General features: G+C 43.9%; 38 protein-coding genes and 1 pseudogene (2 of these 39 only partly in view). 23 read left to right on the top strand and 16 right to left on the bottom strand.

All coding sequences use genetic code 11. The features are described from left to right. On the bottom strand, positions 1-785 hold the 5' portion of the coding sequence (locus tag BWI96_RS09010) for an alanine dehydrogenase (RefSeq protein ID WP_106636313.1). Its footprint begins 448 nt before the window's first position; the window shows 785 of its 1,233 coding nt (coding positions 1-785); the start codon lies at positions 783-785; its stop codon lies beyond the left edge, outside the window. Between the two features lie 277 nt (positions 786-1,062). Between BWI96_RS09010 and BWI96_RS09005 the strand changes: the two genes are divergently transcribed. After that, complete coding sequence (locus tag BWI96_RS09005; RefSeq protein ID WP_106636312.1) at positions 1,063-2,172, top strand: VWA domain-containing protein; 1,110 nt, start codon at positions 1,063-1,065, stop codon at positions 2,170-2,172. Positions 2,173-2,239: 67 nt separating this feature from the next. Here BWI96_RS09005 and BWI96_RS09000 read toward each other — a convergent pair whose 3' ends face one another. After that, entirely contained in the window at positions 2,240-2,689 is a 450-nt protein-coding gene (locus BWI96_RS09000) for a YcxB family protein (RefSeq protein ID WP_106636311.1), read from the bottom strand. A 178-nt stretch (positions 2,690-2,867) separates the two neighbouring features. Between BWI96_RS09000 and BWI96_RS08995 the strand changes: the two genes are divergently transcribed. Both BWI96_RS08995 and BWI96_RS08990 read left to right on the top strand, forming a co-directional pair. Further along, complete coding sequence (locus tag BWI96_RS08995) at positions 2,868-3,581, top strand: Bax inhibitor-1/YccA family protein (RefSeq protein WP_106636310.1); 714 nt, start codon at positions 2,868-2,870, stop codon at positions 3,579-3,581. A gap of 134 nt (positions 3,582-3,715) precedes the next feature. After that, positions 3,716-4,552 (top strand): fumarylacetoacetate hydrolase family protein, encoded by an 837-nt coding sequence (locus BWI96_RS08990; protein WP_106636309.1) that lies wholly within the window; start codon positions 3,716-3,718, stop codon positions 4,550-4,552. A gap of 54 nt (positions 4,553-4,606) precedes the next feature. Here BWI96_RS08990 and BWI96_RS08985 read toward each other — a convergent pair whose 3' ends face one another. After that, positions 4,607-6,007: a M56 family metallopeptidase gene (locus BWI96_RS08985; protein ID WP_106636308.1), complete on the bottom strand. Its 1,401-nt coding sequence runs from the start codon at positions 6,005-6,007 to the stop codon at positions 4,607-4,609. Then, a complete protein-coding gene (locus BWI96_RS08980) occupies positions 6,007-6,378 on the bottom strand; it encodes a BlaI/MecI/CopY family transcriptional regulator (RefSeq protein ID WP_106636307.1) in 372 nt (123 codons plus the stop codon). The genes BWI96_RS08985 and BWI96_RS08980 overlap by 1 nt, the downstream gene beginning before the upstream one ends. A gap of 689 nt (positions 6,379-7,067) precedes the next feature. Here BWI96_RS08980 and BWI96_RS08975 point away from each other — a divergent pair. Beyond that, positions 7,068-8,609, top strand: a complete 1,542-nt coding sequence (locus BWI96_RS08975; RefSeq protein WP_106636306.1) for a magnesium chelatase — start codon at positions 7,068-7,070, stop codon at positions 8,607-8,609. Positions 8,610-8,828: 219 nt separating this feature from the next. Here BWI96_RS08975 and BWI96_RS08970 read toward each other — a convergent pair whose 3' ends face one another. Then, positions 8,829-9,866 (bottom strand): GntR family transcriptional regulator, encoded by a 1,038-nt coding sequence (locus BWI96_RS08970; RefSeq protein WP_106636305.1) that lies wholly within the window; start codon positions 9,864-9,866, stop codon positions 8,829-8,831. 143 nt (positions 9,867-10,009) lie between these two features. On the opposite strand from BWI96_RS08970, the gene BWI96_RS08965 reads away from it, so the two are divergent. From BWI96_RS08965 to BWI96_RS08920, 10 genes and pseudogenes are all read left to right on the top strand, one after another. After that, the gene (locus BWI96_RS08965) at positions 10,010-10,519 is read left to right on the top strand and encodes a hypothetical protein (protein WP_106636304.1); all 510 of its coding nucleotides are present in this window, start codon (positions 10,010-10,012) and stop codon (positions 10,517-10,519) included. Beyond that, complete coding sequence (locus BWI96_RS08960; protein WP_106636303.1) at positions 10,438-12,750, top strand: family 78 glycoside hydrolase catalytic domain; 2,313 nt, start codon at positions 10,438-10,440, stop codon at positions 12,748-12,750. The genes BWI96_RS08965 and BWI96_RS08960 overlap by 82 nt, the downstream gene beginning before the upstream one ends. A 224-nt stretch (positions 12,751-12,974) precedes the next feature. Continuing rightward, positions 12,975-13,859 carry a sce7726 family protein gene (locus tag BWI96_RS08955; RefSeq protein ID WP_106636302.1) on the top strand — a complete coding sequence of 295 codons (885 nt, stop codon included), beginning with the start codon at positions 12,975-12,977 and terminating at the stop codon, positions 13,857-13,859. An 8-nt stretch (positions 13,860-13,867) separates the two neighbouring features. Further along, on the top strand, positions 13,868-14,809 hold the full coding sequence (locus BWI96_RS08950) for a sce7725 family protein (protein ID WP_106636301.1): 942 nt from the start codon (positions 13,868-13,870) through the stop codon (positions 14,807-14,809). 40 nt (positions 14,810-14,849) lie between these two features. Then, on the top strand, positions 14,850-15,884 hold the full coding sequence (locus tag BWI96_RS08945) for an RES family NAD+ phosphorylase (RefSeq protein WP_198555202.1): 1,035 nt from the start codon (positions 14,850-14,852) through the stop codon (positions 15,882-15,884). Positions 15,885-16,365: 481 nt separating this feature from the next. Next, positions 16,366-18,476 (top strand): annotated as a pseudogene (locus BWI96_RS08940) (bifunctional aldolase/short-chain dehydrogenase). Between the two features lie 173 nt (positions 18,477-18,649). After that, positions 18,650-18,964 (top strand): L-rhamnose mutarotase, encoded by a 315-nt coding sequence (gene rhaM / locus BWI96_RS08935; RefSeq protein WP_106636299.1) that lies wholly within the window; start codon positions 18,650-18,652, stop codon positions 18,962-18,964. 146 nt (positions 18,965-19,110) lie between these two features. Beyond that, positions 19,111-20,391, top strand: a complete 1,281-nt coding sequence (locus BWI96_RS08930; RefSeq protein ID WP_106636298.1) for a TIM barrel protein — start codon at positions 19,111-19,113, stop codon at positions 20,389-20,391. 72 nt (positions 20,392-20,463) lie between these two features. After that, complete coding sequence (locus tag BWI96_RS08925) at positions 20,464-21,849, top strand: FGGY-family carbohydrate kinase (RefSeq protein ID WP_106636297.1); 1,386 nt, start codon at positions 20,464-20,466, stop codon at positions 21,847-21,849. A 129-nt stretch (positions 21,850-21,978) separates the two neighbouring features. Then, complete coding sequence (locus tag BWI96_RS08920) at positions 21,979-22,713, top strand: (Fe-S)-binding protein (protein ID WP_106636296.1); 735 nt, start codon at positions 21,979-21,981, stop codon at positions 22,711-22,713. 61 nt (positions 22,714-22,774) lie between these two features. Here the strand turns inward: BWI96_RS08920 and BWI96_RS08915 are convergent, their stop codons facing one another. Further along, positions 22,775-23,164 carry a hypothetical protein gene (locus BWI96_RS08915; RefSeq protein ID WP_106636295.1) on the bottom strand — a complete coding sequence of 130 codons (390 nt, stop codon included), beginning with the start codon at positions 23,162-23,164 and terminating at the stop codon, positions 22,775-22,777. A gap of 558 nt (positions 23,165-23,722) precedes the next feature. Between BWI96_RS08915 and BWI96_RS08910 the strand changes: the two genes are divergently transcribed. From BWI96_RS08910 to BWI96_RS08895, 4 genes are all read left to right on the top strand, one after another. Further along, on the top strand, positions 23,723-25,096 hold the full coding sequence (locus tag BWI96_RS08910) for a lactate utilization protein B (protein ID WP_106636294.1): 1,374 nt from the start codon (positions 23,723-23,725) through the stop codon (positions 25,094-25,096). Positions 25,097-25,138: 42 nt separating this feature from the next. Continuing rightward, complete coding sequence (locus tag BWI96_RS08905; protein WP_106636293.1) at positions 25,139-25,729, top strand: LUD domain-containing protein; 591 nt, start codon at positions 25,139-25,141, stop codon at positions 25,727-25,729. Positions 25,730-26,081: 352 nt separating this feature from the next. After that, positions 26,082-29,279, top strand: coding sequence for a SusC/RagA family TonB-linked outer membrane protein (locus tag BWI96_RS08900; RefSeq protein ID WP_106636292.1), 3,198 nt, complete (start codon positions 26,082-26,084; stop codon positions 29,277-29,279). 79 nt (positions 29,280-29,358) lie between these two features. After that, on the top strand, positions 29,359-30,798 hold the full coding sequence (locus tag BWI96_RS08895; RefSeq protein ID WP_106636291.1) for a SusD/RagB family nutrient-binding outer membrane lipoprotein: 1,440 nt from the start codon (positions 29,359-29,361) through the stop codon (positions 30,796-30,798). Between the two features lie 163 nt (positions 30,799-30,961). Here BWI96_RS08895 and BWI96_RS08890 read toward each other — a convergent pair whose 3' ends face one another. From BWI96_RS08890 to BWI96_RS08870, 5 genes are all read right to left on the bottom strand, one after another. After that, on the bottom strand, positions 30,962-32,260 hold the full coding sequence (locus tag BWI96_RS08890) for a BamA/TamA family outer membrane protein (RefSeq protein ID WP_106636290.1): 1,299 nt from the start codon (positions 32,258-32,260) through the stop codon (positions 30,962-30,964). 446 nt (positions 32,261-32,706) lie between these two features. After that, positions 32,707-33,219, bottom strand: a complete 513-nt coding sequence (locus BWI96_RS08885; RefSeq protein ID WP_106636289.1) for a DUF4136 domain-containing protein — start codon at positions 33,217-33,219, stop codon at positions 32,707-32,709. 138 nt (positions 33,220-33,357) lie between these two features. After that, positions 33,358-34,845, bottom strand: a complete 1,488-nt coding sequence (locus BWI96_RS08880; RefSeq protein ID WP_106636288.1) for an NAD(P)H-hydrate dehydratase — start codon at positions 34,843-34,845, stop codon at positions 33,358-33,360. Between the two features lie 149 nt (positions 34,846-34,994). Beyond that, positions 34,995-37,538, bottom strand: coding sequence for a GIN domain-containing protein (locus BWI96_RS08875; RefSeq protein ID WP_106636287.1), 2,544 nt, complete (start codon positions 37,536-37,538; stop codon positions 34,995-34,997). Between the two features lie 80 nt (positions 37,539-37,618). Further along, positions 37,619-37,960: a PadR family transcriptional regulator gene (locus BWI96_RS08870; protein ID WP_106636286.1), complete on the bottom strand. Its 342-nt coding sequence runs from the start codon at positions 37,958-37,960 to the stop codon at positions 37,619-37,621. A 510-nt stretch (positions 37,961-38,470) separates the two neighbouring features. Here BWI96_RS08870 and BWI96_RS08865 point away from each other — a divergent pair. From BWI96_RS08865 to BWI96_RS08855, 3 genes are all read left to right on the top strand, one after another. Continuing rightward, positions 38,471-39,553, top strand: a complete 1,083-nt coding sequence (locus tag BWI96_RS08865) for a hypothetical protein (RefSeq protein ID WP_157830281.1) — start codon at positions 38,471-38,473, stop codon at positions 39,551-39,553. Between the two features lie 90 nt (positions 39,554-39,643). After that, the gene (locus tag BWI96_RS08860; protein ID WP_198555201.1) at positions 39,644-40,237 is read left to right on the top strand and encodes a hypothetical protein; all 594 of its coding nucleotides are present in this window, start codon (positions 39,644-39,646) and stop codon (positions 40,235-40,237) included. Further along, complete coding sequence (locus tag BWI96_RS08855; protein WP_106636283.1) at positions 40,237-45,237, top strand: C25 family cysteine peptidase; 5,001 nt, start codon at positions 40,237-40,239, stop codon at positions 45,235-45,237. The genes BWI96_RS08860 and BWI96_RS08855 overlap by 1 nt, the downstream gene beginning before the upstream one ends. 52 nt (positions 45,238-45,289) lie before the next feature. Here BWI96_RS08855 and BWI96_RS08850 read toward each other — a convergent pair whose 3' ends face one another. Next, positions 45,290-46,135 carry a universal stress protein gene (locus tag BWI96_RS08850; RefSeq protein ID WP_106636282.1) on the bottom strand — a complete coding sequence of 282 codons (846 nt, stop codon included), beginning with the start codon at positions 46,133-46,135 and terminating at the stop codon, positions 45,290-45,292. A gap of 171 nt (positions 46,136-46,306) precedes the next feature. Between BWI96_RS08850 and BWI96_RS08845 the strand changes: the two genes are divergently transcribed. Then, positions 46,307-47,983, top strand: coding sequence for a glutamine--tRNA ligase/YqeY domain fusion protein (locus BWI96_RS08845; RefSeq protein ID WP_106636281.1), 1,677 nt, complete (start codon positions 46,307-46,309; stop codon positions 47,981-47,983). A 161-nt stretch (positions 47,984-48,144) separates the two neighbouring features. On the opposite strand, the gene BWI96_RS08840 is transcribed toward BWI96_RS08845, so the two are convergent. The 4 genes from BWI96_RS08840 to BWI96_RS08825 form a co-directional block, all read right to left on the bottom strand. Beyond that, positions 48,145-48,984, bottom strand: a complete 840-nt coding sequence (locus BWI96_RS08840; protein WP_106636280.1) for an endonuclease/exonuclease/phosphatase family protein — start codon at positions 48,982-48,984, stop codon at positions 48,145-48,147. Positions 48,985-49,904: 920 nt separating this feature from the next. Then, entirely contained in the window at positions 49,905-51,119 is a 1,215-nt protein-coding gene (locus BWI96_RS08835; RefSeq protein ID WP_106636279.1) for a potassium/proton antiporter, read from the bottom strand. 122 nt (positions 51,120-51,241) lie between these two features. Next, entirely contained in the window at positions 51,242-54,478 is a 3,237-nt protein-coding gene (locus BWI96_RS08830) for a PD40 domain-containing protein (RefSeq protein ID WP_106636278.1), read from the bottom strand. A gap of 60 nt (positions 54,479-54,538) precedes the next feature. Further along, a complete protein-coding gene (locus tag BWI96_RS08825; RefSeq protein ID WP_106636277.1) occupies positions 54,539-55,600 on the bottom strand; it encodes an FAD-binding oxidoreductase in 1,062 nt (353 codons plus the stop codon). A 319-nt stretch (positions 55,601-55,919) separates the two neighbouring features. Between BWI96_RS08825 and BWI96_RS08820 the strand changes: the two genes are divergently transcribed. Then, positions 55,920-57,671: the 5' portion of a M14 family metallopeptidase gene (locus BWI96_RS08820; protein WP_106636276.1), read on the top strand. The gene runs 123 nt beyond the window's last position; only the first 1,752 of its 1,875 coding nucleotides appear in the window; its start codon is at positions 55,920-55,922; its stop codon lies off the right edge, out of view.

Genomic DNA, 57,671 nt, shown 5'->3' with positions numbered 1-57,671 from the left:
TCTGACAGAATATCCGAATGAATAATACTCGTATAAATCGGCTGACCCACGGCATATCGTAATCGCTGCAAGCGGTAGGTATCTTTATCAAATACCTGAACCTGAGCCCCTAATCCGATTGCCATTCGAGTAGCGTATTCAGCTACTGTCCCCGCTCCCAGAATCACTACCTTCGTTGGGGGGACACCCGTAATACCGCCCAGAATAATTCCTTTTCCCGAATGAACGCCGCTGAGGTATTCGGCCGCCACCATCATCACCGTACTCCCCGCAATTTCGCTCATGGTACGAATGATAGGCTTTGCTCCCGACTTATCTTCAATGTATTCAAACGCGATGGCCGTTACTTTTTTCTCATTCAAAGCCGCAAAATATTCCTGCGTACGATTGGGTAAGGTCAGGGCCGAAATCAGGGTACTTCCCGCTTTCAGGTATTTATATTCCGCTTCGGTAACGGGTTCTACCTTCAGAATGACATCCGCCGCGTAAGCTTCCTCGGGCGAATACACGATACGGGCACCAGCCTCCTGGTAATCGTGATCACTGAACTGGGCACCATCGCCCGCTCCGCTCTCCACGATCACATGATGACCATTACGAACCAGTAAGGAAACCGCCTCAGGAACTAAAGTAATCCGGTGATCCAGAAAGGAAATTTCTTTAGGTAACCCTATTTGTAGTGTATGCTCTTGGGTCTTGAGAGGGGCCAATTGCTCTTGCGGATACAAAAGCGTCTGCTGGGCCAAAGCCTCAAAACCTGTTTGTTGTACTTTAGGAACGCTCATAATGAAGCATTTAACCCGTTTTCTTTAGAATAGCTGTATGCTAAAAAGGTATCCAAGTAATAATTATAGTCCAATCTGGACGCTGCCCGATCGGCTTTACTTTGGCAAAGATACGCTTTTACGCGGGAAGGCTCGTTTAAGTTTTTGGCTCCCGATAAACTCAATCCATAAAAATGGGGTTAATTTTAGTAAGGGAACCGTAGCTTACTGCCTCCTGTTCTCTGGTAACTATCGCAAGGGCTCTTTTCCAACCACAAGCTTAACCTGATCAACGTTTATGCTCGGCCATCGTTTTTCTGATTTTGTACCTGATATTCAACAGGATTCCCAGCAGGCCAAGTTTGACCAGCTGCTCAATATTTTCAATCAATTGCTAACCATGACCAGTGGCGACGTGGCTCAGGCGATGTCTTGGCTGACGCAACTGGATAAACAATACAAACTCACCGACGAAAATTACGGCATCGGTGATTTCTTTGAAGACCTGAAAAAGAAGGGGTACATCACCGAAGAAAACGCCGAAGGCGAAGTCGGATTAACCTCGAAAGGCGAGCAATCCATTCGCAAGCAATCATTAGATGAGATTTTCGGGAAACTGAAAAAATCCCGTTCGGGTGGTAATCACCGTACATCGCAGGCGGGTCAGGGTGATGAAGCCACGTCAGATCGCCGTTCATTCCAGTTTGGGGATTCACTGGAATCCATTGCCATGACGGAATCCATTCGTAATGCCCAGATTAACAACGGAATCGGTGAGTTCATGATGACCGAAAACGACCTGGAAATTGTCGATACGGAATTCAAGGCCCAAACTAGTACCGTATTAATGATCGACATTAGTCACTCGATGATTCTCTACGGTGAAGACCGCATTACTCCTGCTAAAAAGGTGGCGATGGCTTTGTCGGAGTTAATCATGACGAAGTACCCGAAAGACACGCTCGATATTATCGTGTTTGGGAACGATGCCTGGCAGATTCAGGTCAAGGATTTGCCTTACCTGGAAGTGGGGCCTTATCATACCAACACCGTGGCGGGGCTGGAATTGGCGATGGATTTATTACGCCGTCGGAAGAACAAAAACAAACAGATTTTTATGATTACCGATGGAAAACCTACCTGTTTGAAAGAAGGCATTCGGTATTATAAAAACAGCTTCGGACTGGATCGTAAAATTCTGAATAAAACGCTGACGTTAGCGGCCCAATGTCGTCGAATTAAAATTCCGATTACCACCTTTATGATTGCCCGCGATCCGTATTTACAGGATTTTGTTCGCAAATTTACGGAAACCAATAATGGTCGGGCGTATTACTCCAGTCTAAAGGGTTTAGGGGAATTCATCTTCGAAGATTTCGAGCGAAATCGGAAGAAAAATGTGCGATAATTCATAGTTAAGCTCTTCATTTTCTAATAAGAAGGCCCGATTAGAAGATTCTAATCGGGCCTTCTTATTAGAAAAGTAGATGTCTGATTTTTTCCCTTTCTTGCTCAGATATATCTTTTTTAGGAATGGGGTAAAGATTAGCTTTATTGAGCTGAAGTAGAAAAAAGTCTTTCGTTTCCTCTATATTACTTAACTCTTTCTTTAGTAACTCCGACTTCATTTCACCAATTGATATCTTTATTCGATCAGGAAAAAAGGTGTAAATCACTTCACTGTTCAATATTGGGCTAACCTGAAAAGACTTTCGAGAACCCCAAAAAGTTAACAAAGGAATAAAAAGGATGAAAAAACATCCCAGAAAGAATTCAAAATTGAAAGGAGCCGGTTTTATAACCGCTATAGTAATGAGCAAAACACCTACGATTCCCAAAAATATATTGACTTTTTTTCGATACGTTAACTCATACATTAACTTCAGATAAGCCATAAATTCAACTCGGGTACGAACTTCAATCATAGTAAAAATCAATGGTAGATTTGAATAGAGTAGACTTCAAATATACTTATTCATTTATTAAGTCAACTCATCTAGGTTCCGCTTTTAACGCTTATTTTCCTTTACTCACTGTCGGGTTTGAATTCCCATAAAATCCCCTTTTCTTGGCAGCGTAATCTTTAACTTTTCCCTTATTGCTATGGCAAACCCGCTTTTTTCAGAAAAAACCTTTAACAAAATTACCCTTGCGTCGGATGACGTCATGACTTTGCAGGGTACCTTAAACAAAATTGCTCTCTTACTGACGGTTACCATCAGTGTAGCAGCAGTAACCTTTTACGCGGCCATTCAGGGACAGCCCTGGAGTATGCTCATGTTACCCGTAGGGGCCATTGGCGGCTTAATCATTGCCCTGATTCTGGCGTTCAAACCTACACTGGCTCCCACATTGGCTCCCGTATATGCTGTTCTGGAGGGTGCATTTGTGGGTGGCATTTCCAGCCAGTTTGCCGGTTTGGCTTTTATGGCTGCGGTATTAACCTTTGGCGTATTAGCCCTGATGTTAGTAGTTTATTATACAGGCCTTATTCGAGTAACGCAGGGATTCATGCAGGGAGTACTCGTGGCAACCGGAGCCGTAGCTTTGCTTTACTTACTAACCTTTGCTCTGAGCTTCTTTGGTATCATGGTACCTTACATTCACGAAGCTGGCTGGATTGGTATTATTTTTTCGCTGGTAGTGGTAGGAATCGCTGCGATGAATTTGCTGGTTGACTTTCACCTTATTGAAGCAGGTGTAGCACAGCAGGCTCCCAAGTACATGGAATGGTATTCGGCCTTCGGTTTACTCGTAACGATTGTCTGGTTGTATCTCGAAATTTTGAAACTCCTCGCCAAGCTTAATCGTAAATAACTCCAAACACCCCGATTGCCAGCAACAGTCGGGGTGTTTTTTTACGATTACTTCGAATATCCTTAGATTCAGGGTAAGTCAATCAAACTCGTCTCTTTTATACTTAACCATCCGTTAAGCATTCTCTAAACCTTATGAAGCTCTACAAAACCCGTCTGGGCATCGTTCTTGAAGCCGAAAATCAGTTTTATTTCCTCTCCGATCTTGATTGGGATACGCTAATTAATCAGGATAACCTGCACGAAACGCTGACTTCCTATACTCAAACCCTCACGGCTTCCGATGAATATAAACTCTGGCTCACTACTGATGTACTAGCTCCGCTGGGACGGCAGGAAATTTGGGCGGCGGGAGTTACGTATCTCCGCAGTCGTGATGCCCGTATGGAAGAATCGCAGGATGCAGGTGGAGGCAGTTTTTATGATCGGGTCTACGACGCCGAACGTCCTGAAATTTTCTTCAAGGCCACTCCCGAACGCGTGGCGAATCCGCTGGGTCAGGTTCGCATTCGAAAAGATTCGCAGTGGAACGTTCCTGAACCCGAGTTAACGTTATTCATTACCTCTTCGGGAAAAATTGTAGGGTATACCTGCGGCAATGACATGAGTTCACGGGATATTGAAGGCGAAAATCCGCTCTATCTTCCCCAAGCCAAGTCTTACGACGGCAGTGCAGCCATTGGTCCCTGTTTGTACGTGCCCTCCGCTCCTATTGATCCCGGCACAGCTATTCGTCTGACTATTCTACGAAATGATTCTCCGGTTTTTGATCAGCAGATTGCTATTAGTCAGATGAAACGCCAGCACACGGAGCTCGTTTCCTTTCTGTTCCGCGAGTGCTCCTTTGCCTATGGCTGTTACCTGATGACGGGTACGGGCATCGTTCCTCCCGATGATTTCACTTTACAATCCGGCGATGAAATTCATATTCAGATTGATGGCATTGGCACGTTGATTAATCCGGTAGCTTAAATACGCTCTCCCTGCCGTAGCTGTTAGATTCATCCGTTACGGCAGGGAATAAATTTACTTGCTTGGCTTTCCCCAGGCTTTATCCCGGACCATGTATAAGGGATGAGCTTTACTTTCCTTTACGTACTTGTCAAAGCAGGCATTCGTCATTAAATCAATCTGATAGCTATAGTTAGGGTTTTTAGCCTTTCCAGATAATTTACTGGCCATAGCATAAGAAAAATCTTCTGGTTTGTACTTATTCAATACCTCATTAGGTACTCGTTTTCCATCAATCCAGACTCCACTGGTTTTGGGGTTTTTCCAGATATCCAGCTCCTTTTGAGTAGGTGATTCTTTCTTTTGTGGAGGTAACTTCATCACAATGATGTCTTGCTTATCCCGTTGTTGCTGACTCATTTGACTAAAAATAGTTACTAACCTCTCTTCCTCTGATTTTGTCAGATGCTTAGCAAAGAAACGGTTCGTTTTCTTGACGAAACATCGATCTATAATCGACTGGTATTCTTTCAGTAACTCATCCGATGCTCCTTCCTTACTGGCGGGATTCTGAGATTTAGTAACGCCATCAGTATCCGGCCGTACCATCGTTGGAGCGGTCTGAGCTTCAGCGTATTCGACGGAACTAAACAAAGCAATGGCGATTCCAAACACTGGAAGCACACTCAGTTGTATCACAAACGTGCGAAAGCGGGAGGTCATTCTGGTCATCATCTGTAGTCTTTTTTTAGTGATTGCATAATTAAAAGCACTGGTAAACGATACACGTTGACTGACTTTACTTAATAATAAACGCTGATAATTTTTCACTTCGGGATACGCCACTAAAACCGCCTCATCCGCCAGAAACTCGTGATTCATTTTTATATTTTTCCGATACAAGTAAACGCAGGGATTGAACCACCAGAATACCAGTATAAGCTCTATAAATAAAATATCCAGTGTATGTTTTTGTCGAACGTGTGCGAATTCATGTCGCCATATTTCAGGTTCGATTGTATGGTTATGGTAAGCCTTTTTATTAACAAAAATGTAATTCAAAAAGCTGTAAGGTAACGTCTCTTTTGGTAGTAAAACAATCCTTATTGAATCCTGAACTATTACGTTCGTATTGGTTACAGAACCAATCGTTAGCAGGCTTTTCATAAATCGAGCGAGTAATACCACTGTAACGATTCCGTATCCTATTCGCCAATCTATTTCAAAACCTGAATCGACTGAAACATTCGTTTGATTCAGGTCTGCATAATATGTCACTCCACCCAAATCTTCTGATGCAGAAGGAATTACTGCTTCAGGTAACTGGAAGGTTATGAAGGGAATCAGCAGTGAACCAGCCAGACTTAGCAGTAAGTAAAACCGATTAAATACGAACATTTTTTCTCTTTCCAGCAATACCTGATAGACCACCAGAAAGATGAATGAACATAAAATAGATTTGAGGAGGTATTCCATTACTTTTTCTTTTTAGTAATTTCTTCATCAACTATTTTCTTTAAATCTTCTAATTCATCTACCGATAAATCGGATGATTCCGTGAAAAAGGAAGCAAACTTTAACGCTGAATTCTCAAAGTAACTTTTGATGATTCCCTTTACCTGTTTAGCGAAATAGTCATTCTTATTGACCAGAGAATAATACTGGCGGGAATTTCCGTATACGGTATAATCCACAAATCCTTTTTCCTGCATTCGTTTCAATAAAGTAGCAACGGTAGTAACGGCAGGCTTGGGTTCGGGATATAATTCCAGCAGGTCTTTCATGAATACTTTTTCCTGTTTCCAGATCAGTTCCATGAGCTGTTCTTCGGCTTTCGTCAACTGCATTTATTCTACGTTTATAGATTTTACTCTACAAATGTAGAATATAAAATTTCTAGTCCAAACAACCGGGTGTTTTTTTATATGCTAACGATAGATTTTAAATTTCTATTAGTGTGGTTAGGGGCACGAACATGAAAGGAGACGTTATTAATACAGGTGGCTGAAGCAGAGGGTGGCTAAGTCCCTAGAAGAACCTGTTATTCCATCCTAAGTAAGTTCCTTCGCTTCGCTCTGGATGACAGGGGAAAAGAAAAGGGCATTATTGCTGCCAACGTGCCCCGGCCAACGTGGCCCGGCCAGTTTTTCTGCCGCAGTCGCTCGGCTCTAGCCGAGTGACGGTATAGCTTAGCAGGCCTCTGGCCGATAGTTACAAGTATGTTTTTATTAGGGAAAGGGATTCTCTTACCAGATACTAGTTCGCATCCTACCGGCCGGAGGCCTAGAGCCAGGTGGTCACTCGGCTGGAGCCGAGCGACTGCGGCAGAGACGGCTTAACTTCCAGTAAGAAAGTATTATCAATTCTAAGTAAGGTTCTTCGCTTTGCTCTGAATGACAGTTTTAGTAAGTGTCTAGCGAAGGTTGTGCGAACACCAGCCAAAGTATTCGATCATTAGCCACAGGAATAGAGAAACGCTATTCAAACCTTTTTTACTTTGTCAGCGTTACCCATTTACTAGCTAAACCCCTTTTAGATGTCGTATCACTCGCTTCCTGTTTCCGATAAATTACAACTTACTACGCTCGGTCAGCTTAAGGCGGCTGGCTACCAACCCGAATCTATTAAAGACGAACTTCGTCGGAATCTAATTGCTAAAATGCGTTCAGGCGAGCCTGTTTTCCCCGGTATTTATGGATACGAAGACACGGTAATTCCCGACGTGGAGCGTGCTCTTCTTTCCCGGCACCACATTAACCTGCTAGGTCTTCGGGGTCAGGCCAAAACCCGGATTGCCCGCTTGATGGTGTATCTGCTCGACGAGTACATTCCTGTCGTAGAAGGCTCTGAATTGAATGACGATCCACTGCAACCGCTGTCTCGCTTTGCAGTAGACCTTATTGCGGAGAAAGGCGACGACACACCCGTCACCTGGCTGCACCGGGAAGAACGTTACACCGAAAAACTGGCCACACCCGACGTATCCGTAGCCGACCTCATTGGTGACGCTGACCCCATTAAAGCCGCAACGCTGAAGTTACCCTATTCTGACGAGCGGGTGATTCACTTTGGGCTGATTCCCCGTTCGCACCGGAGTATTTTTGTCATTAATGAATTACCTGATTTACAGGCTCGTATTCAGGTTTCGTTATTTAATATTTTACAGGAAGGCGATATTCAGATTCGCGGGTTTAAACTGCGATTACCGCTGGACATTCAATTCGTTTTCACGGCTAACCCGGAAGATTATACGAACCGGGGCAGCATTGTAACGCCTTTGAAAGACCGGATCGACAGCCAGATTCTAACGCACTACCCACGTACCCTGGAAATTGGCAAGCGTATTACTAAGCAAGAGGCCAAGGTGAAAGAAGGTCAGGAAATCGTGACGATTAATGAAGTGACGGAAGACCTCATCGAACAAATTGCCATTGAAGCCCGTCAGAGCGAATATGTTGATGCGAAATCGGGAGTATCCGCCCGGATGACGATTTCAGCCTATGAAAATCTGGTATCGGCTGCCGAACGTCGGGCTTTATTGAATAATGAAGAACACACATTCGTTCGCATTTCTGATTTATACGGCGTTATTCCCGCCATTACAGGTAAGGTAGAATTGGTTTACGAAGGCGAGGTTGAAGGCCCGTACATTGTGGCCATGAACCTGGTCAGTAAGGCCATCAAAACGCAGTTTCTGAATTACTTCCCCGATCCTGAAAAGCTTAAAAAGCAGATCAAGAATAAGAAAAATCCCTTCCAGAAAATTCAGAACTGGTTCAGCGAAAACTCGCTGGACTTACTGAGTGATTTGTCGGATAAGGATTATCAAAACCGACTGCTGGCCATTGATGGGCTGGATGATCTGGTGGAAGAATTTCATACCGACATCACGGGCAATGAGAAGTTCTTCTTCATGGAATTCGTCCTCCACGGCATGGCGGAATTTTCGCTCATCAGCAAAAAACCACTCGATACTGGTTTGCAATTTAAAGACCTTACCGATAGTCTCATGTCAGGTTTAAGCTTTGACGATGATGAAGAGGAAGATGATGATGAAGATTTTGGCCGACGTCGTTAGTTGTTAATTCGTTGTTAGTTGTTACTTATTTATTGTTAGTGAAAAGGACGGCTTCTTGCAGAGCCGTCCTTTTTCTATAACCTAATTGACGTAGAGACGCGACTTTATCGCGTCTGGCTGGGAAATGAGAACTTGTTTAACTGGTAACAAAACTGCCTCTACCCAGACGCGACTTAATCGCGTTTCTACCAACAAACAACCATCAACTAACCACTATAACTAAACTGATTTTCGCACAATTAACCTAAATGGATTTGCAATCTGTTCCGTTGAATTTTTCAGGATTAACTCAGCCGCCTGCTTGCCCATGGCTTCAAAATCAGTAGACAACACGGTGATGCCATCCAGAATAATTTCCTTGAGCGGGCTTTCGTTGTATGAAATAATTCCAACGTCCTGCCCTACCATAAGTCCACTCGATTTCGCCTGCTTCACCAGCGTTACCAGATCATCTTCCATCAGGTTAATGTACACATCGCCGGGCGACATTAACTCCTTCGAAACGTCGGAAATAATTTTATAAGGGAACCCAAATTCGGTACAGAATTTCTGGAAACCGATCAGAATTTCGCGGGCGTGATAGGTATGTAACGGAAAGATCAACTTCAATGTCTGATACTTCCGCAGTAACTCTTCTCCTTCGGTCAGTGCCGTAAAAATGTCCTTTTCAAAATCCTGATACACCGACGCGTAATCCCCTTCTACCCCCGGAATCAATTTATCCAGAATCAATAACTGCTCTTTGGGTAAATGATTTACCAGCTCGGCTGCCGACTCACCTCCTTCCAGAAAGTGAGCAATAATGACGTAGTGGGTATAATGACCAGCCCGGTTCTGAATCAGCTCCTTGAAAAGTCGAAAGTTGTTATTGTAGACGTAAAAATCGACGGCTGTTTCCTCGCCCAGTACTTCAACCATCGTATCATAAATGATCTTTTTATGGGGGCTTAGTTTATTAAACAGTAAAAAAACCCGGCGTTTCTGACGGTAACTAGCACTAGCAATGTAAAAACCTTTTCCTGGTACCGAACCCAGAATTCCCAGCTTTTTTAACTCATTATAAGCCTTTTCTGCCGTATCTCTAGAAATGTCGTATAACATCGACAATTCATTGATCGACGGCAACCCCTGGTTCGTTTTCACTAACCCGCGTTCAATAGCCGAGATAACCGAATTGACGATTTGTTTGTATTTAGGAGTAGTCGAATATTCGTCAATCTGAATAATTTCGAAAACCTGCCGAACCGTTTGTTTCATAGACTACCTGTGTGCTAACTAGCTGTAAAGGCCGTAAGTTAACCGGAAATGGAATGAGTACTATCTTTTTTGTATGGTTCTGAATAGATTCTTTCCTTTGGGTTATGGCTACTTTGAACTAGCTGTTATTAACTCTCTAAACTATGATCCCTTATTCATTACGTCTCAGTCGATGGCTCCTGCTTGGTTGTTGCCTCTTCGTGAGTGAGTTACTCCAAGCTCAAAATGCTCCCCAAAAACTTCGATTTGAATACGGCGATATTCGGCTGGGCACGGGTGTAACCCAACCCCGGTTGAGCTGGCAACTCGCTAATACACACCCCGGCGTTCGACAAACGGCTTATCAGATTCTAGTGGCTTCTTCACCCAAAAAACTAGCCCAAAATGAAGCCGATCTCTGGGATTCGGGCAAGGTTAAAACCAGCCAGTCGGTGTATGTCGATTACCAGGGTAAATCGCTGGAAAGTCGTCAGCGTTATTTCTGGAAAGTGCAAACCTGGGATGAAAAAGGGACCGCCTCGGGCTGGTCTTCGGCAGATTGGTGGGAAATGGGTTTACTCGATAAAAAAGAATGGAAAGCCGACTGGATTGGGATGGCTGGAATTATGGGCGAGCCTCCTCGCTCGACGCAGGCTCGCAAAGATTTTCGGTAAAGAATAACCTCGTCAAGGCCCGGATTTATGCCACGGGTTTAGGCGATTATGTGCTAAAGATTAATAATCAGAAAGTAGGCGATCAACTTCTCGCCCCCGGCTGGACGGATTATCTGAAGAAAGTATACTACCAGACTTACGACGTTACCTCATTATTAAAAAGTGGTGAAAATCAGTTGGATGCTTTCTTGGGTAACGGTTGGTGGAGCGGTGGACTGGGCTGGGGCGGCGGTTTTCATCGCTATTCTCAGGGGCCACTCCGCTTATTATGCCAGTTGGAATTGACCTATGCCGACGGTAGCACGGAAGTAATTGCATCGAATAAAGACTGGAAAATTCGCCTTTCGCCCGTGATTTACGATGCCATGTATCACGGCGAACATTACGACGCCCGGCTGGAAGCCAAAGGTACAGACGCCGACGGATGGGTTACGCCTGTGGTGTTAAATGATGCCCAAAACCCAACGACGCTTTTTGGGCCGAATAAAGATCCGAACGTGGGCGAAAAAGCGGACATTTTCGACATGAAGAAAATGGAAGTAGTGGCTCAGGAAGCCCCGCCCATTCGGGTCACAGAAACGAAAAAAGCGGTGACCGTAACCGAGCCCAAACCGGGTCATTTCGTTTTTGATTTCGGTCAGAATATGGCCGGAATTGTCCATTTAAGTATTCCGAAGGCTACGTATAGTCAGGAAGTGGTCTTGCATTTTGCGGAGTTATTACACGAAGACGGCACCGTTGCTCAGGAAAACCTGCGTTCGGCCAAGTCAACGGATCGCTACATCTGTAAAAGCAACGGCGAAGCAGAAGAATGGGAGCCGATGTTTCTTTACCACGGCTTTCGTTACGTAGAAGTCGTCGGATTCCCCGGTAAACCAACTGTTGAAAATGTAATAGCAAAGGTAATTCATACCGATTTTCAGCCCATTGGTGAGTTTTCGGCTTCCGAAGAAATCCTGAATAAAATCTACTCCAACGCGAAATGGACCCTGAAGAGTAATGCGTTATCCATCCCCACCGATTGCCCCCAACGGGACGAACGATTAGGCTGGATGGGTGATGCTCAGATTTTCGTGGCATCCTCCTGTTACCTGATGGACATCAATAGTTTCTGGGCGAAATATGCTCGTGACATTGCGGATTCTCAGCACCCTTCCGGTTATGTCTACGATGTAAATCCGAAGATGGTAGTGGGTGGTCCTTCCAAACCCGCCTGGGGCGATGCAACGCTAATTGTTCCCTGGACGACGTATGAATTTTTCGGTGATAAACGCATTCTCGAAAAGAACTACGAAAGTATGAAAGCCTGGGTGGAGTACATGAATACCCACACTTCCACCAAAAAAGCAGGGATCTATTACTTCTCTGATCCTGATGAAAAATGGTTTGGTTATGGCGACTGGGTTCCCGTCGTGGCTTCTCCGGGCAAGCCTATCGGCGGAGCGTATCAGATTTACTCCAATACCTTACTAGCCAAAGCGGCCCACGTATTAGGAAAAACGAAGGAGGCTGAAACCTATGCGGCTTTAGCTAAACAGTATACTACAAAATATAATGAACTGTATTTCAAGGATAATAACTACGAAGGAAAAACGCAGGCAGCCAATTTGATGCCGCTTTCCTTTGGCATTGTTCCTGAAAAATTGAAACCCGTCATTGCGAAAAACGTGGCCGATGATGTCAAAGCTCATCAGGATCATTTGACAACGGGCTTTATTGCTTCGCAGCAGATTTTACCCCGATTAACGGATTACGGGTATAATGACCTGGCCTACAAAGTGGCCACTCAGAAAACCTATCCAAGCTGGGGTTACATGGCCGAAAATGGAGCGACAACCATGTGGGAACTCTGGAATTCAGATAAGGAACGTCCTGAAGGCATGAACTCCCGAAATCACTTTGCGTATGGTTCGGTAATTGAATGGTACTTCCGTTACCTGGCTGGGGTAGAACCCATTGAGCCGGGGTTCAAAACCTTCCGCATCTCCCCTAAGCCCCCGAAGGGTTTGAATAGGGTTAACTTCTCGTATCAGTCTTTATACGGCCCAATTGTTTCGAATTGGGAGCGTAAAGATGGAAAGTTAATTCTAAACGTAACCGTTCCGCCTAACACGGTAGCAGATCTAGAATTACCCCTACAGGCGGGACAATCGGCTTCGCTGGAAGGCAAGAAGTTAAAGAAAGGCGTTTCCAAGCTTCAGCCAGGCTCTTATCAGATTTTGATTCAGTAACTGTCACGGTTGCAATTTTCTTCGATTACGAAATTCTAACACACCTTCAAGATTTAAACTTTCGGAAAGGTGTGTTACCGCTGTTCCGGGTTTGCAATCCGAAAGAGCGACAGTATAGTAATTGCACGAACATTATTGATTTTCATCTTAAAATAAGTATTTTTGATTCCATCAGATATATTTTCTTATTCAGAAATAACAATGAAAAAGAAAACTGTCTAATTATGAAAGCAAATAATAATATTTCATCAGCAAATTTAAATGCATTAGCCAAATTAATATCTAATGCATCTTTCAAACGCTTAATCAGTAACGAAAATGCTAATACTTATGGAAAACAAATAAAAAAACTTCTTTCTGCTAATGGCAAATCAATAAATAAAAAATTCACTATAAATGAATTAATTAACATTTCATACAATCATTTATTGGAAAATTACAGATACGAGTATATTTACAAGTCTATTTGGCTTAACGAATATGTTTTAAAAGAATACTGTCTCTCTAATACAATTATATTAAATGAATTTAAAATAGGCAATTCAATTGCAGATGCAGTACTAGTAAATGGCATCAATAAGGTTTTTGAGATAAAAACAGAATTGGACTCTCCTGAACGTTTGACAAGCCAAATTAATGATTATTATAGAGCATTTTCAGAAGTATATATTATTATTCACCATTCCTTATTACATAAATACATATGTTTGATAGAGCAATCTGTTGGAATAATGCTACTTTCTCCTGAAAACCTAATTACAGAATACAGACCGTCTACCCCTGTAACCTCTAAGTTAGATTCAATAACTATGATAAAAGCTTTAAGAAAAGATGAATTTTTAACAATGGTAAAAAATATATTGGGATATATACCTACTGCAAAACCTGTACACTTATTCAGGGCTTGTGTGGAAATACTATTACAATATCCTGAAAACGAAATTCAAAAAGAATTTTTAAAAATAATAAAAAACAGAATCAATCCATCTACAAATCATCTTATTACAACTAGTAAAATCCCCAACACGCTCAAACTTTCATGTTATTTATCAAATATAACGCCCTACGATTACGATCAATTATTAAAAAAACTTCAACTTAAATTTTAATATAAACTATGTATCTGCCCTTCCTACGATCCAAACAGTTTGAGTTATTAGCTTTAAGAGACTTAATACATCTTCCTTTAGAATCTCAAAAAATATCACCAATAATCGAACCAGTAAAAAAAGACATTAAAGGTATAGAAACAGCAATAGGATCTTTATATAAAAACAAAATAAACTTACAATTAATTGTAAATCCTGAAAACGGAGATATAAAAAAAGACAATAAAATTATTTTTGATTTAATAGACAAGTTAAAGTCCAATGGTATTGGCAATATCACACCAACTTACATTATTAGTAAAGATACTGATTTTATTAATTTCAAAAAATCAATTAAAACCTATGGCCATGAAAATACTGGATATTCAATAATTAGGTTAAATCCAACAAGCAACTCAGAAGAACTCAAGAACATAGTAAACTCAACTAACATAATATATAATATAATTCAGGTAAATCATATTTTTAGCTTAAGAAGAGGTTACCCTTCTGATAAACTAGCTTTCCTAAATGATCCATTTATCAAACAGAAAAAGAATGGAGACTATAAAGATTTTGAAGATGAGTTCTTTTCTAATGATTATTTACATTATAAAAGTGAAGGTTTTTATGGTTTTTCAGACTATTTGACTATCGGAGCAGAGTTTATAGAAGGGGGTATGTTACCATATGCCGTAGTAATACATCTTACTTATGTAGATAAAAATACAAAAGATATTAGAATAAAACATTTCTTATCCGATAGTAACTATGACACTAGTGATACTGGAGGTAAGTTTTATGAAGCTCTTGAAAAGCTCATTCATTTTGTCAATACAGAACATATATATAATACTATAGCCATACAACAATTTAAAGAATATTATACAAAGGGGACTTTCCCTGGACTAGGTGTGATAAAGAAATTGTCTATTATGCATCATATTGAATTAATTCAGTCCTTATTGTAATATTATGAATTGCTGTATAAATTGTTTTGCTGATAATAGCTTGAAAGAAATCATAAAATCACAATCCGCAACTTTAGGTAATTGTGATTTTTGCGAAACTCAAAATATCATTATTATAAATTGTCATGAATTAAGTGACCATTTCAATGAATTATTTGAACTATATACTAACTTTCCAAATTCAATAAATTCTCTAAAGATTGATAGATCGGTAAATATCCATGAGCATTTGACTTTATATTGGACTAATCTTTTCAATAGAAACGCGTTAAAGATCAGAGAAATAAAGCATCTAATAGACCAAATTGGCCGAGGAAGTCGGCTCTATACCTCTAAATTATTTTCAGATCCTGTAGAAATTTCTTCACTTATTGAAGATTTAGATGGCTTTGAAAGTAATCTACTGAGATGGGATATTTTTTGTAATGAAATTAAATATACTAATAGATTCTTCTTAAATACTAGCATTGACACAGATAAACTTTCGAGTATTTTTCAAAGATTAGCATCTACTTATCCAATTGGAACAATATTTTACAGAGCTAGAATTTCTGATAATTTACTAAAAAAGTCAGAGTTAGGCAAACCTCCTAAAGAAAAAACTACTCCTGGCAGAGCTAATCCTGTTGGCATTCCGTATTTATATGTTTCAGAAAGTGAGCGAACAACGCTATATGAAACTAGAGTTGCTTTACACGAAGGTATAAGCATTGGGAAATTCATCCTAGTACAACCACTAAATTTAATTTCATTAAAAGACATATATAGTTATGGACCTTTTGAAATATTAGATAAAGGTTTCACACTAGAAGAATTCATACAATTTAGGCCCTATTTACAAAAGCTAAGCGAAGAGCTTTCTAAACCTGTTAGAAAGCAGGATGTACATTTAGACTACTTACCTACTCAATATTTGTGTGAATTCATAAAATCATCTCTAGGTTTTGATGCTATAGAATATAAAAGTTCTATGAATTCTATTGGATATAACTTAGCTATATTCAATGATAGTAAATTAGCTTGTTCTGAGGTTAATTTCTATATAGTTAAAGATTTAGAGTATTCTTGGGAATAGGTATAGCTTAGGCTACCATATATCATAGTAAGTTATAGTCACTGGTTATTCACCTTCCTGAAAACTTATAACCCTGTTGCGGATCTGTGATCTGCTTGTTGGGATTACAAATCCCATACAGATGGCTTTCGGATTGCAAATCAGAAAGAGCGACAGACGCAATTTCATCTTATTTAGCTCTCCCCACCTCGGTTGGTGTCTCACCAACTACGCCGTAGGAATGGCCCTTTTTATCCTCCTGCTGTTCCGGATTTGCAATCCGGAACTCGTCTGTTGCGGATCTATGATCCGCTTATCGGGATTCTAAATCCCATACAGATGGCTTTCGGATTTACAATCCGAAAGAGCGGCCCGCCCCTCAGGGAACCTTGACCTTCACAGAGCAGGACAGTTCACCCTAACAGACCATGACGGCTCATTCTTTTTCCTTTGGTTCATTTGTACCGCTAACTAAGAATCTGTTTCATTTTTATATACAATCATGACTGAGACTACCTCTTTTAAACATGTAAGTTATTTGTGGGACGACGCGAAAGCAGCTGAACTCGCTGGCGACGAAGTAGCTCTCCTCATTTACCGTTCCAACCTCCTTGGAGCGGATCTTCGCTTGACGAATTACGGCGGTGGTAATACTTCCTGTAAGGTTACTTCTCCCGATCCATTGACAGGCCAGGACACGCCCGTAATGTGGGTAAAAGGCTCTGGTGGTGATTTAGGAACTTTAAAAAAATCAGGTCTGGCGGCTTTGTATCTGGACCGTCTGCACGCTCTGAAAAACCGTTACCGGGGGCTGGAATTTGAAGATGAAATGGTCAACTTATTTAACTATTGCATCTACGACCTGGATTCCAAAGCTCCTTCGATTGATACGCCCTTACACGCTTTTTTACCCTTCAAGCACGTCGATCACCTGCACCCCGATGCAGCCATCGCCATTGCGGCGGCCAAAGACGGCGAACAAATCGTTAAAGACTTATTCGGTGGAACTTTAGGTTGGGTTCCCTGGCAACGTCCTGGCTTCGACCTCGGTTTGCAACTAGAGCGTTGCTTGGCTGAAAATCCTGGCATTCGCGGCATTTTTCTGGGTAGTCACGGACTATTTACCTGGGGTGACACAGCTTACGAAAGCTACCTTAACACACTGGAAGTAATCGAGCGTTGTGCTGAATACCTGGAAGAAAACTACGGCAAAAAAGGGCCCGTTTTGGTGGGCAAAAAGTAGAAACAGTAGCAAATCGTAAAGAACAGGCTGCCAAACTGGCTCCCGTGTTACGCGGATTTTGCTCAAGTTATGTTCGTATGGTCGGTCACTTCACCGATGATGAACGCGTGCTGCAATTCATCAACTCTAACGACCTGGACAAACTGGCTCCGCTGGGGACTTCCTGCCCTGACCACTTCCTTCGTACCAAAATTCAGCCGCTTGTTCTCGACTTACCCGCGGATGCTGACCTTTCAGATACCGCAGTATTGAAGGAAAAGCTGGCTCCGGCGTTTGAAGCTTATCGTCAGATGTATACGGAGTATTACGAAAACTGCAAACGCAGCAACAGCCCTGCCATGCGTGATCCAAATCCCGTGGTGATTCTGTGGCCGGGCGTAGGTCAGTTTACGTTTGCCAAAGACAAACAAACGGCTCGGGTTGCTTCTGAGTTTTATGTGAATGCCATCAACGTGATGCGTGGAGCAGAAGCCATCTCTGAATACACCTCCTTACCTCGGCAGGAAGCTTTTGATATTGAATACTGGTTACTCGAAGAAGCAAAACTGCAACGCATGCCCAAACCGAAACCTTTGTCGGGGAAAATCGCCCTGATTACGGGTTCTGCGGGAGGTATTGGCAAGGCCATCGCGAAGAAATTGCAGGCAGAAGGTGCGGTTATTTTCCTGAATGATAACGACTCTGGCCGTCTGGAAGGTGCAAAAGAAGAATTTCAGAAAAACTACGGTAAAGATGCTTTCAACGCAGAACTACTGGATGTAACTTCTGCTGAATCCATCGAAAAAGCATTCGATGCCTGTGCTCTGGCGTTCGGTGGCGTAGATATCGTGGTTAATAATGCCGGTATATCCATCTCTAAATCCATCGCCGATCACACGGAAAAAGATTGGGATTTGTTATTCGACATCCTCGTTAAAGGCCAGTTCCTGGTTTCGCAGGCTGCCGTTGCCATGATGCGGAAACAAGCTTTAGGTGGAGATATTATTAACATCGCTTCCAAAAACGCCGTAGTAAGCGGTCCTAATAACCTGGGGTATGGTTCGGCGAAAGCCGCTCAGGCCCATGGTACCCGCCTGCTGGCGGCGGAAGTGGGTCCCGAAAAAATCCGCGTCAACACAATTAATCCCGACGCAGTCATTGCTGACTCTAAAATCTGGGCAGGTGCCTGGGCCGAGGGTCGTGCAAAAGCCTATGGTATTACGGTAGAAGATTTACCCGCTTTCTACGCAAAACGCACTTTACTGAACGAAATCATCCTGCCCGAAGACATCGCCAACGCCTGCTTCGCGTTTACTGGAGGGTTACTAAACAAGTCCACCGGCAACGCCCTCAACGTAGACGGCGGCGTAGCCATGGGCTTTTACCGATAAGAATCGTTTTCCGTTTGCTGTTTTCAGTTTTCAATTAGGGGTTGCCACAAAGGCTCTAGGACACGAAGATTCACGAAGCATTTTACTCGTTTTACTCTATGCCGAACACTGAGCAACTCTGTGGTTAAGCTCAACTGAAAACAGCAAACTAACAACTGAAAACCAGCAATCTTATGCCTCGTGTTGCTTTTAAGATGCAGTTGTTTCCTGGAAATGTGGATGAATACAGACGCCGCCACGATGAAATCTGGCCGGAGTTGGTAGAATTACTGCAAACCAGTGGCATTCATCACTACTCCATTTTTCTGGACGAAAGCACGAATACGCTGTTCGGCGTTCAGGAAGTGGATGACCTCGAAGTTACAGGGAAATTACCCGAAAATCCCGTCATGAAGAAGTGGTGGGCATACATGGCCGATCTCATGGAAACCAACCCAGATCAATCGCCCGTGCAGGTATCTTTACCCGAAGTTTTTTACCTAAAGTGAGTTTGGAGTTTTGGGTTTCAGGTTTTGAGTTCATGCTACTAAAGTGTTTTATACAGAGAACTTTAAAACAAAAATGAAGTAGTAATAACCCTTAACTCAAAACCCTAAACACCCAACCCTAAACTCTTCAAAAACACTAACCAAATATGCCTCTCGAATCTTATCAAATTGCTCAATATAACCAGCAACATGAAGCGGCTCACCGCCGGAAGTTTGAATTTCTGGCCGGAGAACTCGGAGCTGACCTTACCGAACGCATACTGGCAAAGCTGATTGACTTTCAGATTGCCATTCCTAGCTGGGCTTTAGGTACGGGGGGAACCCGTTTTGGTCGTTTTGCTGGAGGTGGGGAACCCCGCAGTCTCGAAGAGAAAATTTCAGACGTAGGTCTATTACACGCCCTCAATCGCTCCAGCGGAGCGATTTCACTTCACATTCCCTGGGATATTCCAACAGATGGGGAGGCGATCAAGCAACTGGCAGCCAGTCATGGTCTGGTTTTTGATGCGATGAACTCGAATACCTTCCAGGATCAGGCCAATCAGGAATGGAGCTACAAATTTGGTTCGCTTCAGCACACGGACGCAGCCGTTCGGAAGCAAGCCATTCAGCATAACATCGACGTCATTCGTCACGGCGAAGCTCTGGGTTCCAAGTCATTAACCGTTTGGTTATCAGATGGTTCCAGCTTTCCCGGTCAGTTAAACTTCCGCAAAGCGTTCCAACGCACGCTGGAAGGTTTACAGGAAATCTACGCCGCTTTACCCGAAGACTGGAAACTCTTCGTGGAATACAAAGCCTTCGAACCTAACTTCTACTCAACCACCGTTGGGGATTGGGGCCAATCTTTCCTCTACGCCAGCAAGTTAGGCCCTAAAGCCTATACCCTCGTTGACTTAGGACACCACCTTCCCAATGCCAACATTGAGCAGATCGTTTCGCTGCTCTTGATGGAAGAAAAACTGGGTGGATTCCACTTCAACGATTCCAAGTACGGGGATGACGATTTAACGGCGGGTAGTATGAAGCCTTACCAGTTATTCCTGATTTTCAATGAATTGGTAGAGGGCATGGATGCTCGCGGTATGAATCACGCGACCGATTTAGGCTGGATGATCGATGCGTCTCATAACGTTAAAGATCCGCTGGAAGACTTACTACAATCCGTGGAAGCCATCAAACTGGCTTACGCTCAGGCCTTATTAGTAGACCGTGCGGCTCTGGAAGACGCCCGGAATAACAACGATGTCGTAACGGCTCAGGAAATTCTGCAAAATGCTTTCCGCACGGATTTACGTCCGTTACTGGCCGAAGCCCGTCTTCGCGTGGACGCGGCTCTGAATCCCGTAGGCCTGTTCCGTGAACAATCGCTTCGTAAAAAACTAATCGAAACCCGTGGCATGAAAGCCGTTTCTACGGGTCTTTAATCACACTAAAACGGCGTAATGCCAACTGCTGTGTTACGCCGTTTATCATCCAACTTCTGCCTTCATAACATTATGTCGTCTCCCTGCGTTGCCATTTTTGATATTGGAAAGACCAATAAAAAACTCCTGGTTTTTAATCAGGATTACCAGATTGTGTATCAAAAACAGACGCCTTTTGAGGAAATCCCCGATGACGATGGATTTCACGGAGACGATTTGCAGTTGCTGACTAACTGGATGATTGATAGCCTGGCAGAGCTGCTCAACGAAGGTCGGTTTACTATTAAAGCTCTGAACTTTTCTGCTTACGGAGCAAGCTTTGTTCATGTGGACGCCGAAGGCAAGCCCGTTACGCCTCTCTATAATTACCTGAAGACGTTCCCGTTTGAGCTTCAGCAACGCTTCAACGATCATTACGGACCTGAACTGGAATGGGCGGCGAATACGGCTTCACCCGTATTAGGAATGCTCAATTCCGGCATGCAGTTATACTGGCTAAAGTATCAGAAACCGGATAAATTCTGGCAGATTGAGCATTCGTTGCACTTACCCCAGTACGCCAGTTACCTCTTCACCAAACGAGCCGTTTCTGAAATTACCAGTGTCGGTTGTCATACCGGACTTTGGGATTATAAACAACGCAAGTATCACCGCTGGGTGTTTGACGAAGCTTTTCATTCGCTCGGCCAGATGGTGTTACCTTCTTTTGTTACTTCCCCGGCATTGGCTAATCCCGATATGCAGGTGGGTGTAGGCATTCATGATAGCTCGGCGGCTCTGGTCCCTTACTTGCGGGTGTTTGGACAAGAACCTTTCCTGTTAATCTCGACCGGAACCTGGTGCATTACCATGAATCCATTCAGTAAAGATGAGTTAACTATTGGCGAGTTACGACAGGATTGTCTGAGTTACTTAACCTACCGGAGCGACGCCGTGAAAGCCTCCCGCTTATTTGCTGGAAATGAACACGAACGGGCCGTCAAGCATCTGTCGGAATATTTTGGTACTGAACTTTCGCATTACCAACGGGTATCTTTCGATGAAAGCCTTCTTTTGTCCTTACGTAGCCGTTTCCGTCAGGCCTCGCCCGAGCACGTTCAGTTAGGAACTTTACAGGATTCTACCTTTTCAGAACGTAATCTGAATGAGTTCACCAGCTACGAAGAAGCTTACCATCAGCTCATAATGGATTTGATGGCTCAGCAAATTGCTTCCGTAAAACTGGCAAAAGGCACCACCGACGTGAAACGGATTTTTGTGGATGGCGGTTTTAGTCGAAACGAGATTTACCTGCATCTGCTGGCTCAGGCTTTCCCGGAAAGTGAAGTGCTGGCTTCTGAAATTGCCCAGGCCTCGGCTCTTGGAGCCGCCCTGGTTATTGAAGAGGCCTGGAATAAGGAAAAACCTTTTGACGGAAGTTTATTTACGTTAAAGAAAACAGTTTACACGGAATTATAAATGGCTATTGGCCATTGGCGATTAGCTCCTGGCTTCCACTGATCTTAGGTCAGTCTTAGTTAACGATAGCGAATCAATCGAGTACGCAGGTACCCTAGCCAAAAGCCAATAGCGACAAGCTAAAAGCTGATGAAAGTTGCTCTTTTTGTTCCCTGCTACGTCGATCAATTTTATCCTCAGGTAGCCATTGCGACCCTGGAATTATTAGAAAAATTAGGCTGTGAGGTAGATTTCCCGAAAAACCAGACGTGTTGCGGGCAGCCCATGGCCAACTCCGGCTTTGAGCATTTAAACACGGGTTGCGATGCCAACTTCATTGCCAACTTCAAAGGATATGATTACATCGTGGGACCTTCCGGCTCCTGCGTTTTGCACATTAAGGAACACCTGCACGCTCCTGACCAATCCGTAGCCGATACCGTCCGGCACCGGGTTTATGAACTTACCGAATTTTTAACGGATATTCTGAAAGTCGAAAATCTTACGGCTCGGTTTCCGCATAAAGTGGGCGTACACCAGAGTTGCCACGGTCAACGTGGGCTGAAAACATCCCAAATGACCGAACTGAACTGCCCTGCTTTTTCCAAGCCAGGCAAGTTATTGAGTATGGTGAAGGATCTGGAACTGGTTGAACTGGATCGGCAGGACGAATGCTGTGGATTTGGCGGCACCTTTGCCGTCAGTGAAGAAGCCATTTCTTCGAAAATGGGGAAAGATCGCGTGGCTGATCACCAGCGTCACGGAGCGGAATACATCACGGGCGGGGATGTTTCCTGCCTCATGCATATGGAGGGAATTTTAAAACGTCAGAAAAGCCCGATTCGGGTCGTGCACATTGCTGAAATTCTGAACGCTCAGCTCTAAAAAAGAACATCCCGCCGGTTTTCACCAGCGGGACGTTTGTATGGGGGAATTCAATTCTAGATTAGTTACGAGCTAAAACAACGCGGTTGGTTTGCGTAGAGATTTCGAACGATTGAGTGTAACGGTTTTTGCCTCCTAATACTTCGAAAGTGTATTTACCATCACCTAACGTTGAAAGATCAAATAAACGCAGGTAAGCTTCGCTAGTTGTCGTTTCAGTAAACAGCGTAGTATTTTCCTTATCCTTGATAGCGATTGTTAATTTCTTTTTATCAGGGTTTTGGAACGTAAGTTGGAAACGCAGTTGAGAATCCTGAGCTAATTGAGCATTGTAAGGATTAGCTTTTACCGTTTCCTTCGCAGGATCAGAAGTGATGGCAGCAGTTGCATTGAATGCTAATGAGCTAAATGCTACGAAAGCTGCAAGGATGAAGTTGATTGACTTTTTCATGGGATGTATGAGTTTCAAATGGGAATAATACAAAACAAATCAAATCGGCTTTTGAAAGTTTGTTTCTGCCGTTTGGTTGACACAAAGTTGCACACTATTTGATTATGAGTCAATTACCTAATTGTTAAGAACGAAAAGTTCCTTTCACGGTGCCACCCAAAACTTGAAAAAGTACAATGATTATACTATTTATTATGCAAGTTGTTTAAAAAGTACAATGCTTTTTTTAATAAAATTTATTAATTCCGAAAAGAGGTAGGTTAATTAAACAAGAATAACTAACTAAAGTACAATTTCTATTTCCCTACAACAGGTTAACCTATTATGCCAAAGGCTGATTTTTAATTATTTACTATGGCTATATCTTATGATTCGACACCATTTTTATTGAAAACTAATACTTTTTCAAAATAGAGCTTATAAATTTTAACCGGAAAGCAATCCAGGAAAAGTTAAATATTCCGTTTTAGCGTTCAGGACTAAAATTAGGCTTCGTTTTTTATCTGAATAAGGAAAAGTGCAATTTACAGGCCCTTTTCCCCTTTGAGCACAACAACTATGAGTCAGCATACATTGGATCACGCCGCCGCTTCTGAGGTGTTCAACCGGGACGAACCCCGGGTCGACTGGCACGATGAAACGCTCTGGTGGGTTCGCCAGAAACGTGACCGGGCTTCTAAAGGCATTCCTGAATGGGAAGACCTTCGCGAAGCAGCTTCGCGAATCAAGCACCATGTACTTTCAAACATGGACGTTCTGCTAGAAACATTCGAACGGAATGCTCAGAACAATGGGGTGACGGTTCACTGGGCAGCCAATGCTCAGGAGCACAACGAGATTATCCATTCGCTGCTGGCTAAAAAAGGCATTGATCGGATGATCAAGTCCAAGTCCATGTTAACGGAAGAATGTCACCTCAATGATTTTCTGCGAAGCAAAGGCATTGAAGTCATTGATACCGACCTGGGGGAACGCATCGTTCAGTTACGACAGGAACCTCCGAGTCACATTGTATTACCCGCCATTCACCTCAAAAAATCGGACGTAGGCGATACCTTTCACGAACACCTCGGTACCGAAAAAGGGGCCACCGATCCACAGTACCTGACTGAAGCCGCTCGTCAGCATTTGCGGGAAACGTTTCTGACCCGCCGGGCGGCTCTGACGGGCGTGAACTTCGCCATTGCCGAAACGGGTGGTTTCGTAGTTTGCACCAACGAAGGCAACGCCGACATGGGAGCTCACCTTTCCGAAATTCACATTGCAAGTATGGGTTTCGAGAAGATTATTCCCAAAGCTGAGCATTTGGGCGTCTTTTTGAGGCTGTTAACCCGGAGTGCGACAGGACAACCGGTTACCGCTTATTCCAGTCACTTCCATCGTCCTCGCCCCGGCCAGGAGATGCACATTGTAATTGTAGACAATGGTCGGAGTACACAGTTGGGTCGTGAAGATTTCCGTAACTCTTTGAAGTGTATTCGTTGCGGAGCCTGCATGAATACCTGTCCAGTATACCGTCGCAGCGGCGGGCATAGTTACCACAATGCCGTGGCTGGTCCAATTGGCTCGATTCTGGCCCCGAACCTCGACATGCGAAAAAATGCAGACTTACCCTTTGCCAGTACGCTTTGTGGCAGTTGTAGTAACGTATGTCCCGTAAAAATCGACATTCACGACCAGCTTTATAAGTGGCGGCAGGTTTTAGCGAAGGAAGGCTACGTGGGGGGCATGAAGAAAACCAGCTTACAATTAGCTGCGAAAGTACTCGCCTCGCCTACCCTGTTCAAGCTCAGTTTTAATACGGCTCGGGCGGTTCTGCGAATGGCTCCCTGGGCAGCTAATAACCCGCTGAATGCCTGGAGTATCCACCGCGAATTACCCGATGCCCCGAAGGAGAGCTTCCGGCAGTGGTACGAAAAGAACCGAAAGTAATATCCTCATCTGAAGGCCCATGCCTTCTATATTATTAGGTATATGTCAACGAGTCGTGAATCTATATTAAGTGCCATTCGAAAAAATAAGCCGGATTTATTACCTCTGCCCGACAAGTTCACCTTCGAATCGAATTACCCCGATGTGCTGGAGCAATACCAGCAAACCTTGCAAATGATTGGCGGAACGGTAGAGGTCGTTCCTGACTTACCCACCGTATCGCAACGCATTGGTGAGTTATTTCCCAATTTTAAAGAAGTAACCGTCACGATTCCTGACCTACGTTATCTCGCTGATGTAGATCTGGAAAACATAACTGATCCCCATGAATTGGAAGATATTAACCTGGCGATTATCCCCGGGCGTTACGGCGTAGCCGAAAACGGAGCCATCTGGGTAACCGAACAGGAAATGAAACAGCGGGCCTTACCCTTCATTACGCAACATCTGGTATTGGTGATTCGGGCGGAAACCATCGTTCCGAACATGCACGAGGCTTATGAACGAATTCAGGTAGATGAAACGGGCTTCGGTACCTTCATTGCGGGTCCATCCAAAACGGCTGATATTGAACAGTCTCTGGTAGTAGGAGCTCACGGAGCCAGAAGTCTGGTAGTGTTTATTATTAAGTAAGGAGCTTACGCATTTAACGATAAAAGCCCCCGGCTCGCTGTCAATTAGCGAGCGGGGGTTTTGTTTTCATACACGTATCTTAATAATAATTATCATTTAAAATTTAACAAAAAAGTTATAGTTAATAAATAAAATTGAGATTAAAAATCTAGTCTTGATTATTCTTTTTTTTTATATATCTACTTACCATAAAAGTGTTTTTCATATCATTTTTTTAATAAAAAGGGCACTTTTTTGAAGAAATCACAAAACAATCACCTCTAGGTAATTTTAATTTTTGAAATTAAACAAACTATTTACTACGTTTGCACTAGATTATCCAAAATAATCAACAACTCCTTAACCAAACAATATGAGAAAAATTCTACTGGCGACAGTCATGTTGCTCAGTACGCTTGCTATGCATGCGTATGGCCAGGATCGAATTGTGATAGGCAAAGTTACTTCAAGTGATGATGGAGCTCCTATCCCTGGTGTAAACGTAACCATTAAGGGCACTTCACGCGGTATCTCTACAAACCCGAATGGAGAATACAAGCTCAACGTTACAAACAACACTATCTTAGTTTTTACAGCGATTGGGTTTCTCAAGCAGGAAGTAGCTGTTGAGAATCGTACCGAAGTCAACGTTACTCTTAAAATTAGCAATGACGATCTGCAGGAAGTAGTAGTAACGGCTTTGAATATTGGCCGTGAAAAAAAAGCTATTAACTCCGCTATTCAGGAAGTAAAAGGTGCTAACCTTGCCATTGCCCGTAACAATAACGTAGCGGATGCCTTGGCTGGTAAAGTTGCTGGTGTACAAGTATTTAGCCAATCTGGTGCTAAATTTGGTACTCCTGCTATCCGTATTCGTGGTGTAAACTCCCTCACTGGTGGTGACCCTCTGTATGTGGTAGATGGTACGGTTACAGATGTGAACTATGTCAACATGGATGATGTAGAATCATTGAACGTACTGAAAGGCCCTGCTGCGTCTGCTTTATACGGTAACCGGGCTTCTGCTGGGGTAGTAGTCATTACTACGAAAAAGGGTAAGAACCAACAAGGTTTAGGAATTGATGTTAACCACAGCACCACTTTCGACAATGTTTCATTGTTACCTAAGTATCAGAACGAATATGGCGGTGGTTATTCGCAGGAATTTAGCAAATTTGAATACAATCCTGCCATCCACCCTGCTAGTTGGGCTTCATTTAACGGACAGAATCTGATTGATTACTCAGCTGATGAAAGCTGGGGACCTCGCATGGATGGTACACTCTATAGACCCTGGTATTCCTGGATTCCTTCAGATCCGGATTTTGGAAAGCAGGTTCCTTTTTCTCCCCAGCCTAACAACGTTCGCAGCTTTTTCCAAACGGGAGCAACTGTAAACACAAACATTGCTATCAGTAAGTCGACGGAACTTTTCAACGCCCGTGTGTCCTATACCAATTACAATGTAAAAGGTACTATTCCTAACAGCCAACAACATCGGGACTATCTTTCTGGTAAGTTAGGTATCAACATTACGCCCAAATTTACGGCTAATTTGAATGTTAACTATTCAACGGAAAAAACGCGTAATCGGCCTGCTGATGGCTACAGTGGGCAAAACCAGACCATTGGTTCATTCAACCAGTGGTTCCAACGTCAGTTGGATATGACCCAGCTCCGTAATTACAAAAACCCAGATGGTACTTATCGCAGTTGGAACATCACAGGTCCTGAAAATACTACCCCTTTATATTGGGATAACCCTTATACGCAAGTATACGAAAACATTAATAACGAAAAGAATGAACGCCTTTTCGGTGACTTTGGTCTAACTTACAAGTTTTCGGAGGCTCTGAGCCTTATGGTAGTAGCTCGTCGTGACTTCCTGAATGCTTATTATGATCGTCGTATAGCTTCTTTTACTAAAGGAACAGCATACTACGGAACATCAAATGATAGTCGTCGGGAGGATAACTACGAAACGTTACTTTCTTACAATAAGAAGTTTGGCAAATTCACCGTGAATGCCAATGCGGGTGGAAACATTCGGAAAAATACCCGGGATTATCTGGCGATGAATACGAACGGTGGGCTTTCGATTCCTAACTACTATAACATCATTAACTCTGCTACTCCAGGGTCATTCACTAATTATAACTCCAGAAGAGAAGTTAGAAGTGTCTATGGTTTGTTGAGCTTAGATTACAATGACCTGTTATTTATTGAAGCAACTGCCCGTAACGACTGGTCCTCAACGTTGCCTGTAAATAATAACTCGTATTTCTACCCATCCGTAACGGCTGGTTTGATTTTCTCTGAATTCCTGAGTAACAAACGTATTCTTTCTTATGGAAAAATTCGTGGATCCTTTGCTCAAGTAGGTTCAGATTTGGACCCCTATCAAATCTATACGGTATTTAATACCGGTACAAAATACGGTAGTAATACGACGCAATCTATCCCGACTCAATTACCTAACCAAAACCTTAAGCCAGGATTATCCAGCGGTTATGAAGGAGGAATTGACCTGAAGTTCCTTAATAACCGAATTGGTTTAGAGTTTACGGTGTACCGTCAGGATAACACGAATCAGATTCTTCCCTTGGCCGTTCCCGGTTCTAGTGGTTACAGTACTGCTCTGGTCAATGCAGGTAACATTCGCTCACAAGGGATGGAATTACACATCAACGCTGTTCCAGTTAAGACTAAAGACTTTACCTGGGACTTTGATATTAACTTAGATCGCAGTCGTTCAAAGGTTGTTGAACTAGCCGCTGGCTTAAAAACCTATGATTTACTCCAGAACTCGTTATTTAATGGAGTTCCTCGTTTCGGTGGTACCAGTTTAGGTTTCATTGCCAGAGAAGGCTCAGACTGGGGTACTATCGTTGGACGTCAATTCCAGCGGTATCAAGCTGTTGATGCTAACGGTAATAAGATTGACAGCCCAAGCAACGGTAAAATCCTAGTAGATGCAAATGGTTTGCCTCTCTCAACAGCCGGCCAGGATCTGGCTACTGTGTTACCAAAAATGAAAGGTGGTTTCCTTAGTACGTTTAACTACAAAGGTGTTACACTGCGTTTTAACATTGACTGGTTATTAGGTGGCAAGTTTTACTCAACCACACGCATGTTCTCGGCTGGTTCGGGCATAAGTGCAGAAACGGCTGGCTTGAATGATAAAGGAAACCCCAAGCGTGATGATCCCGCTAATGGTGGTGGTGTCTTGTTCCCTAATTCGGTAAAAGCTGACGGAACACCTAATACAACCTACGCAGATGCTCAGTCACTCTACGAAACACGCCTGTTTGATTTGAATGAAAACTGGATTTTCGACAAAACGTATGTCAAACTTCGTGAAGTTAACTTGGGATATAATCTGCCCGTAGCCTGGATTCGTAATACCCCCTTCAAAACGGCTTATGTAGCCTTTATGGTTCGCAATCCTTTCTTAATCTACAGCAAAGTAGGTGGTGGAATCGATCCCTCTGAAACGCAAACATTCTGGGGCGAAGGTGGTCAGCAAATTCCAGTTCGTTCAGTTGGTTTCAACGTGAAATTTGGACTTTAATCATTGCATTTAAAGGCTTGATAGAGTATTCAGGAATATTTCATGGTCTCTATCAAGTCTTTTAGACATAAAAAATAATATGAAAAAAATAGCATTCAAGAAACCCATTGTTGGTCTATTAGGCTTAATGGCTCTTGTTTCGTCCTGTAGCGATTTTGGCAACATGAACGTAGATCCTAACCGAGCTTCGGTCGCCAGTACTGCCGCATTACTTTCAGGAGCAGAAGTTAATTTTGGTGCAGCAGTTACAGCAAGTGATGCCCAGCCCATTCTATATGCTCAGCATTGGTCTGAAATTACTTATACGCAAAACTCTCGTTATCAAGGTACTTCGTTCAACTATAATGGGTTTTATACCGGTCCATTAGTTGCTCTCAATTACATCATCAAGGTAAACTCAGATGATGCCACTAAATCTGGTGTAACGACCAATGGTTCTAATGCCAACCAGATTGCTGTAGCCCGAATTATTCGTGCTTACTTCTTTTCCGTACTCACCGACCGCTTTGGTGACATTCCGTATTCAGAAGCATTAAAAGGAAGTCAGGATTTCACGCCTTCTTTTGATGCTCAGAAAGATATTTATACGGATTTGTTCAAAGAGTTGAAAGAAGCAGCAGCTCAATTCGATGGCGGAACAGCGGTAAAAGGAGATATCATTTTAAGTGGAAACGCTACTCGCTGGAAGAAATTCGCAGCCTCTTTACGAATGATTTTGGCTTTACGCTTGTCAAAAGTTGATCCAACCAAAGGTAAATCTGAGTTTGTAGCTGCTATGCAAGATGGCCCACTGGCTTCTAATTCTGACAACGTTCGTTACAATTACAACGATACGTACCCTAACCCCTGGTTTTCCAGTTTTGTGACTTCAGGTCGTTTGGATTTTGCGGTTAGTGCACCTTTGATTAACTACATCAAGCCACTTTCCGATCCTCGTTTACCAGCATTTGCTGACAAATCGACTAGTAAACAAGACTACGTTGGGATGCCTTACGGTATCACAAACCCTGGTGTAAAAGCTGCAGACGTTTCATTACCAGCTGCTTCATTACGTACAGTCATTTCTGCCCCGGCCAATGTTATGACCTACTCGCAGGTGCTGTTCAGCCAGGCGGAAGCGGTTAAATTAGGCTGGATTACGGGCAATGCCAAAACTCTGTACGAAGCCGCTATCAAGGCTTCTATGGATCAATGGGGAGTATATTCAGACGCGACATACACAGCTTATATTACTAATGCTAACGTTGCTTATTCAGATGATAAGGCTCTGGAACTGATTGGTACCCAAAAATGGGTGGCCCTTTACATGCAAGGTTACGAAGCTTGGTCAGAATGGCGTAGAACAGGATATCCTAACTTCCTCAAGCCTGCACCCGGAGCAGTTAATGCGACCAAACAGATTCCTTTACGTCAGGCATACCCTACGACTGAGCGTGATTTGAACTCAGATAATTATAACGCAGTTATTTCCCGTCAAGGTCCAGATACGGATGCTACACCTGTTTGGTGGGATAAGTAATATTCTTCTGTACTACAGTTTACCAAAACAGCCGGGCTTCCACCCGGCTGTTTTGTTTTCTAAAACTCTCTGGCTAAGTTAAATCGAAAACCGCCTACGCCATCTTTGGTAAAGGCATAGTGGATTCTGAGAACGCCATTATACCAGGTTACAAAATCGACGCCTACGCCATAACCCAGAAGAAATTTATTCGCAAAACGCTGTTATAATACCCTCGGTACTGATTCCAGGACTGTCCCGCATCAATGAAGGCATTGGGGTAAATTTCCAGTGGAATGGTATTAAACTGCCGGATTTTTCGAAGTGGTTTCAGGAAAATCTTTTTATCGAGCAACTGATACCGAAACGTGTTTTTCAGGTAAAAATAATGCTGGCCATCTATGGTAAATAACTCGTATCCCCTCACCAGATCGCTGAGATAACCCAAGCCTCTCGTCTGTAAGTAAGGTTGCAACTGCGGATAGGACGTTTTTCCTTCGGCTACGGCTCCGTAATACCATTTCCCACCCAGCGGCTTATACCGGGCAAAGCCTACCGTCAGATCCGTCAGGTTGATATCATCGCCCGGTAAAAGCCCATACCGATTGAGTAAGGCTCCGAATACAAAACCTCTGAGCGGATACTGGGCCTTGTCCCGAAAATCATAGGTATAGCCATAGGAAGCCAGAAAGTACTTTTGCCGCGTTCGGCTTTCCAGAAAATAATTAGGATTTAAAGCCGCAATGGTATCCGCAACCACGTTTGAGGCATAACGCAATTCCAGCGTCTGAAAATCGTAGTAATGGTTTCGACGCCGGAAGATGATGTTGGTATAAAAACGATCCCTCAATAGTTCATCGCTTCGCAAATACACCAGCTTATCGTGATTGGTTCGATAAGGTAAGTTCTTTGTGGTGTTGTAAGAAACGCCCAGCGTCACGCCAATTTTCTGCTTTTTATCAATATAAGGAATGTAATACGACAGGTCGTAATACTGAGCAAAGCCAAATTCAAGATTAATTTTCAGTTGCTCTGCCCTACCCCGAACGTTATAATGCCGTAGGTTAACACCGTAAATCGTTCGGCTTAAGTCGCGGTTTCGCTCCGTCCACCATTCATTGAAATTCCGATCCGCTAATTGAAACACCGGAAAACCAAGAATATACCATTGCTCACGTAAGTCGAATTCAATCTGAGCAAGGGTGGTAGAATCAGGGCTTTGGAGAACATTAACTTTCGTTTCAGCGGTAACGAAGAGATTGGTATTAAAGACTTTTCGCCGATTTCGCTCCAGCCGATCCATTAAGGTCGCGGTAGCTAACGTATCTCCTTCCCGAAAATCCAACTCTCTTCTAATAATGAATTCTTTGGTCCGGCGATTACCCGTAAACTTGATTTCCTGAACAATAACATAACTGGAATCAGGTAACGAAGTGCTAACTGACTGAAAATGAAGAAGTGTACTAAGTAAAGTAGCAAGCATAAGGGACGAACAAGTCTTCAAAAGTATCCATTAATCTCAGTTCGAGCTCCTTACCGCTTTAATTGATTCGAACACTGAAAAAAATTACGCAAAAAAATTCAAATATTTCTTTGTATGATTCAATATTGTATGTATTATTGCATAAGATATTTCTGGGACAGCTAAAAGCACCAGAAAATTGGAATGCCTATTCACGTTGCTATTCATGCACATTAGTAACGTTCAAAATATGGTTTTCAAATGGGAAGAAAGACCAATAACGGATTCGCCGAACCCTCTGGGTTCGGCGAATTTTTGTTTATAGATGAGTTAACTAAAAATCTCCTGTTGGTCTTCGATTCAAACTAGACGCCATTCCCAATGAGGATTGAAAACGAAAAGCGAGCCAGGTAAAACCCAGCTCGCTTTATTCAAACTTTCAAACAAAATCAAACTTCAAACAAATGTTACTGTTGAGCCATTTTCATGGGCACGTATCCATACGCCAAAGCGGGATATTGGTCCATGATGCGACGAGTGGCCGAACGAACCTGACTTTCAGGTATTGCCTGCGTTTTTTCAAACAGCCCGGAAGCATACCCCATCCAAACCGAACGGTTCAGGGTTTCGTCTACCAGGTGAATTAATAAGGTACCTTTTTTCAATTTGCTGGCCGAGTAAGCCGGGTCCGTTTGTTTAAGTCGGAACGCGTCTGAATACACCGAAAAGAGCACGGATAAATCTCCTTTTTCCTCCTGATAGGTATATCCTCGAGCACGCATTTGTCGCTCGATTTCATCCACAATGATCTGCTGATTCTCTTCAGCAAAACCCTGTAGTCCAGAACTTTTCAGAATAGAATAGGTCCGATTATAGGCTAATGAAACCCGCTCATCGAGGGTAGTCTCTACACGAACTTTGCTAGAGGTGCAAGAGGCTAAAGCAAAAAGGCATAAGGCTGTATAGAAAATTGTCTTCATCGCGAAACTTAGGTTAACCCGGATTGATATTCGAACTTAACCATAATTTCATCAAAAATTAACAATTTGATAACATTGAAAGTAAAATTTAATATTGGAAAAGTATTACTAAGGCCTAATTACCTATTGATCAGAACATTACCAGCGAAGTGATTCGGCAACATCTCCGGCCTTTAGAGCTACAAAGCCATATTTTGCCGCTGCCCGGTCCCCTGCTTCGCCGTGGCGATAAACGCCTAGTATGGCAGCTTCCTTGGGTTCTAGTTGCTGAGCCAGCAAAGCAGTAATAACGCCAGTCAGAACGTCACCTGTGCCACCCGTGGCCATGCCAGGATTGCCCGTTGAATTAAAATGAAACTGGCCATCAGGCGTTGCTACCACGGTATGCTGCCCTTTTAATACTACTGTTACCTGATGTTTTTCGCAGAACTCCCGCAGTAACTCCAGTTTTTCGTAATCGTTTTTCCAGGGCTTACCGAGTAAGCGTTCAAACTCTTTAGGATGAGGAGTAAGGACGGTTTTTTCGGGTAATAGATTCAATAAATCCCGCTCTTCTGACAGTATGTTCAAAGCATCCGCATCAATTACACAGGGGATTTTCTGAGTTTTGGAAAGAAAATGACGCATAAAAGCTTTGGTTTTCTCTGATTTCCCCAGACCTGGACCAATCCCAATGGCCGAATATTTCGACCAATCCTGGCTAGTTGTTATTTCTTCCCTGTCCTCATCAACCATACACATCGCTTCCGGTACGGAGGTTTGCATAATGTCATACCCGCACCGAGGTACCTGAACGGTGAGCAGACCCACGCCACTCCGCAGGCAGGAACGGGAGGCTAGTACAGCGGCTCCGATTTTACCTAAACTTCCTGCAATCAATAAAGCATGACCAAAGTTTCCCTTATTTGCGAACCCACTCCGTTCGGGTAATTGAGGCAAGGCTAAAGCATTGGTAAAGAACCAGTTGGTAGGGGTTTGTTCTGCATAGACCGCATGCAAACCAATATCTACCGTTTGCCATTTGCCTACGTACTGCACATTTTTGGGCTGAAGAAAAGCCAGTTTGGGGGCCTGAAAGCTTACGGTGTAAGTAGGTTTAATAATGACATCTTCTTCGGCATTGGCCTGATTGGCAAATAAACCAGAGGCAATATCCACTGAGATAATTTCTGCCCCGCTGTTATTTATTTTCTGAACTACTTCTGCCAGTAAACCTGTCAATCCGCGGCTCAGACCTGAGCCCATTAAGGCATCAATGATTACACCACTGGGTGAGAAATGTAACTCGTCGCTCTGGCTCACCCAATGCACCGTATCCAAATGTTCGTAACGGCCCAAATTGACTTCAAAGTCCTCAGAACTTCGGTCGGTGTGTTTAACGATAGATACCTTAGGCAGATATCCCGCCTGCTTCAGTAATCGGGCGATAGCGAGACCGTCGCCACCGTTATTACCCAGTCCGCAAACAATTGAAATGTCATGATGCGTTTCCACCATACCCGTGCGGAGCAACCATTCGGTAAAAGCAAGAGCGGCTCGTTCCATGAGATCAATGGAAGTAATAGGCTCGTGTTCAATGGTATAAGAATCCCAACGGCGGATCTGATCGACAGAGAAGATTTTCATAGGTTAATGTTTTGAGTTTGGGGTTTAGGTTTTGAGCTCCTAGTCCCCAAGACTTTATTCAAATCAATACCTATAATAACGAAAAAACCCTGCCTTAGCTTTTGGAGCCTTGGCAGGGTTTTTCTTTTTGACGGTTACTTTACTTTTTATTATTCCTGCATTTCTTCTTCGTGATTTATGGAACTGCCACCCGAATGGCTTTCTTCCACTTTCGCGTTGCCTTTGTAGTTAATCTGGCTAGCTCCTGAAGCTGTAGCGTTCAGGTTCGTATTCGCGGTTACGTGAGCTTTGGAAGCTCCTGACGCATCCACTTGCACATCATTGGCTTTAAGAGCAAAGGCCTCCAAACGTGACGCTCCGGAAATATCGGCTTTCAACTGCTGGGCTGACCCTAATAAAGTCAGGCGGGCGGCTCCGTGCACATTTACATCCACTTGTTCAGCATTCAAGCCAGAGAAAGTAGACTTGGAAGCTCCGGCCAGTTCGATTTTTTTCACCTGATCGAAACCTTTCACCGTTGCTGATATTGCTCCCACAAACTCAACCTCTTCCAACGCTGGCATTTCGATGCGAATGCTTTCCCGGCTGCTTTTAAAGCTAAACCCTAGTATATTTTTGCGTTTGATAACCAGTGTATTACCCGAAACTTTCACGCTTACATCATCCAGCTTACGTTCATTCTCAGCGTAGACCGTTACCTTGAAAGCCGATCCGCGTTTGACTTCCACAGCATACCCGCCCGAAATGTCCAGATTTGTAAAGCCTTCCAGGTTATACTCCTGCGGTACACCTCGGCCAATGCTCGACTCGTAAGAGTGGTCACTGTCATCATCACTCATATACGTATCTTCCTCCTGAGGCACCGAACGATTCAGGCAGATCAATTCACCGTCGCGAGTATACTTCCAGATTGATCCGGCAAACATATTCTCATTAAACATCTCATTCGGGAACCGATTCGTTACGTATCTCGCAAAAGACTCTGTCATGCTGAATTCTTTCTCATAGGGAATGAACACCTTTATGTTCAATTCAGGTTTACGGAAAGGAATGTCATCGGGAGCCTCAAAATTTTTTGCAATGGTTACCAGAGAATCCTTCTGCGTAATCTGATGCTTTAACTGAGCTGCTCGCTCTCGGGCTTCTTTGGTGGTACGACCCCGGCTTGAAAATTCTTCTACTAACTTAATTTCCGTGCCTTCGTACCCTTCTAAGGTTACCTGTGAGCTGTACAAATCATCAAACTCGTCGTCAACCTGTTCATCAATATCAAAAACTGGTGTTTTGTCCCCATCAATAAATCGTGTTTTCTCTACGACTCCCCGACGGGCGAAATTAGAAATGTATTGTGGAATCATAATTCCTGAACCGATGGAGCCAACCAGGAATAAACCCAGTAAAGTCTGCCAAACCAGCGGTTTAAAATAATTCTGTTTCGTTAAGAGTGATAAACCAGCCAGGCCCATCGCCAGAGCAGGCACCACCGCCGCCAGAAATGTTAACACGAACATCCAGGGGGAGGCATCCCGAATGAATTTAATGGGCATACCTACCGTTATGGGGACATCTTCCCACCCTGACAATCCAATGGCGGCACCTAGGGCAATCAGCAGGCAAATCACACAGGCCATCCCGCAACCCAGCAGAATAAGGCCCACGACGATACGTGCTAATACCAGCAGGAAACGAAAGAATGGTCCCAGACCTTCGAAAATCGCAGCTAATGCCCGAAAGGGAAACAATAGCACTTTCGTAACCGTACTTTCAACCGTCTGATTTTCAACATTCAGAGTCCGCTTAATATTGGTTTCGATGTTATTCAGCGTAATGGGTTCGCCCTGCATTTTCATACGATCCGTCAGCGTTTTTGCCGTTGGAGTAATGATCCACAAGACTAAATACAGAATCAGACCCGTGCCGAAAAACAGTATGCTAATGACCCAAACAAAGCGAATGATTGCTAAATCCCAGCCTGTATACGCGGCTACCCCGGCAGCAACGCCGCCCAGAGCTTTTCGCTCGGGATCGCGGTAGAGTTTACGCAATTTTTCGTCTTCTTCCAGATTCGCATTCCCGGGAAATGAAACCCAGCAAGCAATGTAAACAATGAAGACAATACCACTCAGAGGACCAAAGAAGTCTCCCGTATGAGACCATCCACCAAAAATAGGCAGTCCAATGAACAGGAATAAAGTTGCCAGCCGAACCCACAACGGGTCGAAATTGAGGTAATGGGCGATGCCCGCACAAACGCCACCTAACACTTTACGCTTGGTATCCCGATACAGCCGTTTCTGAGCTGGTGGGAACGCCTGCTGTTCACTCGTAAAGGTTGAACCAGCCTCTGCGTGGGCGTACGTTTGCTGATTTTCTGCACTGGTCTGCGTATACGCTGATTTCGAAGCACCAAAATCTTCTTCTTCTTCGATGGCCTCAAAGTCAGCTACGGTTCCCATAGACTGAATCAACTGATCGACGTCTTCGGAGGTAATGGCCTGTTTTTCTTCTTTTTTGACCTTGTCATAAAATTTCTCCGCAATACGGGCTTCGATATCTTCAATGATCTCGGCACTGCCTTCGTACGCAGAAAAATAGCGTTTAATGGACTCCAGGTAGCCTTGCAGGCGGTCGTAGCCGTCTTCCTCAATGTGGAAAACAACTCCTGCAATGGTGATGGATATAGTCTTTTTCATTGGTTCAACGAATGAATGTTAGCATGATGGAATGGTAGAATCCGAGAAGAGAAGTGGGGTTATCGCTGCATTCTCTTCCACTATTCGCCCTTCGATTCGTTTGTAACAATTTGATTTACTGACGTTTGAAGCTCCTCCCAGGTGGTCTGAAGTTGTACCAGGAATTCGCGGCCACTATCCGTTAGAATATAATATTTTCGTGGGGGGCCCGACGAGGACTCTACCCACTTGTAATCCAACAGCCCTGAGTTTTTCAGTCGGGTGAGCAGTGGATAAAGCGTCCCTTCAACGACCATGATTTTTGCCGCTGTTAGTTCCTCCAGCATGTTTGAGGCATAAACCTCTCCCCGCGAGATGATATGCAGAATGCAGAATTCAAGGATTCCCTTCCGCATTTGCACTTGAGCATTTTCCAGGTTCATTTCGCGTATTGTTTAAACAGGTTCGGGTTCGATGACCTCAGTACTAAGGATTTCATCAAAGCCAGAATCCTAATCCGGTTTCTGAGACAAAAGTAATAGCAGGTACTTTGCAATGCAAGGTAGTTGGTAAAATATTTTTTTAGGCTACTATCAAATGTCAAAAACAGGGAAGTATTTTTGAAGGGATGTTATGCCCCCTACTTATGTTATCTGTTAATCAGCGTGTTATAGTCATGAATTGGTACTAATCTTCCATTCAGAACAGTATAGCTTTAGGAGGAAAGATAGTATAGGATAAGTTGCCAAGCCTAGACAAGACCAAGCATAGGAATTGCAGTCTAGCATCGCATGGTGTATTCAAAGTACATTTTTGTAAAGGCAATCATTAACTAAGTCATAATTAACTTCACCTAACTTAATAAGATTTTTATGCTAAAATTAATAAATAACTATAAGCTACTATTACTGAGTATATTTTACACAATTTTAGTTATAGGAACCGTTTTTATTATGCCTGACTATGGAAGAACTCCAGATTCTTACGGGTATTTAGAATCTGCTGTTTCTATGGCAGAAGGAAATGGCTATCAATACAAATCGATCTGGAACTCTTTATGGCCTATCGGTTACTCAACTTGCATATTAGTCATTTATTGCATTCTTCCTATATCTGTCTTATGGGCGTCTAAAGTAGTCAATATCATCTTTTTATTAATAATGATATTATTCTTCTATAAAAAACACCCTAGAAGAGCATTCGTTTTTGCATTACCCGTAGGATATTTATGTAAAATGGCTGCTTATTCGTGGTCTGAAACTGCCTACATTGTTGTTCTTACTGTTAGTATTTATACATTGTATGATTACCTTAAAAACGATAACAACGTATTTTTATTTAACCGAATAAAATTTTTCATAGTAGCTTATGCTTCTTTCCTGATCAGATACATTGGGCTTTTCATGGGAATCTTTACAGGAATTTTATCGGTCTACTACCTTTGGAAAAGAGATTTTAAAAGAGCCAAATGGACCTTCTTAAATTCAATTTTACTTTTCGTAGGCTACTATGCATATTTTTTACTTAATAAATACAAAGGTCAGTTAGTTTGGGGAGGCAATAGAATTGATGAAATTAAGCCCTGGAAAGAAGTACTTATCTTAATTATTCCAGGACTAATCAATGAGTTTATCTTGTTAAGAGATGTAAGTTTACCCGACCCATTCGCCTGGATAGGATTAGTCATTCAGCTTATGTTAATGGTTTATGTTATTAAAATTTATAGAAAAGAATTACTAGGTATTTCATTTACCTTATCCAGGCCCAAGCTCCTATTCCTGACCGGGTCACTCTACCTATCAATTATTTTTTATTTACGTTTCTTCAGTGCCTTTGATATGCTATCCTATCGTCTTCTGGCCCCTACAACCTTTCTTTGGCTAATTGCCGGGCTAGACTGGCTCTCTAATCCTGTCCGTTCTAATCTCTGGCAGAAAGTAGAAATCCCGATTACTTTGTTTTTATTAACAACGACTATTACTAATCTGCTTCCTAAAAATTTATCTAAAATAGAAGCCTTGTTTAATAAATTATAACCATTTTCAAAGTACAACAATAGTTTATGGTATAGGATACCTATTTTATTAACAACCCCCTATTTATATTCTAAACCTTAAGCAACTAATATGTTATTAACCAGTCAACGTAAGCTCTTGCTTCTTTTTATATCAGTCACGGCATTATCACTAGTAAGGATACTAATGTCTAGTGATTATTGTCTGGTAAATGACTCTCATTATTACATCCAGACTGCGGAGAGGTTTAAAGCAGGGTTGGGGCCAACGATTATATTAGAAAGTGGTGAAATTGTATACAATTCCATTTGGCCTCTTGGTTATCCATCATTCATTCTAATTGGGTTATATCTCGGACTAAATGGCATATGGGCTTCAAAACTTGTCAACCTGATCGTCATTATTTGGGTATTGTATGAATTAAATAAAACCTGGGCAGACAAAGCTCCTATCCTGGCCTTATCGCTGCTTGCTTTCATTAAAGTATTAGCTTTCAGTTGGTCAGAATCCTTATTATTCGCTTTTACGCTTTCTTTTACTCATGGAATCTGGCATGCCTTCCATAACCAAATGAATTTTCGTCTATTATTTTGGATTTTCATAACTGGATTTGGTATGTTCTTTACCAAATACATTGGAGGTATTTCAGCAGGATTAATTTTTATAGCTGCTTTACTTGCGTACTTTACTAATAAAAAAACTTAATGTTTCAGTTTTTAATTTTAGGGTTATTGTTAATCTTAAGTTTCGGCGGATATTTTTTTATTAGTGAAAAACTCAGTAATCATATTTGGGGCGGTACTCGTTTTATTGCCGTTGAACCCTGGCCTGAATGGACATTAATGGTTTTAAGTTCTTTAGCGAATGAGTTGTTACTTATTCGAGACTGGGATAACTTTTATTCTGTTGATTTTATAGGTTTACTAGGTTTTTTTATTCAGGGGTATATCATCTATAAGCTTTTAAAAATTAGAGTGTTCACTCCTGAAAAAGCCGATCCCCATTCCATTCAACTTACTTATTGGTACTTAGTGGTAGCTCTGGTATTAGGTATTACATTAATTATCCTACGGGCATTTTCTCCTTTTGATCCTCTGGATATTCGCTTAATGGCTCCTTCCACTTTTTTTCTACTTCTCTTCGTTCTCGGGCATTTTGCAGCTTTACCTATCTACTGGAGAAAAGTTCAACGCTATATATTTTTTATATTTGCCCTATCATCCATTTGTGCCCTTTTACCTAAAAAATTCAATCCATTAAAGCCTTTGGAAAAACTATCCATCCCCACCCAGAAGATTTATTTACTATTCATCCTAATCGGCCTGTTTTCCCCGTTTCTGGCATCGGCTCAGACTTTCGGGAATGAATGGATCAATTATGAGCAATCCTATTTCAGGATTCCAATTGCTCAAAAAGGAGTGTATCGAATTACCTCTGCTGAATTACAGAAGGCCGGATTCAATACGGGCATTGATCCCCGCATGATCCAGTTGTACTGGCGAGGAAAAGAACAGTCGATTTTTGTAGAAGGCGAACAAGACCGAAAACTCGATGCCTCCGACTATATCGAGTTTTATGCCGAAGGAAATGATGGAGCTCCCGACTCATTATTATACATTCCCAATAGTGCTCAGCCTCATCCTTACTTTAGTCTTTATTCCGATTCGACGGCTTATTTTCTAACCTACTCTACCACTGGAAAAGCCGGGAAACGCATGGATTCGTACCGGGATACGGATTATTCCTCTTTAACTCCCGAGGCTTACCACCTGGAAGAGATTCTGAAACTCTATACGTCTGAGTATCCCGTTGGTTTTGCCCGCCCCGTAGGAACACTGGCAGGAGCCATGCTTTTCAGCCATTATGATTACGGAGAAGGCTGGACAGGCCCCGTAAGGTCTATAAACGAAGAATGGCAGGAAAACTTTACCATTACCGATCTGGCTACCTCTGCGGCAACAAAACCCCGAGTAGAATGGCTGATGACGGGGCGATTACCTGATAATCACCGACTTGTTTTTTCAGCAGGCTCCGCTTCCCGAACGCTCGGAGAAGGTTTTTTTGACTATTATTATACAAAAAAATTCAGTTTCCCACTTGAGTTTTCAGACATCAGTAACCAGACGTTAGTCTTAAAAACGGTTTCCAAAGGGGTTAATAACGGCTCTCGGGATGCATATTCAGCTACCTACGCCCGAGTAACTTATCCGCAGCTCACTCGCATGAATGGCTTGGGTTCTAAGACATTCCAGTTGATTCCTCAATCAGCCGGTCGCTCTTATCTTTCAATTCCCGGCAGTAACAATGCTTCGCTCCTTGCCTACGACATTACGGATAAAAATGAAGTTCGCCGAATTGGCGGCTTACCTTCAGATACTGATTTTCAGGTTATTGTCAGAGGAACTCAAGCGGCTCGAAAAGTTCTGATTACGCGGGAGTTTAAATCTGTACCTCTTATTTCGCGAACCTCTTTCCGAAACATCAACCCCAAATCACACAACTATTTAATCATTACGCATCCGGCTTTACAAAAACCTGCGGGTAGTGAGTCAAATGCGGTTCGGGCGTATGCCCGTTACAGAGCCTCCGAAGCGGGTGGAAAATACGATACCTTAACGGTTTCCATTTTTCAGTTATACGATCAGTTCAATTACGGAGAAACGAGTCCGCTGGCCATTCGGCGTTTTCTGGATTTTATGCTCAGAAAAGGAAATCCCCAGTCTGTTTTCCTAATCGGCCAATCTACCGATCCGCAAGGGTTAAGATTTAATCCTAATCGGAATCAGATTGACATGGTTCCTAGTTCAGGCTGGCCTGGCTCCGATATCACCATGACTATGGGATTAAATGGAAAAGGAATTTACGAGCCCGCTATCCCCATTGGAAGACTTCAAACCAACAGTCCACAAACTGTTTTAGACTATCTGGCTAAAGTCAAGGAGCATGAGTCCAAACCCATGACCGACTTGTGGCAAAAAAACATTTTACACTTGAGCGGCGGACGTAGTTCGTATGAATTGCTTTCTTTTCGAAACAACTTAAATCAGTTACAGCAAACCGCACAGAATAAGCTCTTAGGCACCCGGGTAGAATTAATGGGCAAGAAAACCGATGAACCTGTTGAGTTTTTGAACATTCAGGAACAGGTTAATAGTGGTTTATCGATGATTACTTTCTTCGGACATTCCAGCCCTACGGTTTCGGACATTGAGATTGGCATGGCCTCAAATGAGCAGTTAGGGTATCGTAACAACGGGAAATATCCGCTCATCTTTATGAATGGTTGTGCCTCTGGTAACTTTTACTTCCAGAATTCTAAAACCTTTGGGACAGACTGGGTAAACACCCCTAATAAAGGAGCGATTCTATTTTTAGCGTTAACTGACATTGGTTATCCTTTTGTTCTGAAAGAATATGCGGACCAGATTTACAATGGTTTGTTCTCAGACAGCACCACGTTTGCCAAACCTTTCGGCTACATTCAGCAACAGGCCGTGAAACGCTTTCTGGCAAACAATAGCGATTTTTACCACATTGCTCACGCCGAACAATTTACCCTTCAGGGAGACCCAGCTATCGTTTTGTATCCGGCTTCCAAGCTGGATTATGCCATCAAGTCCCAAACGCTTTTTGTTCAGGGCCTGGACAAGAAAGCACTAACCACCCCAGCCGACTCTTTCCGGGTAGGTATTGTCATTAGCAATCTGGGTAAAAATGTAAAGAAACCTTTTTCGGTAAGCCTGAAAAGAACACTTTCCAACGGTCGTGAAATTGATCTGGGGACAAAGCAATACGCCCCTATTGCCTATCAGGATACGGTTTATTTTACGGTTAATAACCAGGCCCATGCGGGTGGGAACACCCGTTTCGATGTAGTTATTGACGCGAACAATCAACTCGACGAAATTTCAAAACAGAACAACAAAGCCAGTCTGAATGTAGTCCTTCCCGGCTCACTAGCCCGGCCTTTGTTACCTCATGACTTTGCCATTATAGGTACTCAGGAAAATAACACGCCTACCGCTCGACTCGTAGCCGAATACACGCCAGTCGCTACTATCAGCGGTACGCCTCAGATTATATTCGAACTGGACACTTCCGCAGCATTTACCAGCTCGTTCAAGAAAACGACGACTTTACCCATTAGTAATACCGAAGGCTGGAAGGTGTCTTTATTAGCTACCGACAGCACAGTTTATTTCTGGCGGGTTCGGAGTGCCGATCAGGCTTTGAGCAATAATAATCAATGGTCTACCGCTTCGTTTACTTACATTAAAGGCAGTACGGGCGGCTGGGCTCAGAGTAATGCAACCCAGTTTGATAACGTACTTACGGATTTCGCCGTGCTTCAGAATAACCGCTGGAGTTTCACCGGAACGGCAACGGCGGCAACGCTGAGTTCGGCACTCATTGGCCCGGCAAATCAATGGGGTGCTATTCGTCAGCAGGTAACCCGGAATGCTCAGCAGAAATCATCATTAGATGTGTATGGCGTGGATAACCAGGGAAATGAAACGCTGCTTTACGCCAACCTGACTTCTAGTCTGACCGATATTAAAAATGGTGTTGATGCTAAAAAATATCCTTACCTGCGACTGCGTGAAAAGATCAGCGGCCCAACGGCTCCGCAGCTCAATCGGTGGTTAGTATCGTATCAGGAAGTACCCGAAGGAGCCCTCCACTTGAAGGGGCAGTCGGCGTATTTACCCAATACAACAACTTACCTTACGGAAGGAGCCCCCTACACGCAAAACCTGAGCTTTGACCTGGCCAGTACGCAGCTATTTGCTGATTCGCTGACAGTCACAGAAGTAGTTACGAATGCCACTTCCGGCCTGAACCAGACCAGACAGTACAAAGTCAATTCGGCCAAGACTATTCCGCTTAGCATTGCCTATGCTAATCTGGCCACTGGAGAAAACCGCATTGCCGTAACCGTGAACCCACAAGTTTTACCGGAAGTAAGCTATACGAATAACCTGATTACCCTGATCGCCCACGTCCAGCCCGACCGCTCGGCTCCGATTCTAGAAGTTACCTTTGATGGAAAAACCATTCCGAATGGGTCTTTCGTTTCGGCAAATCCAACCATTGCTATTCGGTTAAAAGACGAAAATAAATACGTCCTCAGAAAGGATACTTCAGGCATTGACATGTATCTGCAACGTCGCTTCCCTGACACCACTGCCCTGCAACGGATTTCGTTTCAAAATCCCAACGTTAGCTGGCAAATGGTATCCGAAAATGATTTCCGGGCTACCTATCAGCCTAAGAATTTACCCGAAGGCACGTATTATTTCCAGGTGAATGGTTCGGATGCAACGGGTAACCTAGCCGGTTCAACCCCGTATAACATCACGTTTGTCGTTAAAAACGAAACGGGAATTCAGCAATTGGTGGTAAGTCCGAATCCGCTGACGTATTACACCCGCTTCAGTCTAAACCTGACCGGAACAAGCGTTCCCGATGCGATGGCCATTGAGATTTATAACCTTCAGGGACAATTGCTACGGATCATTTCCAATGAAAATCAGAAGCTTCAGATCGGACAAAACGATTATTACTGGGATGGCACCGACCAGCGGGGCAGTCGTCTACCGATTGGGACGTACATTTATAAATTAAAGATTCAGGAACAAGGGCAGAGTTACCCCTTCCTCGATCCTCATACGAAGACGTCGGGCCGGGTGATTATCGTCCGCTAATCATAAAAAAACCGGAGAGTGATCTCCGGTTTTTTTATGACTCATGTAGTTACTAATCAAGATCCGGTAAAGGAAAAATGAGCACCGGTACCGGACTGTGGAGCAGTAATTTTTTCGTTTTGCTGGGGTTTACCAGTTGCGTAAACAAATTACGGTGATGTGTACTCATCACTAATAAATCAGCTTCGGTATCCTTCACTAGTTCCAGAATTCCCTCCTGAATCGAACTGGTTTTACGCTGAAGCAAGGTAATATGGTGTTCAGGGAACTGAGCCTGAATATTCGCCAGCATCTCGTCATCCGAGTTCACATTGGGTTCGTGGTCCGACTGTACGTTAATGAGTTGAACCGTCGCTCCCAAGGCATTAGCCCATTGATAGGTTTTCGCCAGACTTTGCGTCTCTTCAAATTCAAGCTGGGTGGCGTAGGCGATTCTTTTGAACCCATAGTGCGTTACTTCACCGGGGACGACCAATAAAGGAACGCCAATTTCATCGAAAAGCTGCGTTGAAGAGTTGCCAAACAAGTCAGAAAACCAACCACCCGATTCGCTGGACTCCGTGCGACCCATAATGACCAGATCAACACCCTTATCTTCGGTAAATTCCTTAACAACGGGCGTCAAAGGTCCTAATTCCAGATACGCCGTCACGATTACGTTTCTGGCTTTTAATTCTTCTGTTAATTTATCAATTTGCTCTTGGGCAGAATTTCGGTAAGTTTCCTCCCACTCTACCGTTAGCGGCGGGCCCGTTAAGGTCTCCGTCATGGGATAAACCGGCAGGTACGTATGCAGGAGGTGTATAGTAGCGGACTGTCTGGAGGCCAAATAAACGGCTGTTTCTAAAGCCGGACGAGAATTTTCAGTAAAATCGGTTGCAACGAGGATATTTTTCATGGTAGTTTGAAGATTAATGGCCGAAAAGAATACTTTTTTCGTTAGTATAACAAAGATATACGATTAAAAAATTATCATCATTTCACTAAAATCACAGGATATGATGATGTAATTCATATTTAATTTCGGGAAGGTGCTTAATTTCGCCTTTCCTAACGAGCCGCACCGCGTATGACGGAAGATACAAAAGAAGTTAAGTCCTTAAATTTCCTAGAAGAAATTGTTGAAAACGACCTCCGAGAAGGTAAAACCGGAGGACGCCTGTTAACCCGATTTCCACCCGAGCCGAATGGATATCTGCACCTGGGCCATGCAAAAAGCATTTGCCTGAATTTTGGTTTAGCCCAAAAATATGGTGGACAGACCAACCTACGCTTTGATGATACGAACCCGATTACGGAAGATACCGAATACGTGGACTCGATCAAGGCTGACGTTCGCTGGCTGGGTTTTGAATGGGCCGCCGAATTATACGCTTCTGACTACTTTGCTCAGTTGTATGAATTCGCAAAAAAATTGATCCAGCAGGGCCTGGCTTATGTAGATGATTCGACGGCTGAAGCCATTGCCAGCCAGAAGGGTACTCCTACGGAACCCGGCCAGGATAGCCCCTTCCGTACTCGTTCGATAGAAGAAAACCTGGAATTATTTGAAGGCATGAAAGCCGGAAAATATCCCGACGGTAGTCGCGTATTGAGAGCCAAAATTGACATGGCTTCGCCCAACATGCACTTCCGGGATCCGGTTATTTATCGAATCAAACACGCTCATCACCATCGCACGGGCGATCAGTGGTGTATTTATCCCATGTATGATTTTGCTCACGGTCAGTCCGACTCAATCGAGAAAATCACGCATTCGATCTGTACACTGGAATTTATTCCGCACCGTCCGCTCTACGACTGGTTCATTGATAAGCTGGATATTTTCCCTTCGCATCAGTACGAATTTGCCCGCCTGAATCTGACTTATACCGTGATGAGTAAGCGGAAGCTGAAACAACTGGTGGAAGAAGGGCACGTAGCGGGATGGGACGATCCCCGAATGCCAACGCTTTCAGGTGTACGTCGTCGCGGCTATACACCCGAAGCCATTCGTGATTTCTGCGAGCGAATCGGCGTGGCCAAACGCGATAACCTGATTGACGTAGGTTTACTGGAATTCTGTGTTCGCGAACACCTGAACAAGATTGCCACTCGCGTCATGGTAGTACTCGATCCTGATCCAATCAAGGTCGTTATTACCAACTATCCCGAAGGGCAAACCGAAGAGCTTTCGATTGAGAACAACCCGGAACAACCCGAAGAAGGCAGCCGGAATGTAACATTCTCCCGCGAAATTCTGGTGGAACGCGAAGATTTCATGGAAAACCCGCCGAAGAAATTCTTCCGCCTGGCTCCCGGTAATCGCGTTCGTCTGAAAGGAGCGTACATCATTGAATGTAACGATGTAATTAAAGACAGCGAAGGCAAAGTAACCGAACTGCATTGTACGTACGTCCCCGAAAGTAAATCAGGATCGGATACCTCTGGACTGAAAGTTCAGGGAACGATTCACTGGGTGAACGCAGCAACGGCCCTTCCTGTGGAAGTTCGTCTCTACGATCGTCTGTTCCAGGTCGAAGATTTGAGCGAAGCCGAAGGCGATTTCAAAGATCACCTGAATCCTAATTCGCTGGAAATTGTACATGCCTTTGCCGAGCCCAGTCTGAAAGAAGCAACGGGTACGTATCAGTTCCTGAGAAAAGGCTATTTCTGCCTTGATTCCGATTCTTCGTCTGAACGTCTGATTTTCAACCGCACCGTAGGTTTGAAAGACTCCTGGGCGAAAGATCAGAAGAAGAAATAAGTAGTTAATTGTTTTGGGTGGCCGCCGCAACGGCGGTCAGTTTTCAGTTGATAGTCTATGTTTTACAACTGAACCATAGATTATAACTAACTACAAGAGCATAGACCTAAAAAAGCACGACTGACAATCAGTCGCGGCTTTTTTTAGTCTATGCTCTCCTTTTATAAAACTGCTTTAATGACTACGGGTTGGTGATCGGAGAAATATCTCTGGTCTTTCGCATCTACCAATACGCCGTATTTCAGCACTTTAATTCCTTTGCTTGTGAAAATATAGTCGATACGGGTTTTCAGCGGAGCATCAAATTTAAAAGCGTTGAACGTGCCTTCAGGGCCGTAGGGGGCCATTTCTGTTATACTACGTGAGTCATTCAATAAGGTTTGAATTTCCTTGATTTGCTCGGTGTCGGGCGTTGAATTAAAATCTCCCGTCAGAAAGGTGGGAGCTCCTTTCGTTATCTCTTTGATCTTCTTCACCATTAGTTTGCCGGATTCCCGACGAGCGACCACACCCTCGTGATCGAAGTGTACATTAAAAAAGTAAAACTGCTTTCTTGACTGTACATCCTGCAACTTCACCCAGGAGCAAATGCGGTTACAACAGGTAGCGTCCCAGCCTTTACCAGGTTCTTCGGGCGTTTCGCTTAGCCAGAAATTACCCGAATCAAGTACTTTAAAACGATCTTTTTTGTAGAAAATAGCCGAATGCTCGCCGCCTTCCTTTCCATCATCGCGACCAGCACCGAAGTAGGCGTATTCTTTCATTTCCAATAAATCCTTCAACTGACCGATTAAGACTTCCTGCGTTCCGAAAATGTCAAAATCATGGTAACGAACCTGAGCTTTTACATTTTCTTTCCGATTGGGCCAGGCATTCACGCCGTCATTGGGCGTATTATAACGCAAGTTATAGGAAGCAACCGTCAGCATTGACGTTTTTTGTGCGAAAGCACCGGGAATCCAAGTCATTCCCCACCATAAAAGAACGAGTACTTTTTTCATATAAGACATTCAAAAAACGCATCAACTGCGATCATCAGCCGCCAATGCATAGGGTTTAGAACTACAAACGTACCAATCTTCGCCCATTACTAACCGGAGTTTTGACCTAAAGCCAGATTCATCAGACGATCTGCCTCCGAAATCAGACTCACAGCCCAAATGCTTTTCGTTTTAGCCGATAAAGAGCGATCCATCCTGATTGAATTGGTTTTAAAGGACCATAGAATTAGCCTCTCGGATTGCGGAGAAGCGATTGTTCTAATAGAAAATAAGATGATTTAGTAGTGCATTCGAAGTACTCTGGCAGCAAAGTTCATACGGTAATGAAATAACCTTTTATAGACTTCAATTGAGAAATAAGAGGAGAAGGTCAAAATGAAGCCACGAAATTAGGGAAGCAAAGGACCTGAAATATTTCCCTAACATTACGTTCAATTATTAAATTGTTACCTAAAATAAGTCTCTAATAAAACTAATAAAGAATGCCCCCGGATTTTATCCGGGGACACGGTTGGTAACGATAATTATCTCATACATCCTTACGTGATCATCAGCATCTGTCATTCAGAGCAAAGCGAAGAACCTTATGCTCTTTTTCGAGCTGATTAGGTCATGCGGTAACTTGACTAAGCCAGCCTCGCCCCATTCTTCAGAAGGTCTCTCTCTTCGTTCGAGAGGTCAGTTGAGGATTAATCCCTGGAGCGAGATTCCATTTCGTTCCTACCCTAAGGCAGGTTCCACCTGCCGTTCTCCCAAGCCTGTCAGCCCTAGCAAAGGATTGAATTAAGGTTCTAAATTTTAGATAACTTTTAAAGAGCGTACGATTTTATATAAGTAATAGCCAGATTTAGAATCCTCTTCGCTGATTGCACCCAGGGAAATCTAACGATGCAATTTCCTTCCGATAATGGACGCATGCCTCACAATCGGCTAGCATCTGCCTGACTTTCGTTTAGTTTCAGCCGATTAGCCAGCCAGCCCAGCGTGGTTCCCTGCAATAGCACTGAGATAATGACGACCGCAAAAACGGTGTTGAAGATTACATCCGCTACCCGGACGCGGGAGATGAGCGGGATGAGGCTAAACACAATGGGCGTAGCTCCGCGAAGGCCTACCCAACTAACGAAGATTTTTTTCTGCAAGCTAGCCCGAAAAGGCGTGAGCGTTACAAACACACTTATGGGTCGGGCTATTAAGACCAGGAATCCAGTGATAATCAGAGCCTGGGGCAGAAAATCCAGCATGTTTCTTGGAAAAACCTGCAAACCCAAAATTACGAACAGACTAATTTCCATGAGCCAGGAAATACTTTCAAAAAAGAGATACGTTTCTTTCCGGCCCAGCCATTTTTCGCGGTAACTGCTCAGGACCATTCCTGTTACGTACATGCCCAGTAATACGTTCCCATGTAGAATCGTAATTCCACCAACCCCCATCAGGATAACGGCCAGAATGAATACGGGGTACATTCCACGGGTATTCAGTCGGATTCGCTGGAGCATAACACTCGCGATCCAGCCAATCATTCCACCCATGATTAAGCCTACGGCCATTTCTTTGAAGAACATTTCAATCCAGTAAACAATGCTGGTATCCGAATCGCTTAACAGACTGGTAAAGGCCGTAGTAAGAAAGAAAGCCATGGGGTCATTCGTACCCGATTCTAATTCAAGGGTTTCCGAAATGTGTTCTTTTAAACGCAGTCCTTTCGAATCCAGAATGGAAAAAACTGCCGCTGCATCCGTTGAAGACAAGACCGAACCTACGAGTAAGCCCTCGAGATATCGAATTCCGAAAAGGGTATGCAGAAAAACCGCAATCAGGCCCGCGGTCAACATAACACCAACGGTTGACAGGGCCAACCCTCGGCCCAGAATCGGTTTAATGTGCTTAAAATCCGTTTCTAATCCTCCAATAAAGAGAATCAGAGCCAGGGCGACGTTGCTATAAGAAAGGGTAAACTCCGGGAAATCATACACAAAATCGAAAGGACCGCCATTCCCGATAAACACGCCCAAAGCCAGGTACAGAAGAAGGCTAGGCACGCCAAAGCGATGGGAAGATTTTGTTAACAAAATTCCCGATAACAGAAAAAATCCAAGTAATAAACAAATCCAGGGAAAGGTGAGCATCATGGCCGTACTAGTAAACACTGGTAGTGCGTAAAATGTATGCCAGTAGCCCGAATCATTACCTCTTAAAAAAGAATAACCCGGGAGCTGAAGCTTCCGGGTTATCGCAATTCACGATGCATTTTCTAGAAATCGTGTCCCAACGAAATATGTAAAATTGGGGTTTGAGTCGTCTTGTCTTCTACGCCCCAGGCAAAATCACCTTTGACGTAATAACCCAGGAACAACGTCCGAACACCCACACCATACCCAATCAGATACGGATTTTTGAAGTTATTAACCGTTGCCGTCCAAACGCTTCCGGGGGCACTGACAATTTCCGTATTCAAACTGTTCTGACGACTGAAAGGGCCATTTCCGGTCCAGGCCGTTCCCACATCCGTAAAGGCCGTTAACTGGAAGTTTTGCAGGAACGTCGAAGTAAGCGGGCCTCGACTTAACACACGGAACACGGGCCAACGTAACTCGGCATTGAACAGCAGATAACTTTCGCCGGATAACTTGTTCATGCGGAACCCCCGCAGAGGCGTTACGAAATCGGTGAAGAATACATTTCGATAATCGGTGGTATAAGGACTAAGTGGGTTTTCCGCATTTCGCACTTCCCGAACATTGCCAAAAGGAATCCAGTTATCAACGCCCCCCAGAATGCTTTGTTTGGGAGCTGCTCCGCCAGAGTTACCAAAGGAAATTCGCGTTGCCAGAGTCAGATCGCGATAGATCTTGGTGTAATTCCGGGCATCCAGGGTGATTTTGTAAAAGCTTTCCGAACTCAGTCGCATTCCCTGCTGCTGTTGGGCCCGCAGTTTGACGCGAGAGCCTTCCAGCAAATTTCGGCCATTGGTGCGGGTGTTATCAAACACCACTTCGCCCTGCAAGCCCACGAAACTGGACGAAGCATTGGGTATTCCAGAACTTCCCTGCGAACCATCTACCCGATTCAGCAGCGTAAACATGGGCGAGGCCGAAACCCGAAGGGCTTCGTTAATGGGATAAGATGCCGTAAGCGTCAGTCGGTTATAGCGGTATTTTGTAAACATTCCCGTTCCGACGGTGAATGTGTTATCAGCGAAAGCCCGACGATCAAAGCGGGCACTAAAATCAATGCGATGGGCCAGATACTGATATTCCGCAAAAATTTCGCTGGTACGGAACGTTGGCGTAATGAACAAACCACCTTTGATGATGTTGTTTTCCAGCATATCATTGATGGTAATGGTGTTTTGCCAGCCAAAACCGCTGCCGGGTGTGGTTAAATAAGGCAAGACCAGAAACTGGTTATCTGTCTTGTTCACCACAAACACATCTTTGTAATTGGTTGGCCCTTTGAGACGGGTGGCATCCCGACGAACGACCGTGGTGCGACTTCTCGAATTGGTAATAACCCGGGGAGCATTGCCAGCAGGCTGATTCGTTCGGCGTTCGGTTACTTTCAAACCTTCCAGATCAAACTGATAGTTATCGGTATCGACTTCTCCCGGTCTTAGTTTAATTCTGGAAGCATTTCCTACCCCCACGGGAGCTTTCGTAGGATCTGCCACTGCGGCTCCCTGAGCTTTGTTTATACCGCCATTCAGACGGATATTACGCATCGTTGAAGCATCGGGGTTAATAGCTGACGAAGATAATCCAGGCAGGAATTTCAATACCTGCTGCCCTTTTTCAAGGCTTACGTATGCTAAAGCTCCGCTGTTGGGGTTATAATCAAAAGCATTAATACTCTCGGCAAACTGACTCAGAGGACGAACCTGCTGAGCGGTAGTATCCAGTACGTAAAGGTTCTGGATGCCCTGTTCGTCACTCAGGAAAAATACTTTTTCACCATTCGTAGAGAAGGGCTGAGTCGCTCTGGATGCCAGTCGCTGTACGGTATTGGCCCGGGCATTTCCTTCGTGCAGAAACAGATTGAAACTGGTTGGTAAAGGCGTAGGAACGGGCTTGGTAGAAAGCGTATCCGTGGTCCGATTGGAAGTAAACAAGACTTTACTATTCGAACGCCCTACGAATGACGGCGTTAAGTCGTCATATAAGTCGTTCGTCAGTTGAGTTACGCCATTGCGGCTGATGTTATATAGGAATAAATCGCTTTGTCCTTTGCGGTCGCCGCTGATGGCCAGCGTTGAGCCATCCTGCGAAATATCAAACCCAGCAATCTGATTAAAGCCCCGAACAAAGCGGCGGGCTTTCAGCCGTAACCCTTTTTTAGAACCGGGTACGTACTGCGACAACAGGATGCGATCATCCTGTTGAGTTAGAATGTTCAGTGTTCCGTTATCCTGAAAGGCTAAGAGGGGGGCATGAATGGGCAATTCTCGCGTTAAAAAACGATCACCCCCTACCAGTAACTCTTCGGGTTTACCTCCCTGCGTACCTGTAACGTATACCCGATAACGTCCGTGATCAATCATGGAATAAACCACCATGCGACGATCAGGACTAAGTTTGACCTGTTCAATTTGCTGACCAGAAAACAAATGATAACCCGCCAGTTTAGTACCTCCGGCAGGCTGAAAAGAACCTGCGGTGGAGGTAGCCATCTGGGTATAATAATCTTTCCAGTCGTTCACAAAACGAGCATAGGAAATCCCAAGCGTGCTGGAAATACTGGTTTGCTCCGTGCGAATGATGCGGGTCAGGTTGAGGATATTGGAGATATTATCCCGTCCGTAACGTTCGGCAATAAAATTCCAGATGGACTGCCCTATACGAGTAGCCTCATCGCCCGTTAACTGCGTTGGTTTTTTAAATTTCTTGTTCAACGCCACGTCCCGCATGTAATCATCCAGATCCCGGCTCCAGCCTTCGGCAACGTAAGCCGTGATTCCTGAAATGAACCATTCGGGTAAGGAAAGTAGCAATTGGCTTTGAAGGGCATCCTTCAGGCTTCCACCGTACAGCATGTCGTACACAAACACCGACGAAACCTCTTTCGCGAGTTGCTTGCGGAATTCCATGTGATTGGCCGTAAAGGCAATCTGAACACGGGACTTGGACAGATTTTCTTCCCGAATTTCAGCAATAGAGTTCAGCGAAACGCCGATATTACTCTGCTTTAAATCCGCGGGAGAATCATAGAGAAAAATCTTGGTGCGGCTGTAAGGGGTATAACTCAGCAGATCGGTAATGCGGTCAAATTCTGACTCGGCCATCTGGGCTGTATAAGTGGCCAGCGAGCGACTATTCCCGTGGAAATAAATTTCAAAGTTAGAGGTGGTCAGCACCTGCCAATCGTATCGTTCCCGCTGAATTCTGTTCTTTCCGAACTCTTCCATGGTTGGCATATAGACCTGTGCCTGGACGGTAACCGCCCCCAGAAGTAATCCACTCAACAAAGAAACTTTAAAAGTATTGGTCCAATCCATGGCTTAGGGCTTAGGGTACTCCGCATACTCACCCGCTGAAGCATACGGCTATTCGTTGATTTAGCTGAAATATAACGTATGGAATCGCTGAATATTCGCTTCGGGATGAAGTTCTTTCCTATCAACCAGAAAATCAGCGAATTGTTTGGCTAAAAAAGGAGCCATAGAGGTGCCTTTTGAGCCTAATCCATTAAAAATTCCGAGGGTCGAATGGCCCGGATGAACCCCGACGAAAGGTCGCCGTCCCTGCGTGGCTGGCCGAATCCCGGCCACGTGTTTTTCGATCTTAAAAGGCACTTTAATTAACTTCGAAAACTTATCCAATAAATACGTTTTGCCCTTTTCTGAAGGCTCCCAGGTCAGATCGTTCCATTCGTAATTGGAACCTGCCCGGTATTTTCCGTTGGGATGAGCCTGAATCCAGACGCTCTGGTTCACAATGCCCGGAAACGATGGCCCCGGAATATCAAGGTTCATAATTTCACCCTTTACCACTGCCCAGGGTAACCAGTTAAAATGAGGATTGAATCGACCATAAGCCCCTTCGCAACTGATAATCATCTTCGCTTCATACGAACGCCAGCGAGCGGTTTCAGGGGTTAATTGCACTTCGTCCCACTGAAATTCCGTTTCTTCAAACGAATCTTCCTGCTCTAAAATTTTATGAATTTCGGTTAATAAAACGGGTAAATCTACCCAAGCCGCCTGTAAGGTCTCTAGACCGCCTAATTCGTTATGAATCAGTGGAGAATAGGCTTCATTTTGCTCGGAAGGTTTGACGTAACCTTCCAAAACCGGATTGGCCGTCTGAGCAATGAAGAAGTTCTGTTCCTCAATGGATTGATAAGGACGATACAGAGGAACCGGATAAAAAAATCGAGCCTGTAAGCTCTCTTCCAGTGCACTGTAGAAGGAATGTAAGAATGGGAACAACTCATCCGCGAGCCAGGTTTTCGCCAGCTTTCGTCCGGTAACCGGGTTGCATATCCCCGCGGCCACCCGCGAAGACGAAGGTCGCTGATCGTCGATGACCCGGATTTTACATCCCCGACTCCGCAGAGTCCAAGCCAGCATTGACCCCGCAATGCCCTGTCCTACGATCAGATAGTCTATTTTTTGCATGTGATTCTACTCAATGATGCTTCAAAATACGGCAGAAAATCTTAGTAACGCTTCTGACTACTTTTCAAGCCTTTTACTCAACAGCCAGCAATTCAGAATCTTATTTTATCCAATCCGCAATTGTCCATACATAAAACTAAAATTTGACGCTATGGTAAAAATTTATATGGCATAATTGACTTTTAAGTTTTGTTTAAATACGAATAATTTCCTAACATCAGTGTTTCGTTGGTTGCTCTCGCCCCTATTGAATAATTACCACTTCTTTTATCATTTTACGCATGAAAAAACGTATTACTTTCTTTTTTGCCTCAGTCAGATGGCTGGTGCGTATGCCCAGCGTTCGTACTATGAAACGGAGAAAAAATGGCCTGAGCAGGACACCACCAGTAAGTTTTACAGCGTCAGGGGCGAACGACACGGTATTAGTTTCTTTAAAAAACATCAGTTCAAAGATGTCGAATATCAGCCTGGGAAAACGCTCGCGTTCAATACTTATCATTCGCCTGATGTGATGTATTACTGGTGCAAAAAATGGGCCGAGCAGCATCCCAATCTGGTTGATTTGTATGAGGTAGCCAAGAGTTATGAAGGTCGCCCTATTTTGCAATTGACGCTGACCAATAAGAAGACGGGAAAACATACGGATAAACCAGCGGCGTATTTTGAAGGCGGTCGGCACAGCGGTGAGGTAACCAGTAGTGAATCAGTACTTTGGCTGACCAAATATCTTTTAGATAATTACGGAAAAGACCCAGCGATTACGAAATTACTGGATACCAAAACCGTCTACCTCCGTCCGCAGAATAACCCGGATGGATCGAATATGTATCTCTTCACGGCTCAGCGAAACCGTAGTTCCATTCGTCCGCATGATGACGACCGGGATGGATTATTCGATGAAGATCCCGAGGAAGATTTGGATGGCGATGGAGTCATTTATCAGATTCGCAAAAAAGCAACGACCAAGGCCGATCTTGAGAAAGCCAATTACGTACTCGATCCCCGCGACTCCCGCCTGATGAAACGGGTGCAGGAAGGAAAAGGGCAATGGTTGATTTATACAGAAGGCATTGACAACGACGGCGACGGAAAATATAATGAGGACGGCATTGGCGGGCTGGATATTCACCGGAATTACCCCGAGAACTGGCGACCCGATCAGGGCGGAGACTTCACGGGTCGGGGTTATACCCAGAATGGAGCCGGAGCTTACCCATTGAGTGAAATAGAAACGCGTTCGACGGTACTATGGCTATTGGGACATCCGAATATTTCGGTTGTCAACTCCATGGATACCCGCGTTCCGATGCACCTGCGGCCACCTTCGACTTCCAAAGATACGGAAAGCATGTTCCCGGAGGACTTGAAGATTTACCGTCACATGGACAGTCTGGGCTTAGCCAACACGGGTTACCCCTGGGCAGGCGATGTCTACAATACGTACGCAACTCGTAGCAAGACCAATCGCTTAACGGGCGATCCAACGAAACCCGAACCGCTGTTCGGTCACGGTCCGGATTTTGGCTACTTTTATTACGGTTCGATTTGGTACGGGGATGAGTTATGGAACGGCGGAGCCATGAAAGATTATGACGGCGACGGTCAATACGATGAATATGACGGGATTCGCTGGGATGATGAAGCAAACGGAAAGAGGGGCTTCAAACCCTGGACGAAGTTTACGCATCCGCAGTTGGGTGAGGTCGAGCTGGGTGGGTTTCACCCGAAATTCTTCGCTCAGAATGGTCCGGCCTCAGTATTAGAAATGTGGATTTCGCGGCAGGCTAAATTCAACCTCGGCATGGCCTTCGAGTTACCGCAAATTGAACTAACGAACGTAAACGTGAAGCCACTTGCCAATAATGAATACGAAATAAAGGTAAGCTGGAAAAACACTGGTAAGCTGCCCGTTGCCCTGGAACAGGCGAAACGCATCAAAATTGTTCAGGAAGATCGGGTAACACTCGACATTGATAAGGCTTTATTGAAAGAAAGTCCTGAGGCAAAAGTAGTAATTACGGAACCAGCTTTGTTCGATAAAACTATTTACGCAGGTTATACCACCGCT

It is taken from the genome of Siphonobacter sp. SORGH_AS_0500 (assembly GCF_002838835.1).
Taxonomy (GTDB): Bacteria; Bacteroidota; Bacteroidia; order Cytophagales; family Spirosomataceae; genus Siphonobacter.
The sequence above is the reverse complement of the archived record's forward strand: the minus strand, read 5'-3'. Positions and strand labels throughout refer to the sequence as shown.

Bases quoted from the DNA above. Each gene is read 5' to 3' on its own strand.
- BWI96_RS09005 (WP_106636312.1), top strand. From the start codon at position 1,063: ATGCTCGGCCATCGTTTTTCTGATTTTGTACCTGATATTCAACAGGAT.
- BWI96_RS09000 (WP_106636311.1), bottom strand. From the start codon at position 2,689: ATGATTGAAGTTCGTACCCGAGTTGAATTTATGGCTTATCTGAAGTTA.
- BWI96_RS08995 (WP_106636310.1), top strand. From the start codon at position 2,868: ATGGCAAACCCGCTTTTTTCAGAAAAAACCTTTAACAAAATTACCCTT.
- BWI96_RS08990 (WP_106636309.1), top strand. From the start codon at position 3,716: ATGAAGCTCTACAAAACCCGTCTGGGCATCGTTCTTGAAGCCGAAAAT.
- BWI96_RS08985 (WP_106636308.1), bottom strand. From the start codon at position 6,007: ATGGAATACCTCCTCAAATCTATTTTATGTTCATTCATCTTTCTGGTG.
- BWI96_RS08980 (WP_106636307.1), bottom strand. From the start codon at position 6,378: ATGCAGTTGACGAAAGCCGAAGAACAGCTCATGGAACTGATCTGGAAA.
- BWI96_RS08975 (WP_106636306.1), top strand. From the start codon at position 7,068: ATGTCGTATCACTCGCTTCCTGTTTCCGATAAATTACAACTTACTACG.
- BWI96_RS08970 (WP_106636305.1), bottom strand. From the start codon at position 9,866: ATGAAACAAACGGTTCGGCAGGTTTTCGAAATTATTCAGATTGACGAA.
- BWI96_RS08965 (WP_106636304.1), top strand. From the start codon at position 10,010: ATGATCCCTTATTCATTACGTCTCAGTCGATGGCTCCTGCTTGGTTGT.
- BWI96_RS08960 (WP_106636303.1), top strand. From the start codon at position 10,438: ATGGAAAGCCGACTGGATTGGGATGGCTGGAATTATGGGCGAGCCTCC.
- BWI96_RS08955 (WP_106636302.1), top strand. From the start codon at position 12,975: ATGAAAGCAAATAATAATATTTCATCAGCAAATTTAAATGCATTAGCC.
- BWI96_RS08950 (WP_106636301.1), top strand. From the start codon at position 13,868: ATGTATCTGCCCTTCCTACGATCCAAACAGTTTGAGTTATTAGCTTTA.
- rhaM (WP_106636299.1), top strand. From the start codon at position 18,650: ATGCCTCGTGTTGCTTTTAAGATGCAGTTGTTTCCTGGAAATGTGGAT.
- BWI96_RS08930 (WP_106636298.1), top strand. From the start codon at position 19,111: ATGCCTCTCGAATCTTATCAAATTGCTCAATATAACCAGCAACATGAA.
- BWI96_RS08925 (WP_106636297.1), top strand. From the start codon at position 20,464: ATGTCGTCTCCCTGCGTTGCCATTTTTGATATTGGAAAGACCAATAAA.
- BWI96_RS08920 (WP_106636296.1), top strand. From the start codon at position 21,979: ATGAAAGTTGCTCTTTTTGTTCCCTGCTACGTCGATCAATTTTATCCT.
- BWI96_RS08915 (WP_106636295.1), bottom strand. From the start codon at position 23,164: ATGAAAAAGTCAATCAACTTCATCCTTGCAGCTTTCGTAGCATTTAGC.
- BWI96_RS08910 (WP_106636294.1), top strand. From the start codon at position 23,723: ATGAGTCAGCATACATTGGATCACGCCGCCGCTTCTGAGGTGTTCAAC.
- BWI96_RS08905 (WP_106636293.1), top strand. From the start codon at position 25,139: ATGTCAACGAGTCGTGAATCTATATTAAGTGCCATTCGAAAAAATAAG.
- BWI96_RS08900 (WP_106636292.1), top strand. From the start codon at position 26,082: ATGAGAAAAATTCTACTGGCGACAGTCATGTTGCTCAGTACGCTTGCT.
- BWI96_RS08895 (WP_106636291.1), top strand. From the start codon at position 29,359: ATGAAAAAAATAGCATTCAAGAAACCCATTGTTGGTCTATTAGGCTTA.
- BWI96_RS08890 (WP_106636290.1), bottom strand. From the start codon at position 32,260: ATGCTTGCTACTTTACTTAGTACACTTCTTCATTTTCAGTCAGTTAGC.
- BWI96_RS08885 (WP_106636289.1), bottom strand. From the start codon at position 33,219: ATGAAGACAATTTTCTATACAGCCTTATGCCTTTTTGCTTTAGCCTCT.
- BWI96_RS08880 (WP_106636288.1), bottom strand. From the start codon at position 34,845: ATGAAAATCTTCTCTGTCGATCAGATCCGCCGTTGGGATTCTTATACC.
- BWI96_RS08875 (WP_106636287.1), bottom strand. From the start codon at position 37,538: ATGAAAAAGACTATATCCATCACCATTGCAGGAGTTGTTTTCCACATT.
- BWI96_RS08870 (WP_106636286.1), bottom strand. From the start codon at position 37,960: ATGAACCTGGAAAATGCTCAAGTGCAAATGCGGAAGGGAATCCTTGAA.
- BWI96_RS08865 (WP_157830281.1), top strand. From the start codon at position 38,471: ATGCCTGACTATGGAAGAACTCCAGATTCTTACGGGTATTTAGAATCT.
- BWI96_RS08860 (WP_198555201.1), top strand. From the start codon at position 39,644: ATGTTATTAACCAGTCAACGTAAGCTCTTGCTTCTTTTTATATCAGTC.
- BWI96_RS08855 (WP_106636283.1), top strand. From the start codon at position 40,237: ATGTTTCAGTTTTTAATTTTAGGGTTATTGTTAATCTTAAGTTTCGGC.
- BWI96_RS08850 (WP_106636282.1), bottom strand. From the start codon at position 46,135: ATGAAAAATATCCTCGTTGCAACCGATTTTACTGAAAATTCTCGTCCG.
- BWI96_RS08845 (WP_106636281.1), top strand. From the start codon at position 46,307: ATGACGGAAGATACAAAAGAAGTTAAGTCCTTAAATTTCCTAGAAGAA.
- BWI96_RS08840 (WP_106636280.1), bottom strand. From the start codon at position 48,984: ATGAAAAAAGTACTCGTTCTTTTATGGTGGGGAATGACTTGGATTCCC.
- BWI96_RS08835 (WP_106636279.1), bottom strand. From the start codon at position 51,119: ATGATGCTCACCTTTCCCTGGATTTGTTTATTACTTGGATTTTTTCTG.
- BWI96_RS08830 (WP_106636278.1), bottom strand. From the start codon at position 54,478: ATGGATTGGACCAATACTTTTAAAGTTTCTTTGTTGAGTGGATTACTT.
- BWI96_RS08825 (WP_106636277.1), bottom strand. From the start codon at position 55,600: ATGCAAAAAATAGACTATCTGATCGTAGGACAGGGCATTGCGGGGTCA.